Source organism: Streptomyces sp. NPDC050732, from assembly GCF_040654255.1.
Lineage (GTDB): Bacteria > Actinomycetota > Actinomycetes > Streptomycetales > Streptomycetaceae > Streptomyces.
In genome coordinates this window covers 57,672-113,614 of record NZ_JBFAHP010000022.1, presented here as the reverse complement: position 1 = coordinate 113,614, position 55,943 = coordinate 57,672, and the positions used below count along the sequence as shown (strand labels likewise).

Sequence of the window (55,943 nt, the reverse complement as noted above, 5' to 3'; positions counted from 1 at the left end):
CCCGCATCCGCCGTTGACCCACCTGCCGTTGACCCACCTGCCGCCGGCCCGTCCACCTCTGACCCATCCGCCACCGACCGCCAGGAGGCCCCGGTGTCCCCCACCCATGACGTGATCGTGATCGGCCTCGGCGGCATGGGCAGCGCCGCCGCCCACCACCTCTCCGCGCGCGGCGCCCGCGTCCTCGGCCTGGAGAAGTTCGGCCCGGTGCACCGACGCGGCTCCAGCCACGGCGGTTCGCGCATCACCCGCCAGTCGTACTTCGAGGACCCCGCGTACGTACCGCTGCTGCTGCGCGCCTACGAGCTCTACGACCGCCTCGAACACGACACCGGGCGCGACATCACCACTCTGTGCGGCGGCGTGATGCTCGGGCGGCCCGCCAGCCGCACGGTGAGCGGATCGCTGCGCTCCGCCGAGCAGTGGGGCCTGCCCCACGAGATGCTCGACGCGAAGGAGATCCGCCGCCGCTTCCCGACGCTCACCCCTGGCGACGAGGAGGTGGCCCTGTACGAGGCACGGGCAGGCCTCGTCCGGCCCGAGAACACGGTGGCCGCGCACCTCCAGCTGGCCACGCGGCACGGCGCCGACCTGCACTTCGAAGAGCCCATGACGCGGTGGGAGCCGTACAAGGACGGAGTGCGCGTCCACACCGCGGAGGACACCTACACCGCCGGTCATCTGGTGATCTGTCCCGGCGCTTGGGCGCCCGAGCTGCTGACCGACCTGGGCGTGCCGTTCACCGTCGAACGGCAGGTCATGTACTGGTTCCAGCCCTCCGGAGGAGTCGGTCCCTTCCTCCCCGAGAACCATCCGGTCTACATCTGGGAGGACGCGGAAGGCGTCCAGGTCTACGGTTTCCCCGCCATCGACGGACCCGCCCTCGGCGCGAAGGTGGCCTTCTTCCGCAAGGGCACGCCCTGCACTCCGGAGACCATCGAACGGACGGTCCACGACGACGAGATCGTCGCCATGGCCGAGCAGGTGGGGCGGCTGATCCCCGGCCTCCCCGGCGGCTTCATCAAGGCTGCCACCTGCATGTACTCCAACACCCCCGACGAGCACTTCGTGATCGCCCGCCATCCGGCGCACCCCGGGTCGGTGACCGTCGCGGCCGGCTTCTCCGGACACGGCTTCAAGTTCGTGCCCGTGGTCGGTGAGATCGTCGCCGACCTGGCGCTGGACGGCGTCACCGGGCACCCCATCGAGCTCTTCGACCCCAGCCGCCTCGCCGCCACGCCTGCCTGACAAGCACCGTGCCTGACAAGCACCGTTGAGGAGTACGAGAACCGTGTCGACGACCCCCTTGCCGCCGAGTCTCATCGCGACCCTCCCCGGCCACTACTACACCGACCCGGAGATCTTCCGGCAGGAGCAGGAACGCGTCTTCGAAGCGCTCTGGTTCTGCGCGGTGCGCGCCACCGACCTCGACGAACCGGGCGCCTTCCGCACCGTACGGGTGGGGCGTGAGAGCGTCCTCGTCACCCGCTCGCGCACCGGCGGGCTGCGGGCCTTCCTCAACGTCTGCCGCCACCGCGGCGCCCGGCTGTGCACCGAGGAGTCCGGCCGGGTGCGCCGCGCCCTCCAATGCCCGTACCACGCCTGGACGTACGACCTGGACGGCAGGCTGATCGCCGCGCCCGGCCTGGTGAAGATGCCGGACGTGGACCGCTCCGCGTACGGCCTGGTGCGGGTCGCCCTGCGGGAGTGGCTCGGCTACGCGTGGGTGTGCCTGGCCGACGAGCCGCCCTCCTTCGAGGAGACCGTCATCGGCGCCGCGGTCGAACGCCTCGGCGACAGGGCGTCCATCGAGCGCTACGGCACCGAGCGGCTCGCGCTCGGCAAACGTGTCACCTACGACGTGCGCGCCAACTGGAAACTGATCGTCGAGAACTTCATGGAGTGCTACCACTGCGCGACGATCCACCCGGAACTCACCGACGTCCTTCCGGAGTTCACGGAAGGCTTCGCCGCGCAGTACTACGTGGGGCACGGCGCCGCCTTCGGCGAGGAGATCGGCGGCTTCACCGTCGACGGCAGCGCGGGCTTCGGCCGTCTCCCCGAGGTGCCGGAGGACCAGGACCGCCGCTACTACGCGATCACCGTGAAGCCGACCGTCTTCGTCAATCTCGTCCCCGACCACGTCATCCTGCACCGCATGTTCCCGCTGGCCGAGGACCGTACGGTCGTCGAGTGCGACTGGCTGTACGCACCCGACGTCGTCGCGTCCGGCGCCGACCTGACGCACTCCGTGGAGCTCTTCCACCGGGTCAACACGCAGGACTTCGCGGCCTGCGAGCGCACCCAGCCCGCGATGGCGTCACGCGCCTACCGCGAGGGCGGGGTGTTGGTGCCGACCGAACACCACATCGGGCTGTTCCATGAGTGGCTGACGAAACAGCTGTCTACGTAGCAGCCGGTTCCGGCTGGGCGGCAGGGCGCTTGTACATGCGGGTGGCGGTGATCTCCCCATGCACCGTCTCGCCGGCCGGGTCGTCGGGGTCTCGCTGCGGCAGGCCCGGACGCAGATGCTCCTCGACGCTGATGTACTTCAGGCCCGCTCGCAGGTCCGCGTCGTTCCGCAACCGGATGACGAGCGGGAACTCCGCGAGCGCGGTCGTGTCGAACAGTCCGGTCGTGTAGAGCAGCTGCACGCCGAGCGCGTCGGAGACGGCCCGCTGGAGCTCCAGCAGATACGTCGCGTTGGCGCGGCCGATGGGGTTGTCCAGGAACAGCGTGCCGGCGTGCCGGTGCTTGTCGCGCCCCCGGTCGTTGCTGCGCAGGGCGGCCATCGTGCAGTACAGGGCGATGGCCGCGGTCAGCAGCTGGCCGCCGGAGAACACGTCGCCCATCTGTCCGACAGGGACGCGCTCGGCGCGCAGCACGGCGTCCGGCTTGAGGATCTCGACGGCCACGCCGCGCGGCTCCAGGGCGGCCTGGACGCCGCGCAGCAGCAGGGACATGCCGTCGCGCCGCAGGTCCGAGTTCTTCTTCACGGCGGCGCGGGTGGCCTCATCGATGACCTCGCCGAGCCGCTCCACGAGCGTGGCCTGGTCGGGCTCCTCGAAGCGGACCCGCAGGAACTCCTGCCCCGACCACTCCCCCAGGCCCTCGGGCAGGCGGGAGAGGCGCTGGGCCGAGCGCAGGGTCGCGAGCGCGGACTCGACGAGGCCGCGCAGGCGGTCGACGATGCTGTCGCGGTTGCGCTCCAGCTGCTCCAGCTCGTCGGTGAGGACGCGGAGCCGGGGCGCGAAGGCGTCGGCCCACTTCTTGGCGTGCTCCGGCAGCGCCGACGCGGGCAGCTCGCGGATCTGCTGGCGGGCGGGGGTGCGCACCTGCTCGTACCGCGTCGAGTTCGCGTGGCGCACGAGGATGTCGCTGGCCTCGCGGACGGCGGACTCGGCCGTCGACAGGTCGGCGGCGCAGCCGCGCAGGGAGCGGCGGGCCTCCGCGGCGGCCTGGCGGGCCTCTTCGAGGGAGCCGGGGTAGGCCTCGGGGGTTTCCTCGGCCTCTTCTTCATGGTGCTCGCGGAGGAGGTCCCGCAGCAGGGCCGCGGTCTCGTCGAAGCCGCCGGCCGCGTCCTCGGTGACGCGGTGGGTGTGGAGCAGGGCGGCGTGCGCCTCCTTGGCGCGGCTCAGCGCCTCGGTGTGCGCGGCCAGTTCCCCGGTGGCGGTGCGCAGGAGCGCCTGGGCCTGCTCGGCGTCGCCGGGAACGAGCTCTTCGGGGAGCTCGGTGTGGGCGTCGCCGTCCTCGGGGGCGTGCCGCTCGGCCTCGCCGCGCAGTCGGCCGAGCTGCTCGCTCGCGGTGGACGCCCGGGCCTCGATGAGCTGGACCTGGGCCTCGGCGCGCGCGGCGGCGGCCTGCCGGGACGGGCCGTCGGAGCCGTCGGTGCCTTCGAGGAGCAGGGCTGCGCGGGTGCGGACCTTGTTGCTGAGCCGGTCGAGCTCGGCGAGCGCGGCGCTCTCGTCGCTCTCGGCGCGGGCCTGCTCGGCGCGGAGGTCGGCGCCGACGCCCACTTTCTCGTAGAGCTGGGAGGCCGCGCGGTAGGCCTCGCGCAGGGCGGGCAGCGACGCCTTCGGGGCCTCGCTCTCCGCGGGTACGTCCTCGGGGGCACCGGCGATCTCGGCGCGCTCGGCACGCAGCGCGCGGGCGGTGCGGCGGGCGTCGTCGGCGGCGCGCTGGGCGGCGCGGCGGTCCTCGTCGGCGGCGCGTGCGCGGTCCAGGCAGGTTTGGGCACGGGCCTCGAACTCGACGGCGTCGTCGGCCAGTTCGCGCAGCTTGGCCTGCCATCCCGCCCGCTCGCGGAGCCGGAAGGCGAGGCCCGCGAGGGCGTCGGCGGAGCGTCTGGCGCGCTGGGCCGCCTCCTGGCGCTCGTCACGCACGCGTGCCGCCTCGCTCGCGGCCTCGTCGGCCTCGGCGCGCGCGGTGCGTGCCTCGGTGAGCTCGGCCTCCGCCTCCTCGGCGAAGGCGCGGGCCTCCGCGGCCGCGGTGGCGAGCTCGGCGAGCCGGCCGCTGGGGCAGCCGGCGCGCCAGGAGGCGAGGCGGGCGGCGAGTTCGCGGTCCTTGCCGAGCCGGCCGGCGAGCGTCCGGATCTCCTCGTCCCGCCGCGCGGCCCGCGCGCGGAGCGCCTGCCGCTCCTCGTCGGCGGCGTGCTCGTCGTGCATGGCCGGGTTCGGCGGTACGAGGAACACGCCGCTGTCCGCCGCCTGCTCGCTCGGTGTGGGGGCGAGGAGGGCGGCGGCGGTGCCGACGGCGACGGCGGAGCGGGGCAGCAGCGCGGCGTCGGCGAGGGCTTCGCGGGCGCGGGCGTGGGTGTCGGGGTCGGTGATGACCACGCCGTCGACCAGCTCGGGCCGGGCGGCGAGCACGCGCGCGTGGTCGGCGGGGTCGACGGCCTGGGCGAGGTAGCGCCAGCCGGGCAGTGCGGGGATGCCGTGCTCGCCGAGGAACTCGACGGTGGCGAGGACGTCGGGGCCGGGCGGCAGCAGTCCGCCGTCGCCGAGGGCGCCGAGGATGCGGGAGTCGTCGGCGGCCGCGGTGCGCAGCTCGAACAGCTGGCGCTCGGCGGAGGCGACGCCTTCTTCGAGGAGTTCCTTCAGGTCGTCCGCGGACCGGTCGAGTTCCTCTACGGAGAGGGCGCCGTCCGCGTCGTTGCCGGTGCCGGTGTCGGCCTGATCGGCTCCGCGGCGGGGCTGCGGCACCGCGGCGGACCCGGTCGGCAGGCTCAGCAGCTCGGCGAGCCGAGGGTCCCGTGCGATGGACTCGGCGGCGCGGCGCTCCGCGTCGTGGGCGGCCTCGGCGGCGGCCGCGGCGTCCGAGGCGCGGGCGGCGGTCAGCTCGGCGCGGGCCTCCGCCGCGGCCGTCTCCTTGGCGTGGTCCGCGGCGCGGCGAGCGGCCTCGCGGGCGGTGTCCCAGGCGGCGACGGTGGTCTTCTCGGCGTCGCTCGCGGCGAGGGCGGCGCGGGCCGGGTCGGCGTCGGGCGCGGTGTCGTCGAGCCAGCCCGCGCGGACGGCCTCCGCGGTCTCCTGCTCGACCTCGGCGAGGCGCTGCTTCAGGTGGCCCGCCTCGCTGCGGGCGCGCTGGGCCTCGGTGGCGGCGGCGGTGGCGTCGCGGTGCGCGGCCTCGCCGGTCTCCTGGAGGGCGGCGGAGCGCTCCTCCTCTTCGTTCGCGACGTTCTCCGCGCCTTCGGCGGCGGTGTGCAGGGCGCGGACGAGGTCGGACGCGGCCTTGGCGCGGGCGGCGAGCGCGGGTGCCGCGTCACGCTCGGCCTCGCGGATCGCGACGGCCACGCGCGCGGAGCGGTCGGCGGCCGCGCGGTGCCGCAGGACGGCCTCGGCGGCCTGCCAGGCGGCGTGCAGGGTGCGCGCGTCGGCGAGCTCGCGGCGCTGGGCCGCTGCGGCCTTCTCGGCGACGGTGAGCGCCAGGGAGGCGTGCCGGTAGGCCAGTTCGGCGGAGATCAGGGCGCTCTTGCCGCGGGCCCGCTCGGCCTCGGTGACGGTGTGGGCGGCGGCGGTGACCTGCTCGGCCAGTTCGGCGGCGCGGCCCCGCTCCTCGGTGGCGCGCGCGGAGAGCCTGCGCGCCAGCGTCCGGGTGCGGCGCTCGGCGCCCGCGTGCACGTCACGCGCGCGTGCCCGGGTGTCGGCGGCGTCGACGATGCGGCCGAGCAGGTCGACGGAGCCGGCGGTGAAGTCCCGTTCGGCCATGAGTTCGGCGCGGCGGCCGAGTTTGTTGCCGAAGCCGTGGACGAGGTCGGCGAGGCCGTCCGTGTCGCGCGTGTCGGTGACGGCGCGCAGCAGCAGGTCGGTGAAGTCGGAGTCCTTCTTGACGGCGAAGAGGCCGGCGGCCTCGCCTTCGTCGGCGTTCATCTCGCGCTGGTAGCGGAAGAGTTCGGGGTCGAGGCCGAGGTCGCCGAGGTGTTCGTTCCAGCGGTCGTGGATCTCTTCCCAGTGCACTTCGAGGTGCGGGTACGCCTTGCCGGCCTCGGTCAGCGCGTCGCGGAAGCCCTTCATGGTGCGCCGGCGGCCCTGGGCGCCGGAGGCGCCCTCCGCCGACGCCCGTACGGCGGTGGACTCGGCGACGGGCAGCGAGTCCAGGCTCATGCCGGGCCCGGGCCGGAAGGAGTACCAGGCCTCGGCGAACTTCCGCGGGTCGTTGGAGACCTGCCGTCCGCGCCATTCGCTGACCTTGCCGACGACCACGCATTCGCCGGTCAGGGTGTGCTGCCACTCCAGGGCGACGTGCCCGCAGTCGTCGGCGAGCAGGAACTTGCGCAGCACGCCGGAGCTGGCGCCGCCGAGGGTGTTCCGGTGGCCGGGCAGCATCACCGAGAAGATGAGCTTGAGGAGGACGGACTTGCCGCCGCCGTTCTCCAGGAAGAGCACGCCCGCGGGCGCGGGGCGGCGCGGCGGGCCGACCGGCTCGTCCTCGAAGAACTCCGCCTGGGCGGGCGCGGGGTCGGGCACCTCGGCGCCGACTCCGCGCAGGTCGAGCACGGTGTCGGCGTAGCGCGCACCGGCCGGACCGATGGAGTAGAGGCGGATCCGGGACAGCTCGTACATGGCGGCGGACTCTCGTCGTAAGTCGTGTGGAACGGCAGGAAGTTACGGGGGTGGGGGCGGCCGGGCTCAGGAGTGGAAGGGCAGCCCCGCGTCGGCGGCCAGCTCCAGGTCGTCGGTGTCTTCGGGTGGCAGGAGCGTCGCCGAGCCGTCCGTGACCGGCACGACGCCGAGCTCCAGGAGCTCCGCCATGGCCGCGCTGCCCGCCATGTCGCGGACCTGGAGCTGGTAGCGGGCCGTGGTGCGGTACGTCCCTCCGGAGTCGTCTCCCGTGCGCTGCAGGAATCCGGAGTCGGTGAGGAAGGCGACGGCCTTGCCGATGATGCCGGTGGTGGAACCGGCGAGGCGGCGGGCGTCCTTGGTGGCGCCGGTCGAGCTGCGGCGCGCCCAGATCCGCCAGGCGGCTTCGAGGCCCGGGGCGTCGGTGGCGGGGTCGGTGTTCTCGCCGTGTTCCTCGGCGCGCTCCTCCAGGCGCCGGCAGGCCTGGCGGACGAACGCGTCGACGCCGTTGACCGTGACGCGGCCGATGTAGCCGTCGTCGGCGAGGTCTTCGGGGCGGGGGAACGCCATGGCGGCGACGGCGAGGTGGGCGAGGCCGTGCAGGAAGCGGTCGGAGGCGTCCGTCGCCGCGCGGCGGGCGTAGTCGCCCATGCGGACGGCGAAGACGGAGTCCTCGGCGGCGGTCACGGCCATGCCCGCGCGCGGGGAGACCTCCAGGACGACGAGTCCGAGTCCGGTCGCGACGGCGTCGGCGAGCCGGGCGAAGGGCGGGTCCTCGCGGTAGCGCCGGAGCAGTTCGGCGTACTCCTGGTCGCGGGCGGGCTGCAGCTTGGGCTGCAGGCCGAAGGCGACGAGCCGGGCGGCGTCGGCGGCGTCGGCCGGGGTGACGGGCGCGGGGGCGGCGGGCGCCGCCGTGGAGTCCGGCTCGCCCCACGCGGCGTGCTCTGCGGGGTGGTCGGTCACGGCGTGTGCTCCTTGTGGGCGAGGGGGGTCTGGGGGTCGGTCATGGTCAGGCCGCCTCCGTCCGGTCGGCCGCCATGCCGGCGGCGTCCAGGAGGGCGGTGCCGACGATGAGGTCGGCGCCGCCGAACTCCTCGTCGTCGAGGTCGGTGCCGTCGTCCACGGCGAAGAGCAGCTTCTCCTCGCCCTGGCGGTAGGCGGTGCCGACGGGCGGGCTGGCCGCGTGGACGGCCAGCAGGGCGACGAGGTAGGGCAGTTCGGGGTCGCGGCGGCGGGCGTCGGCGAGCAGGCCGGAGAGCCGCCGCGGCGCGTCGGCGGGCAGGTCGAGCAGCTCCATGGCGCTGGAGAGCTGCTCCTCGCTGAAGCGGCTGTCGTCCGGGGTGGCGATGAGGTCGGGCTCGGGCATCTCGGCACCCAGGTGCTCGCGCTCCATGGGCGGCGTCAGCAGTATGTCGACGAGGTCGCCGACGCGGACGGAGACGGGGGTGCGCAGCCCGGTGCCGTGCGCGAAGAAGGCGTCCGTCACACGGCTCGCCTGTTCCGCCGGGAGGGGCAGGAGGGGCGCGACCAGCTGTCCGTACAGGTCGAGGCCCGCGCGGGCGGTGGGGGTGGCGAAGGCCTGCCGGTCCTGCTCGGCGCGGAACAGCGGGCCGGCCTCCAGGAGGCGGGACTGCAGCAGGGTGTGGCGGCGGATGCAGTCCTTGACGATGTCGACGAGCTCGGCGGCGCGGCGCTTCTGCTCGGGGTCCTCGGACTCGTCGCGGGCCTTGCGGATGTTGGTCAGGATGGCGTTCTCGTGGCGGTAGCGGTCGGCGACGTGGTCGAGCGCCTCCGCGATCATGTCGGGGACGGCGCGGAGCCAGTCCACCGCGCGGACGTTGCGCCGGGTCGCGTCGAGGGCTTTGCGCAGCGTTTCCGAATACTGCACGGTGCGGTAGCGGGCCTGCTCGGCGGCGAGCTGGGCGTCGGCGAGCCTGCCGCGGCTGATGAGGACCTCCAGCTTCACCTCGGCGGCGATCTGGGCGCTGGTGACGTCGGTGTCCAGGGCTCCCACCAGGACGTTGACCGCTTCGTCGGTGGTGCGGAGGTAGACACTGCCGCCGTAGCCGGGGACTTCTTCGAGGAGCTTGAAGTCGTAGTCCCTGCGGACATATGTCCCGTCAGGGGCGAAAGTGCCGTACACGGCGCGGAAGCCGCGGTCGACGCTGCCGACGTTGATCAGGTTCTCCAGGACCCAGCGGGCGACGCGCTCGTGCTCGGCGGCCGGGCGGTGGGGGGCCTGGGCGGCGACGCGCGGGAGCAGCCTGGCGACGATCTGCTCGTGGTCGGCGCCGGTGTCGAAGTCCATGTTCAGTGTGACGAGGTCGATGGCGGAGAGGGCCACTTCCGCCATCGCGTACACCGAGTACTCGCCCGCGAGGTTGGCCTTGCGCACGTCGAGGTCGTGCAGCGGAGCCGTGCAGGCGAGGGCGCGCAGGCGGCGCGCCAGGCCCTCGTCGGCGGCCGGGCCCAGAGCGGGCCGCGGCCCCGCGCTGAGCTGGGGCGGAGCGGTGTCCGTAACGGCAGGCGAAGTCACGGTGCACAGACTAGGTCCTCGGTCTGACAACGGTCGAAACGGCGCAGACCCGGCAGCGCTCGGCGGCGGTCCCGCCCGCCCCGCTCACCCTCGGTTCCGCTCGCCCCGCTCGCCGTCGGTGCCGCGCCGGCCGTACGCGTCGACGAGCCGTCGGCGCGAGTCGTCGAGGTACTCGGCGAGCAGCGTCTCGGCGTCGTCACGGCGGCCTTCCTGGAGCGCTTCCAGAATCTGCCGGTTGCGTGCGATGTAGGGCTCGTGGAGCCGCCGCGGGTCGCCCATCACGTGGAAGGCGAGGCGCAGTTCGGCGAAGACGCTGCGCATCAGCTCGTCGGTCCTGGCGCTGCCCGCGAGGGCGACCAGTTCCCGGTGGAAGTCGATGTTGGCGGTGGAGACGCCTTTCCAGTCGCCCGCGCGCGCGGCCCGCCGGCCGTCCGCCACGGCGCGGGCGAGCCCGTCCACGGCGTACGGCGGCTCACCGAGCCCGCGTACGACGGCGCATTCGACGAGCGAGCGGGTGCGGTAGATGTCCAGTACGTCCTCGTCGGTCAGCACGCGTACGAAGACGCCGCGGTTGAGCTGGTGCTCCAGCAGCCGCTCGTGGGTGAGCAGCCGGAACGCCTCTCGCAGGGTGTTGCGGGAGACGCCGAGCGCGCCGCCGATGCTGTCCTCGGAGAGCCGCGTGCCGGGTGGGAAGAAGCCCGCGGCGATGCGGCTCCTGAGGATGTCGGAGACTCGCTCGGCCGTGCTGGTGCGCCCCAGGAGCACGCGGTCGTCGGCCAGTCCGTTCGCATCGGTCATCCCCTCCGCCATGCCCGGATTCAATCGCAGACAGCAGAACGAAACAACATGGGTATTGAGGGATCGTTCAACGATCCTCTACCTTGTCGGGCACCGCTCCCTTCGAGCGCACCGAAGGACCGCACGCTCCAGCACCCTCCGTCCCTCTTCTGCGAGGTGCCCATGAGCACGACCCCACCACCCAGGACGGCCCCGGCCGACATACGCTCCGGCAAGGAGGAACTTCCCGACGACAGCGGCGCCTTCGGCTGGCTGCGCGCGCTCGGCCCACGCGGCCGCCGTGCCTTCGGGGGCGCCTTCGGGGGGTACGCCCTCGATTCGTACGACTACTTCACGCTGCCGCTGAGCATGGTGGCGCTCGCCGCGTACTTCGGCCTCGACAGCGGCCAGACCGGGCTCTTCACCACCGTCACGCTCGTCGTCTCCGCCGTGGGCGGCGCCGTCGCGGGGGTGATCGCCGACCGGATCGGCCGCGTCAAGGCGCTGATGATCACGGTCATCACATACGCGGTCTTCACCGTCGCCTGCGGTTTCGCGCCCAACTACGAGACCCTGCTGGTTTTCCGCGCTCTCCAGGGGCTCGGTTTCGGCGGCGAGTGGGCGGTCGGCGCGATCCTCGTCGCCGAGTACACCACCGCCAAGCACCGTGGCCGCACCCTGGGCGCGATCCAGAGCTCCTGGGCCGTGGGCTGGGGGCTCGCGGTGATCGTCTACACCCTGGTGTTCCAGTTCCTGGACGACGACGTCGCCTGGCGTGTGATGTTCTGGACCGGCGCCCTGCCCGCGCTGCTCGTGATCTACGTCCGGCGCAACGTGCACGACGCCCCTGAAGCCGCCGAGGAGCGGCGCAAGAGCACCGACAAGGGGTCGTTCACGGCCATCTTCAAGCCAGGACTGCTGCGCACCACGTGCTTCGCGGTGCTCCTGTCCACGGGCGTGCAGGGCGGCTACTACACGCTGGCCACCTGGGTGCCCACGTATCTGAAGAGCGACCGGGGCCTCACCGTCGTCGGCACCGGCGGCTATCTGACCTTCCTGATCTCCGGGGCCTTCGCCGGCTATCTGACCGGTGGCTACCTGACCGACAAGCTCGGCCGGAAGCGGAACATCACCCTCTTCGCGTTCCTCTCCGCGGCCAGCATCCTCGCCTACACGAACATCCCCGACGGCGCCAACGGCCTTCTCCTGGTGCTCGGTTTCCCGCTGGGCTTCTGCATGTCGGCGATCTTCAGCGGCTTCGGCTCGTTTCTCAGCGAGCTCTACCCGGCCGCCGTGCGCGGTACGGGACAGGGCTTCACGTACAACACAGGGCGCGCGGTCGGCGCCGTCTTCCCCACCATGGTCGGCTTCCTCGCCGACAGCTGGGGCGTCGGTGGAGCGCTGGTCTTCGGAGCGGTGGGGTACGGCCTCGCCGTCGTCGCCCTGCTCGGCCTCCCCGAGACGCGCGGAAGGGAGCTCCTGTGAACGGCGACACGCGTGTGATCCGCAGCGCCAAAGAGGCCCGTGCGGCCTTCCGCTCGGGCCGGACGAGTCCCACCGCCGGCTGGGCCCCGGGCTCCACCCAGGCCAACCTCATCTCCGTCCCCGCCGACTGGGCGTACGAGATGCTGCTGTTCTGCCAGCGCAACCCGAAGCCCTGCCCCGTGCTCGACGTCACGGACGCGGGCTCCTGGGTCACTCCGCTCGCCCCCGGCGCCGATCTCCGTACCGATCTGCCGCTCTACCGGGTCTGGGAGCACGGCGAGTTGGCCGACGAGCCCACGGACGTCGTCGGCCGCTGGCGCGACGACCTGGTCACCTTCCTCATCGGCTGCAGCTTCACCTTCGAGTGGGCGCTCGCCGACGCCGGTGTGCCGCTGCGCCACATCGAACAGGGCCGCAACGTTCCGATGTACGTGACCGCGCGTCCCTGTCGCCCCGCGGGGCGCCTGCACGGCCCCATGGTGGTGTCGATGCGTCCCGTGCCGCCGCGGCGGCTGGCCGACGCCATCAGGGAGAGCGCCCTGATGCCCGCGGTGCACGGCAGTCCGGTGCACTGCGGCGACCCCGGCGGCCTCGGCATCGAGGATCTGGACCGCCCCGACTTCGGCGACGCGGTGAGCGCCGAACCGGACGACATACCGGTGTTCTGGGCGTGCGGGGTGACCCCGCAGGCGGCCGTGATGGCCTCCCGGCCGCCCTTCGCGATCACGCACGCGCCCGGCCGGATGTTCCTCACCGACGCCAGGGACGAGCAGTACCGCGTGGTCTGACCGTCGCGGACAGCGGCTTTCGGGTACACGGACAGCAGCCTTCGAGAACACGGGTTTCGAGAGCACGGGAGAGCCACGAGGATGAGCACGGCCCTGATCGACCTGAACGCGGACCTCGGCGAGGGCTTCGGCCGCTGGCGCCTCACCGACGACGAGGAGCTGCTGTCCGTCGTCACCAGCGCCAACGTGGCCTGCGGCTTCCACGCCGGGGACGCGGTCACCATGCGCCGGGTCTGCGACCTCGCGGCCGAGCGCGGCGTGCGGATCGGCGCGCAGGTGTCCTACCGCGACCTGGCGGGGTTCGGGCGGCGCGCCATGGACGTGCCAGCCGACGAGCTGACGGCCGAAGTGGCGTACCAGATCGGCGCCTTGGAGGTGTTCGCGCGCGCGGCAGGCACGCGCGTGTCGTACGTGAAGCCGCACGGCGCGCTCTACAACCGCGTCGTCCACGACGCGTACCAGGCTCGCGCGGTCGTCGACGGCGTACTCCTCGCGGACGACTCGCTGCCGCTCCTGGGGCTGCCCGGATCGCGTCTCCTGGAGACGGCGGGAAAGGCCGGACTGCCGACCGTGCCCGAGGCGTTCGCGGACCGCGCCTACACCGACGAGGGCACTCTGGTTCCCCGCACCGGCGAAGGAGCGGTCATCACTGAGGAGGACACCGTCGTCGCGCGGTCCGTCGGCATGGCACGCCTGGGCGTCGTCACGTCCCAGGAGGGCCGCGAGATCGCCGTGCGCGCGCGTTCGCTGTGCCTGCACGGCGACACTCCGGGGGCGGTGGGCCTGGCCCGCCGGGTGAGGGCGGAACTGGAGTCGGCTGGCGTGCGGGTGGAGGCCTTCGCATGAGGGTCCTGCCGGTCGGTGACCGGGCCCTGCTCGTCGAAGTCGCCGACGGCGCCGAGGCCCAGGCCCTCCACGCCGAGCTGCTGCGCCGCCGCGCGACGGGCTCCTTGCGGGTACGGGAGATCGTCCCCGCGGCCCGCACGGTGCTCCTCGACGGCCTCGCCGAGCCTGGCCGTGTCGGGGCGGAGCTGCCCGGCTGGGAGATTCCGCCGCTACCCGCGCGCGCGGGTGCCGTCCTGGAGCTTCCGGTGCGCTACGACGGGCCGGATCTCGCGGACGTGGCGGCGCACTGGGGAGTGCCCGTGGCCGAGGTGGCGCGGATCCACTCGGCCGCCGCATTCCGCGTCGCCTTCTGCGGGTTCGCACCCGGCTTCGGCTATCTGACCGGGCTGCCCGGGCGCTACGAAGTGCCGCGCCGGGCCACGCCCCGCACCTCCGTGCCCCGGGGCAGCGTCGCGCTGGCGGGCCCGTACACGGGCGTCTATCCCCGCGCGTCGCCCGGCGGCTGGCAACTGATCGGCTCGACGGACGCCGTGCTGTGGGACCACGCGCGCGTGCCCGCCGCGCTGCTCTCCCCCGGCGTACGGGTCCGCTTCGTGCCGGTCGGCTGCCCGACGGAGTCACCGACCGGCGCCGCGACGGGGGCGCGATGACCGACCGTGCCGTGTCCGTCGTGCGGGCCGGGGCGCTGACCACCGTGCAGGACCTCGGGCGCCCCGGGCACGCCCATCTCGGGGTGCCGCGCTCCGGGGCCCTCGACCCGCCCGCGGCCCGCCTGGTCAACCGCCTGGTGGGCAACGCGCCGGACGCCGCCGTCCTGGAGACCACCCTCAACGGCTGTGCCGTGCGCCCGCGCAGGCCCGTGACGGTCGCCGTCGGCGGTGCGCCGTGCCCGGTGACCGTGGACGGCCGCCCCGCGCCCTGGGGAGCGCCGGTGCGGGTGCCCGCGGGGGCACTCCTGGACGTCGGAACCGCCCTCTCCGGAGTACGTGGCTACATCGCGTTCGACGGCGGAGTGGCCGTCGACCCCGTGCTCGGCAGCCGCTCCACCGACCTGCTCTCCGGACTCGGCCCTCCCCCGCTCACGGACGGGACCGTGCTGCCGCTGGGGCACCCCGGCACCACGTACGCGCGCGTGGACACCATCCCGCAGCCCGCGCCGCCCCAAGAGCTGGTGCTCCGGGTGACGTTGGGGCCGCGCGCCGACTGGTGCACGCCCGCGGCGCTGGACACGCTCACCACGCGCGCGTACCGGGTGTCGTCGGCGAGCAACCGCATCGGGCTGCGCACCGAGGGCCCTGCCCTGGAGCGGGCGCTCCAGGGCGAACTGCCCAGCGAGGGCATGGTGCTGGGCGCGGTACAGGTGCCGCCGGACGGCAGGCCGGTCGTCTTCCTCGCCGACCATCCGACCACCGGGGGCTACCCGGTGGTCGCCGTCGTACGGGAGGCCGACCTCGCCGCGGCGGCCCAGGCGCGGCCGGGCACGCCGGTGCGTTTCGTCGCGGTCGGCCGGGGCCGGGGCTGACCCGGCGCCCCGGTGCTACATCGCGGGGGCGTCGGGGCCGATCCTGCTCCGTACCGCGGTCTGTACATCGTCCTCCTCGGCGGGGTCCGAGGCGAGCCTCCGGAGTCGGTTGACGACGCGGGCGTCGCCGGTCTCTGCGTGCCGTGCGGCGACTTCCCGGGTGGACTCCTCGCAGTCCCACAGGCACTCGACGGCGAATCCGGCCGCGAAGGTGGGGTCGGTGGCGGCCAGCGCGCGGGCGGCGCGGCCGCGGAGGTGGGAGGAGGCGGTCTCCCTGTAGACATGCCTCAGTACGGGGGCGGCACAGGCGATGCCGAGGCGTCCGGCGCCGTCGACGAGGGTCCACAGCGTGGGGGCGTCCGGGCCCTCGCCGCGGACCGCCTCGCGCAGTGCTGCCAGGACCGGCTTGCTGTCCTGGGCGCCGCCCCGGCAGGCGAGCATCCGCCCGGCGGCGGCGCCCAGGTCGTCGGGGCGGTAGGCCCAGCGTCGGGCGCGCTCGACGGCGGCGACGCTCCGCATCCGTTCGAAGGCGCCGGTCGCGGCGTCCACGACGACCTGGGAAGGGCTTTCCGCGGCGAACTCGATGAGGTCGAGGACCGCGGGATCGTGGGCGTCGGCCAGGTAGCGCAGGGCGGTGCCGCGCGCCCCGTCCGATCCTTCGCGGGCCGCCTCGACGATCTCGGGGCGGTCCTCGGGGCCGGCGACGGCGGCCAGGCAGCGGGCCGCGGGGACGTAGAGCACGGAGCCCCGCTCCAGGCCTTCCTGTGCCCAGTCGAAGATGGCCCGGACGCTCCACTCGGGGCGCGGCCCCGAGGGCCGCATCTGGCGCTGCCAGCGGTCGAAGGAGCCCTGTTCCCGCGCGGCGCGCACGCGGGCGCCGATGTCTGCGCGGGGGTCCTCTTCCCAGAGGCGCCAGGGCCGTGGTTCATAGGCGTCGCGGACGGCGGCGGCCAGGTCGGCCTCGCCCTCGGCGTCGGGGGCGAATCTGGCGAGCACGGGGGCCGCGAGGGCGCGCAGGCCCGCGTCGTCGTCCCGCAGCGCCAGTTCGTCGAGGGCCCAGGCCCAGTTGGAGCCGAACGCCGCATACCTCCGGAGGAGTTCGAGGGCGTCCTGCCTGCCGTACGAGGCGAGGTGGCCGAGGACGGCCAGGGCGAGTCCTGTGCGCGAGTCGTCCGCGTTCAGGACGTCCTCGGCGTCGAAGAGGTGGCGCTCGATCTCCCCGAGCCCGCCGTGCAGGTCGAGGTAGAGCCGGGCGTAGTACAGCGAACGGTTCTCCACCTGCCAGTCGTGGCGGGGATCGTTCAGCACGCAGTGGTCGAGGGCGGCGAGCGCCTCGGATCGTGGGGCGGTGAGCGCGTGCAGGGTGCCGTCGCCGCGGCCCCTCTGCAGCAGGCCGAGCAGCGTACCGCTGGGCGCTATGACCGGATCGAACATGGGAAACAGCCTCACATCAAGCGTCGACGCAACCGGGAATCACGCATTACCTGGCCGTGCGCCAACACGTCGGGCCGCCCGCCGTCTCTTGCTTGTCGAAGACCATCTTCCTCTGCCTCTCATCCATGGCCCAGGGGTCCCGGACGGGAGGTCCGGGGGCGGGCCGCTCACGGGCCACGCGGTGCGGCACCAACTGCCCCGCCGTCGCGTCCGTGAATCACGTCGTCATGATGACCCGGCGGTAAGCTCCGCCGCGACCACATTTCCAGCGCCCCCGTTGTTGCTGGTCAGGTACCCCGCTCAGGCGGCCCCGAACAGATGGAGCAGCTCCGTCTTCGCGAACATGCGGGCCGTGTCGACGGCCGACGGAGTTCCCGCGGCCGGATCCGCGCCCCCGTCCAGAAGGGCCCGGATCACCGCTTCCTCGCCCTTGAAGACAGCTCCCGCGAGCGGCGTCTGCCCCCGGTCGTTGGCGCGGTTGGTGTCGGCGCCGCGCTCCACGAGGGCCCGGACCGCCTCGGCGTGGCCGTGGTAGGCGGCCAGCATGACGAGCGTGTCGCCGCTGTCGTTCGTGAGGTTCGCCGGGACGCCCGCGTCGACATAGGCAGCGAGCGCCGCGGCATCGCCCTGGCGGGCCAGATCGAAGATCTTGGTCGCCAGCTCCACGACCTCGGGGTCGGGGGCTTCGCTCATGGGGACGTCCGCCTTTCTGGGTGTGCTGCCTGTGCAGCCGTACGAGTGAATCGACAGGGTACTGCCCCCGCGGGCACATGACCCGGCCCGCCCGAGGCAAAGATCACGGCGAGAGCGGGAGCCCGTCCTGACCCGTTCCCGCACGGCCCGACCGGGCTCCGCCATTCAGGGGAAATCCCCGAAAAGTAACCCATTTGCACCTTTTATCGCATGGATACATGCTGTGAACCTGGAAGAACTCATGGTGACTGTCCCCACGAAACCAGGAGAACCGTCATGATCCTTTCCATCTCGGGCGTCGTGCTGCTCGGCATCATCGTCTTCCTCTTCTTCCGCAAGGACGGACTGAAGGCGTCCCACGCACTGGTCTGCGCCCTCTTCGGGTTCTTCCTGGCAGGCACCGCCATCGCGCCGAGCATCAAGGCCGGCAGCGCGAGCCTGGCGAGCCTCCTCGGCGGGATCAAGTTCTGACGTCCCCGCTGTTCGCACGCACCTTCAGGAGACAGACGTGGCCAGGCGCCCACTCCCCCGCATTCTGAGCAACGGCACGGCATCCATCGCCCGGAGCCGGGAGTTGGCACGGTCGGCCGCCGACAGCGCCACCGATGTGCTCCATCCGCTGATCACGATCACCCGCGGACTGCGCCGGCTGGCTGGTGCCGGGCGGCGCAAGTGGGCCGACACACCGAAGGACAAGCGCGGACCACTGCTGTTCCTGGTGGCCTCCGTGGTACTGGTCGTGGCGCTCGTCCCCTACGGGCCGCTGCTCGCCCTGATCTCCTTGATGGCGGCCTCCGCGTGGACGGGCCGTGAGCGCACTCCACCGGCGCCCACCGGCCCGGACGAGGCACAGGTGCAGCGGCTGCAGTCCTTCTACGAAGCACTCGTCCCGTACTTCTCGGTCCCCGAGGACCCCGCCCCGCTCTTCGCGCACGGCGGCGAATGGGACAAGGCCTTCCCCGAGTACGAGTTCGACGGCACCGGGCGGATCTCCCGGCTCGTCGTGCACTACCCCGCCTACTTCACGGACGGCGAGGCCGAGTCCCGCGCGCGGATCGAGCAGCTGCTGCACGCCAAGGCGGGCCGCGGCCGTGAGTACCACTTCGCGTGGGACGAGGAGGCCAACCAGCTCGTCGTCACGGTGCTGCCCCCGCTCCCCACCGACATCGCCGCCCAGCGCTTCGTCACCGCCCCCGGGGAGACCGTCCTCGGCTTCACCGACGAGACCGGCGTCCAGCGCACCCTGCCGCTGGCCGAGGGCGAGGGGCAGCGCGACGTGCCCCCCGTCGTGTGGCGCACCGGCATCCGCTCCACCGAGCCCCACCTCCTGATCGCGGGCCAGCCGGGCAGCGGCACGACGACACTGCTGCGCTCCATCGCCCTCCAGGCGCTGCAGCACGGCGATGTCCTCGTCGTCGAAGGCAGCGGCACCGGCGACTACGCCTGCCTGACCGGCCGCGACGGGGTCCTCGGCATCGAGTGCGGGCTCTCCGGGGCGCTCGCGAGCCTCGAATGGGCGGCGCACGAGACGGAGCGCAGGCTCATCGCCGCCAACCGCGCCCGGCAGGCGGGCCACCCGCCACCGGAGGACACCAAGCGCCCCCTGTGGATCCTCCTCGACCACCCGAGCGCGCTCGGCCACCTCGCGGCGGCCGACGGGCGCACGGACCCCCAGTCGCTGCTGCAGGTCCCCCTGCGGCACGGCAGGGCGGCCAACGTGACGGTCGTGGTGGCGGACCAACTGGACAGCCTGGACGCGCTCAGCGACGCCGTGCACCAGCACACACGCGCGCGCGTGGTGCTCGGATACGCCACGCCCGACCAGCTGGAGGACGTCCTCGGGGCACCGCCCCACACGACACCCACGTCGGACGTCCCGCCCGGCCGTGGCTACGCACGGCTCGGCACCGGGCAGGTACACCGCCTCCAGGTGCCCGCGACCCCCGATCCGTACGACGACGCCACCAGCGAGGCGCACCGGCGGGCGGTCATGGAACTGCTGCCGGAGCGCAGCAACCCGCCGGACGAGACGGACACCGTCGCCCCGGCCCCTGCCCCACCTCAAGCCCCTGCACCCGCACCTGCCCCCGAAGCAACCGAGGCGCAGCCGGTCCCCCGCCAAGAGCTCACTACGTAGTCACGGCACAGAGGGACACCCAACGACTCACGCCACGAACGGATGCGCGGTCTGCGCGCCCGCCCCCGCCCCCGTCTCCACCAGCCGGGCCGCCGCCGCGAGCCGCGCCGCCGCCTCGTCGGCCACCGCGCCCCCCACGGTGAACGGCAGCCGCACATACCCCTCGAAGGCCCCGTCCACTCCGAAGCGCGGCCCTGACGGAACCCGTACTCCCACCCGCTCGCCCACCTCGGCGAGGCGCGACCCCGAAACACCCCCGGTGCGCACCCACAGGGTCAGGCCGCCGCTCGGCACCTCGAACTCCCAGTCGGGCAGCTCCCGCCGCACGGCCGCGACCAGCGCGTCGCGGTTCTCCCTGGCCTGCTCCCTGCGCACGTTCACGGCGGACTCCCAGCCCCCGGTGTTCAGCAGCCAGTTCACGGCGAGCTGTTCGAGGACCGGGGTGCCGAGGTCGGCGTACGCGCGCGCCGCGACGAGGCTGCGGATCACGTCGGGCGCGGCCCGCACCCAGCCGATGCGCATGCCCGCCCAGAAGGCCTTGCTCGCCGAGCCGACGGTGATGACGGTGGAGCCCGCCGGGTCGAAGCCGCAGACGGGGCGCGGCAGGGTGAGGTCCGGGTCGAGCCCGAGCTCGCTCATCGTCTCGTCGACGACGAGGACCGTGCCGGCCGAGCGGGCCGCCTCGACGAGCTGCCTGCGCTGGTCCTCGCCGGCGAGCGCGCCGGTGGGGTTGTGGAAGTCGGCGACGACGTACGCGAGGCGGGGCGCCGCATCGCGCAGGACCTGCCGCCAGCGGTCCATGTCCCAGCCCTGGAGGCCTTCGGCCATGGCGACGGGGACGAGCCGGGCGCCCGCCTCGCGCATCAGCTGGAGGATGTTGGCGTACGACGGGGACTCCACGGCGATGCGCTCGCCGCGGCCCGCGAAGAGATGGCAGATCGCGTCGATGGCGCCCATGGCCCCGGTGGTCACCATGATCTGTTCGGGCATGGTGGGGATCCCGCGCGCGGTGTAGCGCTCGGCGAGCATCTCGCGCAGGGCGGGCAGTCCCGCGGGGTAGTCGCCGTGCGTGTGGGCGTACGGCGGGAGGGCTTCGAGGGCGCCCTGGACGGACCGGGTGAGCCACGGCTCGGGCGCGGGCAGCGCGGCACAGCCCAGGTCGATCATGGAGCCGAGCGCCTCGGGCGGCAGCGGTTCGAGGCCGCGCGCGGGCAGGGGGTTGCCTGCCGGGACGGCAGTCCAGCTGCCCGCTCCCCTGCGGGACTCCAGGAAACCCTCGGTGCGCAGCGCCTCGTAGGCGGCGGCCACCGTGGTGCGGCTGACGGCGAGTGCCACGGCGAGCTCACGCTCGGCGGGCAGGCGGGCGGCGACGGGCACGCGGCCTTCGAGCACGAGCAGTCTGATGCCGTCGGCGAGGGCGCGGTAGGCGGGCGGGCGGCGCGAGCCGGTGCCCGCGGGGCGGTCCTGCTGGGAGGCGAGCAGGCGGGCGAGCTGCGTCGACCCCATCGCCGAAGTCCACTGAGCCATGATTCCAGTCCACCTTCCCCGAATTGGCCATGGTTATGGTCCGGTTCCAAGCCACAGGGTGTCATGCGTCGGGCCACCAGCACTACACGGGGAGCGTTCCTTGTCCGGTACGAAGCCACACCTCACGAAGCGGCTGATCAAGCTGTACGCGGGCCTCTCCCTGTACGGCGCGAGCTCCGCGCTGATGGTCTCGGCCGGTCTGGGGCCCGAGCCCTGGAACGTCCTCAATCAGGGCCTGTCCGAACTGACCGGCCTGACCATCGGCACGGTGTCGATCGTCGTGGGCGCCGCGGTGCTGCTGCTGTGGATCCCGCTGCGGCAGCGCCCCGGACTCGGCACGGTCTCGAACGTGTTCGTCTGCGGTCTGGCGATGGACGCCACCCTGGCGCTCCTGCCGGACGTGCACACGCTCGCCGTCCGCGTTCCGCTGCTCGCGGCCGGCATCCTCCTCAACGGAGTGGCGACCGGGCTCTACATCACGGCCGCCTTCGGCCCTGGCCCCCGGGACGGCCTGATGACGGGCCTGCACGCGCGCACCGGCCGCTCCATCCGCCTGATCCGCACCTCGATCGAGGTGACGGTCGTCGCCACGGGCTTCGCCCTCGGCGGCACGGTCGGCGTGGGCACGGTCCTCTACGCGCTGTCGATCGGCCCGCTCGCCCAGTTCTTCCTGCGCCGCTTCGCCGCCCCCACCCCCGTCCGCGCCCCCGCACCCGCCGCGTCGACCGTCGTGGCCTCCGGCGGCCCCACGGAGCAGGCGATACTGCACCCGTGACCCCGCGCGTACGCCACCCCTACCTCGATCACCCCGGGCCGCTCGCCCTCGCCCACCGCGGCGGCGCGGCGGACGGCCTGGAGAACACCGCGGCGGCCTTCCGGCGCGCCGTCGACCTCGGCTACCGCTACATCGAGACCGATGTGCACGCCACCGCCGACGGCCGGCTCGTCGCCTTCCACGACACGACGCTCGACCGGGTGACGGACGCGGCGGGACGCATCATCGACCTCCCCTGGAGCGAAGTGCGGCACGCGCGCGTGGCGGGCCGCGAGCCGGTTCCCCTCTTCGAAGAGCTCCTGGAGTCGTTCCCCGAGGTGCGCTGGAACGTCGACGTGAAGGCAGAGCCCGCGCTCCTGCCCCTGCTCGACCTGATCCGCCGCACCGGCTCCTGGGACCGCGTCTGCGTCGGCTCGTTCTCCGAGGCCCGCGTGGCGAGGGCCCAGCGCCTGGCCGGCCCGCGCCTGGCCACCTCGCTGGGGACGCGGGGCGTGGCGGCGCTGCGGATGGTGTCCTACGGAGTGCCCGCGGCCCTGCGCCGCTCCGCGGTCTGCGCCCAGGTGCCCGAGACGCACGGCAGGATCCGGGTCGTCGACCACCGCTTCGTGCGCGCCGCACACGCGCGTGGGCTGCAGGTACACGTGTGGACCGTCAACGACGCCGAGCGGATGACGGCCCTGCTCGACCTCGGGGTGGATGGCATAGTTTCCGATCACATCGAGACGCTGCGCGGGGTGTTGAAGGACCGGGGGACCTGGGTCTGACCTCCCCGGATCTGAGGACGCGGCGTCGCACCACGGGGAACAGCGAGGTCACGGGTGAGCACCGACACCGTGAAGGCGGCGGCGGCCGACGACACCGCCGAACGACGGCGCGAGCAGCGGGGCTGGTACTTCTACGACTGGGCGTGCTCGGTCTACTCGACGAGCGTCCTGACCGTGTTCCTGGGGCCCTATCTCACGGAGATCGCCAAAGCTGCCGCCGACCCGGAAGGGTATGTGCACCCGCTGGGCATCCCGGTCCGCGCGGGCTCCTTCTTCGCGTACGCGGTGTCCGCGTCCGTGCTCGTGTCGGTCTTCGTCATGCCGATGGCCGCCGCGGCCGCCGACCGCACCGGCCGCAAGAAGCCCCTCCTGGCCGTGGCCGCGTACCTGGGGGCGGCCGCCACGGCGGGCATGTTCTTCCTGGACGGCGAGCGCTACCTCCTCGGCGGCTTCCTGCTGATCGTCGCCAACGCCTCGCTCGCCGTCTCGATGGTCCTCTACAACTCCTACCTGCCGCAGATCGCGCCCCCTGAGGAACGCGACGCGGTCTCCTCGCGCGGCTGGGCCTTCGGCTACGCGGCGGGCGCCCTCGTCCTGGTGGCGAACCTCGTCCTGTTCCTCGCCCACGACAGCTTCGGCGTCTCCGAGTCGACGGCGGTCCGCATCTGTCTGGCGTCGGCCGGCGCGTGGTGGGGCGCCTTCACCCTCGTACCCCTGAAGCGGCTGCGGGACCGGCGGACGCCGTCGGCCGGGGCGGGGGCGCCGTCGCGGGGAGGCTGGCGGCAGCTGCGCTCGACGGTCCGCGACATGCGCCGCCACCCGCACACCCTTGCTTTCCTGCTCGCCTATCTCGTCTACAACGACGGGGTCCAGACGGTGATCTCGCAGGCGTCCGTCTTCGGCTCGGAGGAACTCGGTCTCGAACAGTCCACGCTGATCGTCGCGGTTCTGCTTGTGCAGCTGCTCGCCGTCGCGGGCGCGCTCGCCATGGGGCGGCTCGCCCGGACGTACGGCGCCAAGCGCACCGTCCTCGGCTCGCTGGTGGCCTGGACGGTCACGATCGGGGCCGGTTACTTCCTGCCCGTCGGCGCGCCCGTGTGGTTCTTCGTGCTGGCAGCGGGGATCGGCCTGGTCCTCGGCGGCACGCAGGCGCTGTCCCGTTCGCTCTTCTCGCATCTGGTGCCGCGCGGGAAGGAGGCCGAGTACTTCTCCGCGTACGAGATCAGCGACCGTGGCATGGCCTGGCTGGGACCGTTGATCTTCGGCCTCACGTACCAGCTCACGGGCAGCTACCGGGACGCGATCGGCTCGCTCGTGGCGTTCTTTTTGATCGGTTTCGTCCTGCTCGTACGGGTACCCGTACGGCGTGCGGTGCGCGACGCGGGCAATCCCGTACCCCGGCGGATTTAGCAACTGGAGGCAAAGGCCGGTAGTGTACGCCTTTGGCCTGCCAGGCGGACCGTTACTGCGAGCTGAAGAATCAGAAACGCTGGGTGACATCTGCTACTAGATGTGACAAACCGGGCGCTGGTGGGTACAACAAGGGGCGGCATACGACGGCGACGCATGACCCAGAACGGGAATCTTTACCGCCGACCGGACGTTGACCGGATGACGACGACAGCGACACCTGTCCTGTGGGCGACAAGCCCGGGAGGCACGATTCATGAGTGAGCGAGCTCTTCGCGGCACGCGCCTCGTGGTGACAAGCTACGAGACCGACCGCGGCATCGACCTGGCTCCGCGCCAGGCCGTGGAGTACGCATGCCAGAACGGACATCGTTTCGAGATGCCGTTCTCGGTCGAGGCGGAGATCCCGCCGGAGTGGGAGTGCAAGGTCTGCGGGGCCCAGGCACTCCTCGTGGACGGCGACGGACCTGAGGAGAAGAAGGGCAAGCCGGCGCGTACGCACTGGGACATGCTCATGGAGCGCCGCACCCGAGAGGAGCTCGAAGAGGTCCTTGAAGAGCGTCTCGCGGTTCTCCGGTCCGGTGCCATGAACATCGCGGTGCACCCGCGAGACAGCCGCAAGTCCGCCTGAGAGGGCGAACCGAGCGGTACCACCGCACCAGCACAAAGCGCATAAAAGGGCCGGGGCCACTGCTCAGCAGTGGCCCCGGCCCTTTGTGTCTTCGGTGGTGCGCTCAGTGCGGCAGCTGCGGGTCGTCCGGCCGCGGGCTCCGCGCCGGCGGCGCGTCATCCCTGATGACCTCGCCCTGCACGACCTTGCCGTCGGGCCGGTGCATCCGGGCCTGCTGGAAGGCGTCCCCCAGGCCGCCGGGCGTCGCCTCGCGCACCTTGCGCTCGAAGGTCCGCTCCGCATACCGCCCCAGAGCCTTCTGGACCGGCGGGATCAGCAGGATGAGCCCCAGGGCGTCCGAGACGAGCCCCGGCAGGATGATCAGGAGGCCGCCCAGCATCGTGAGGGCGCTGCCGCCACCGGTCTCCGGAGGGGGCGTCCCACCGCTCTGCTGCTGTTGCACCGCCTCGCTGAGCTTGCGGAACGCCCTGCGCCCCGCGCGCTTGATCACCGCTGAGCCGAGCACGAGGCCGCCCACCAGGAGCAGGAAGACCACGAACCCGCTGGTGGCTCCCGCCACCACGGTGAGCAGCCAGATTTCCAGGACCAGCCACGCGGCGATGCCGAGCGGCAGGAACCTCAGGGGCCCGGAGCGCCGGGGCCGGGCGGGTCGGATGGGAGGCGGTGCGCCAGTCGTCATGCTCCCAGTGTGCCTGGGCCCGCCTCAGTCCGGCATAAGGGGATGATCAAGAAGCCCCGCCCACGCTCGGGGCTCAGGGCTGCTTGCGGCCGATGACCTTGCCGACCCGCTCGCCCACGCCCCAGGCCGTGACCCGCCACAGCGCCTCGACGACGATGTTCTGGCTCATCTTGCTGTCCCCGAGCTCACGCTCGACGAAGGTGATGGGCACCTCGACGACGTGATAGCCCGCCTTCACCGCGCGGCGCGCCAGGTCGACCTGGAAGCAGTACCCCTGCGACTCGACCTCGCCGAGTCCGAGCCCTTCCAGGGTCTCGCGGCGGAAGGCACGGTAGCCGCCGGTCACGTCGCGGATGGGCACGTCCAGCAGGAGGCGCGAGTAGGTGCTGCCGCCGCGCGAGATGAACTCGCGGTGCTTGGGCCAGTTGACGACCCGGCCGCCCGGCACCCAGCGCGAGCCGAGCACGAGGTCGGCGCCCTTCAGCGCGGTGAGCAGCCGGGGCAGCTCCTCCGGCTGGTGGGAGCCGTCGGCGTCCATCTCGACGAGGACTCCGTAGTCGTTCTCCAGGCCCCAGCGGAAGCCCGCGAGGTAGGCCGCGCCGAGCCCCTCCTTGCCCTTGCGGTGCAGCACGTGGACCTGCTCGTCGTCGGCCGCGAGCTCGTCGGCGATCTTGCCGGTGCCATCGGGGCTGTTGTCGTCGGCGACCAGGATGTGCGCGTCCGGTACGGAGGCCCGCACCCGGCCGACGATGGCCTGGATGTTCTCCGCCTCGTTGTAGGTCGGAATGATCACCAAGGCCGTGCCGAGCGAGCCGAACCGCCTCCCCTGGTCCCCCGCTTCGGAGACCCCGCCGCCGTCGTTCACTACTGCCCCTTCGTTCGTACGCAGAGGACCACCATAATGGCCGCGGCCTGCGGCGCAGCGACGGCACGGGGGTCGGGGCGCGAGCGACCGCCGCGCGGCCGGAAAGTACTGCGGATCGGGGCCCGGCGCCCTTCGGGCCGGCCTGGGACCCGCTGGCTGCGGATCGACCGAGAGCCGTTGTCTACTGAGCGTCCGGGCCCCACCCGGGTCACACCTGCCGATCGGCTGATACGTTCCCTCGCCTCCGCGTCGCGGGCGCTGGACCTGGCTCCCAGGGGCGGTGCGCCGGTGCGGCACACCACCTGTGACCCAGCGGCGTTCGACGACCGCGTGGAGGTTCGCCGGTCGGACGTCCTGTGGTGGACCCGGCCGAACCTACCGGCCCACGGCGGCTCCCTGTCAATACCCCGCTGAGCTGCGGCTCCTTCACAGACCGCCAGGTCAGTGCCGAGGATTCCCAGGTCGTGCGAGGCGGTGAAGGGCCGCGATCCGCTCCGCGCACCGCCGGGACATCACTCTTCCGGCCGCACGAACACGGGCCGTCCGGCCACGACCGTGCGCAGGCACACGGGGAGCCGGGCGCCCGGCGACAGGTCGGGCAGGCCGGGCGTGCCGGAGCGGGGGTCGGTCGACCAGCGGGCCACCCGGTCGTCCGGGGCCTGCACCACCAGCTCGGAGGTGCGCCACACCGCGTAGTCCGCGGGGGCGCCCGGCACCAGGGTGCCCGCGTCGTCGCGGCCGACGGCCCGCCAGCCGCCGCGGGTGTGCGCGGTGAACGCGGCGCGCACGGAGACGCGGTGCTCGGGCGTGCGGTGGAAGGCGGCGGCGCGGACGGTCCCCCACGGGTCGAGCGGCGTGACGGGGCTGTCGGAGCCGAACGCCAGGGGCACACCGGTGCGCAGCAGGGCCGCGAAGGGGTTGAGGGTGCGCGCCCGGTCGGCGCCGAGGCGCTGGACGTACATGCCGTCATCGCCGCCCCAGAGGGCGTCGAAGGCGGGCTGGACGGACGCGGTGAGACCGAGTTCGGCGAAGCCCGCGATCGTCTCGGGCGTGAGCATCTCGGCGTGCTCGACACGGTGCCGGGCGGCGCGCACGCGCGCGAGACCGACCTTCTCGGCGGCCGCCCGCATGCCGTCAACCACGGAGGCCACCGCGGCGTCCCCGATGGCGTGGAAGCCCGCCTGAAGGCCCTCCTCCGTGCACGCCACGACGTGGGCGGCGATGTCGGCGGCGTCGAGGTAGGCGGTGCCGGTGTGCGCGGCGTCCTGGTCGGCGTACGGCTCGTGCAGGCAGGCGGTGTGCGAGCCGAGGGCGCCGTCGACGAAGAGGTCCCCGGCGGCGCCGAGCGCGCCGAGCTCCCGGGCGCGCCGGACGTCGCGCTCGGCCCAGTAGCCGACGACGCGCGGCCCCGGCTCCTCGGCGGCGAGCCGCAGCAGTCCGGTGAAGTCGTCCTCGTCGGAGATCTCGGGGCCCGCGCACTCGTGCACGGAGCCGATGCCGAGGGACGCGGCGTGCCGGAGGGCGGCCCGCTGGGCCTCCGTGCGCTGCAGCGGGGTGATCGCGCCGAGCGCCGCGGCGCGCACGCCGTGGTGGGCGTCGGCGGTCAGCGGGGCGTCCGGGTGGTAGCCGGCGCGCTCGGTGACGCCGGGCACCAGGTCGAGGAGCGCGGTCGTGACCACGGCCGAGTGGACGTCGATGCGGGAGAGGTAGAGCGGCCTGCCGCCGGTCGCCTCGTCGAGCTCCGCGCGCGTGGGCGGGCGGCCGCCGGGCCAGCGGGCGGCGTCCCAGCCGTGGCCGAGGAGGACGGTGTCGTGCGGCCGCGCGGCGGCGTGTTCGCGTACGAGAACGAGGGCGTCGGCCAGTGAGCGGGCCCCGGTCAGGTCCAGGCCCGTCAGGGCGAGCCCGGTGGCCGTGGTGTGCACGTGGGCGTCGGTGAACGCCGGGGTGACCAGCGCGCCTTCGAGGTCGACCACCTCGTCGACACCGTCGGCGAAGGAGTCGGCGGCGCCCTCGGAGCCGACCCAGGCGACGTGCCCGCGTTCGACGACCATCGCAGTGGCGAACGGGTCGGCGGGGCTGTGGATGTCGCCGCCGCGCAGCAGCACGGTGCGGTGGTTCTGCGGATCCTGGGCAGGGAGGTGCCGAGGGTCCTGCGGGGTGTTCCCGGGGGTGGTGCTCTCGCTCATGGGACCAGTCTCGCCCCTGCCGGCGGCGGGCCGGCGCGGGGGTCACACCTGGGGCGGGCGGGCCTCGTACGGAGTCGAGAGGACGACCGTGGTGCGTGTGGAGACGCCCGCGAGGGCGCGCAGGCGGCTGAGCAGGTGCTCCAGCTCCAGCGGAGTGGCGACGCGGACCTTGAGGATGTAGTTCTCGTCGCCGGCGACGCTGTGGCACGCCTCGATCTCCGGGACGCCCGCGAGCCGTTCCGCGATGTCGTCGGGGGCGCTGGGGTCGAACGGCTTCACCGAGATGAACGCGGTGAGCGGCAGCCCGACGGCCTCGGGGTCGACGACCGCGGCATAGCCGCGGATGACGCCCCGCTGCTCCAGGCGGCGCACACGCTGGTGCACGGCCGACGTGGACAGGCCCGTGGCCTTGCCCAGGTCGGTGTAGCTCATCCGCCCGTCCTTGACGAGCAGCTGCACGATCTGTCGGTCCAGCTCCTCCATGCGCCGAACCTACAGGGCTCTTGATCTCGTCGGATACCTGAGGGCCGGCTTTGCGGGGCGGGCAACTCCATTTGGCATGTGACGAACGCCACACTCTCGTGACCGTGTCCGAAGGGATGCAACGATTACCTCTACGACGGGACGGGAAGTGCTTGCTGTGGTCGAGGCCGCAGCGCCTTGTCGGCCCACCCGAGGGGGAGATTCCCATGCAGAATTTGAAGCGCCCCGGCCGGTCTGTCCGCGCCAAGCAGCAGCCGGCCGCAGAGCCCGAGCCGGAGGGCGTCGAACCGGCGGACGCCTTCCTGGACGCCTACGACACTTTCGAGATGTACCGGGTGAACTGCCCCGACTGCGAGCAGCCCATCGCACTGCTCGCGGACGAGGACGTGCTGCCCGAGCACGCGCTGTGCCCCACTCCGTGGAATCCGTTCGGTCTCACGGTCTGCGCCGGCACCGGCCGGGCGGCCACCGATGCCACGCCCGCCGACGAGTCGATGGAGGTTCAGGAGCAGGACACCGCCCTGCTGTTGACGCTCCCTCAGGGACTCGACTGGCGGACCCAGCCGTTCTCGCACGTGGGCGGCCCCGGCTCGCAGCCGTTCCGCGTGCCGCGGCAGCAGCGGCCCGCCGCCTGATTCACCAGTAGGTGCCCTGCACCATGGCGGCCAGGCTGTCGTGGTGCAGGATCAGAGCGTCCGCGGCCGCCGCGCTTCCGGGCACGGCGGCCTCGCCGAAGTGGACCTGGCGGTAGGCGACGCGCAGCATGACGATCGCGTGCCGCAGCGCGGCGTACAGCGTGTAGAAGTCCATGTCGCGCGGCGTGTGCCCGGTGAGCAGGGCGTACGTCGCCTCGACGCGGTCGCGGCGCAGGAAGTCGGGCAGCCCCGGCTGGCCGGAGCTCACCGTCAGGTCCTGGAAGAAGCGGTGCAGATAGACCGCCCAGCCGAGGTCGACCTCGCGCGGGGCGAGCGCCGCCATCTCCCAGTCGAGGACCGCGGCGGGCTCGAAGCCGTCGTAGACGATGTTTCCGATGCGCGCGTCACCCCAGTTGAGGACGGCGTCCCCCTCGTCTCGGGGCCACAGTTCCTCAAGGCGGTCGAAAGCGCTCTCTATGACGGGTGAGCGGGGCAGTCCGCTCACCACCCAGGCGTAGTAGGCGCGTTGGGCCGTCACGTGGCGGCGCAGCGGGCTGCCGTCGCCCGGGAGGGAAAGGAACTCCGCGGCGCCGGGCGGCACTTGGTCGTGCAGCCGCGCGATGACGCGGACCGACGCCTCTTCGAGGTGTGCGCGCTCGGCGTCGGTGGCGGCGTGCAGCCAATTGCCTTCGTACGTATAGGGCATGACGTCGGGCGGTACGCGTCCCTCGACGCGCTCCATGACGAAGAAGGGCGCGCCGAGCGGGCCCGGGTCCTCCTCCAGCCACAGCACGCGCGGCACCGGCAGGTCGGTGTGTTCGGCGACGAGTCGCATCGTGCGGTACTGGCGCGGCATGTCGTAGACGGGGAAGATCGTGTACGCCGCCGGGTCGGCCGCCACGCGCAACGCGCAGCGTTCGATGGGTGGTTGGGGGTGCTCGACGGTGAAGAGCAGGGTCTCGCTGGACATGCCGTTGGACTCGGGCACGGTCACGTCGACGGCTTTGGCGCCGGGCAGCCGGGTGTCGAGCCAGGCGCCGAGGCGGCGGGCGAGGTCTTCCGGGTCGCGGGTGGTGGTGCGGGGGCGGGGTGCCGTTGCCATGTCCGTGCTCCTTCGTCCGGCCCGGGCCCTCAGGGCGCCACGGAGTCGAATCCGGTGAAACCGCTCGGGTCGTGGCGGCCGAAGCTGCCGTGCTCGAAGATGCCGTACCCCGTCCGCCCGTTGAGGGTGAAGCGCGCGGCGTGGTCGACAACGCCGTACGCGGCGAGCGGGTGGGCGGCGGGGTCCGACAGGTCGTAGGTGCGGCGGTCGGTCCAGCCGCGGCCGCGCCAGGTGCCGTGCTGCCAGTCGTCGGCGGGCGGATATCCGGCACCGACGGCCAGGGGCAGCGAGGCGAGCACCTGCACGCCGAGCTCCAGGGGCTTGCGGTCGTCGGGGTCGGTGAGGTGGATGACGGCGCTTTCGGGGTGGCGGGTGCCGGAGCGGTAGGTGATGTCGGCGTGGGGCCAGCCGAGTTGGCGGTCCGGCACGTCCGGGCGGACGAGGGTGGCGTCGTTGAGGGTGCGGTAGCCGTCCGCGTCCTCCTGGGAGATGACCATGAGGAAGCGGTCGTCGAAGCGGACCGGACACCAGATCCAGTGGAAGCCCTCGGTGGCGAACTCCTCCTCCAGGCGCCCGCGTTCCTCGCCGGGAAGGGGCCGTACACCCCAGCTGCGGTCACGGGTGGCGGTCCACTCCCCCGCCGTGACGGCGATCTCGTCGCCGCCCGCGCGGATCGCCCCGGCGGGCCGGCCCGCCTGCACGAAGCGGCGTCCTTCGAGGGTGAGCCGGCCGCCCCGGCGCTGGACATGGTGCGGCTCCCACAGGGCGGGGAAGTCGGCGGTCCAGGTGAGGTCGTACGAGAGCGAGGCGGGGTCGTCGGGGTCGGCGGCGCACCGCAGACGGAGGCGGCGGAGCGGTTCGTCGACGGTGATGTCCAGCGGGCCGACGCGGAGGTTCATGCGGTCCTCGCCGAGCGCGTCACTGGCGCGTACGGCATGGAGCGTGTCCCCTGTGTGCAGGGTCGCGTACGCGTCGATGACACCGGTGTTCGGGTAGACGCCGAGCCCGAGGATGAGCAGGGCGCGGCCCCGGTGGTCGAAGAGGTGGAAGATGCACCGGTCGTAGGCGTTGCGGTCGCCCGTCGCGACGTGCTTCATCGACAGGGGAACCTGGTGGACGGGGTACTCGTCGAGCGGGACCGGACGGTCGTCTGCCACGGCAAACCTCCCTGGTCGCACGGCAGTTCAGGGTGGCGGGAGGCGGTGGTCCCTCCGGCGCGGAGTTGACGGTACGTCAGTTCACGGAACGGAGCCATACGCGTGCCGAGCCGTTCGCGGGACGGAGCCATACGCACGCCGAAGCGTTCGCGGGACGGAGCCATACGCGTGCCGAGCCGTTCACGGGATGCGGGTCGTACGCCTGCCCGAGCCTTCACCGCCCCCTCGGGCACGCCGTGAACAGACGCCCTATTCGCCTGGGCGGTGACTTCGCCGCGACAGTGCGCGTTGCCCTGGTATGACCCCTATGGAAACGGGCGCGGACTCGGGCCCGACGCACCTTCCCACCGGGCGGCGACGGCGCACCCTGGTGACGCTGTCCGCCGCAGAATCGGTTCCCCGACGACCTCCGGATCCCCCGCAGCACCAGGCGCAGCACCAGCAGCAGCACCAGCAGCCGGGGCCGCCCCAGCCGCAGCAGCACGTGTACCAGCAGCCACCCCAGCACCTACACCAACAGCCGCACCAGCAGCCACATCAGCAGTACGGGCAGACGTATCAGCCCTACCAGCCGCCGCACTTCCCCGATCCGCACTTCCAGGACCCGCCGATCTACCGCGCCCTGCTCCACCACTGGGCCGACCGCGGCCGGACCCTGCCCGGGCACCACGACCCGGAGTGGGCCCGGCTCCTGGCGCCGCCCGTGCACCGCGGCCAGTTCAGCGCGAGTCGGGACCCGCGAGGTGACGTGCGATGACCATGCGCTGGATCTGATTGGTGCCCTCGACGATCTGCAGCACCTTGGCCTCGCGCATGAGGCGCTCCACGGGGAAGTCCGCGGTGTAGCCGTACCCCCCGAGAACCTGCACGGCGTCCGTCGTCACCTTCATCGCGGCGTCCGTGCACAGCAGCTTGGCCATGGCCGCCTGCTTGGCGAACGGCCGCCCCGTGTCGCGGAGCCTGGCCGCGGCCAGATAGAGCGCCCGGCCCGCCTCGATCTGCGTCGCCATGTCCGCGAGCATGAAGCGCAGCCCCTGGAAGTCCGCGATGGGCCTGCCGAACTGCTTCCGCTCGGTGGCGTACGCGACGGCCTCGTCGAGGGCCGCCTGGGCCACCCCGATCGCGCAGGCCGCGATGCCGAGCCGCCCCGAGTCGAGCGCGGAGAGCGCGATGGCGAAGCCCTGGCCCTCCTCCCCGATGCGGCGGGAGTCGGCGACGCGCACCCCGTCGAAGTGGATCTGGGCGGTGGGCGAGCCTTTCATGCCCATCTTCTTCTCGGGCGCGGCGGCGCTCAGACCTTCTGCGTCGCCCGGCACCAGGAAGGCCGTGACACCGCGGGCGCCCTCGCCGCCCGTGCGGGCGAGCACGGTGTAGAAGTCGGCGACGCCGCCGTGTGTGATCCAGGCCTTGGTGCCGGTGATGACCCAGTCGTCACCGTCCCTGACGGCCTTGGTGCGCAGCGACGCCGCGTCGGATCCGGACGCGGGCTCCGACAGGCAGTACGCGCCGAGCAGGCCGCCGCCGAGCATGGCGGGCAGGTGGTCGGACTGCTGCTCCTTGGTGCCGTAACCGGCGAGCGCGTGGCAGGACAGGGAGTGGACGCTGACGCCGAGGCCGACGGTCAGACGTGCGGCGGCGAGCTCTTCCAGGACCTGGAGGTAGACCTCGTACGGCTGGTCGCCGCCGCCGAACTCCGAGTCGTACGCCAGCCCGAGCAGGCCGGATTCGGAGAGCAGCGTGAAGACCTCGCGGGGAAAGCGCCCGGCGTCCTCTTCCTCGGCCGCCCTCGGGGCGATCTCGCGCTGGGCGATGTCCCGGACCAGCGAGAGCAGATCCCTGGCCTCATCCGTGGGCAGCTGACGCTCCACCGGCTGCGTGATGTGGTCGGGCATGACGCTTTCCTCCCTGTGGGGCTGCGGCGGACGCCCGCGCTGGGTGGGGCGGCGCCGCCGGGAAACGATGCCGAGCCGGGGTCTCCTTCCGGGTCTCGGAAGCAGCTGACCAGCGGCTGTGGCGCGTTGAGTATGCCCGATCGGCGGCAGCCCGTCACTAGTTAACGACCGCTTACTCAAAACATAGCCGAAGATCACCATCGCAGGCAGGATTGGTCCGAACCATTGACCGCACTGGTCTAGTCCTCCTACTGTTCCTTTCAACGACTTAACGCGTTCATGCCAAGTCGCACGCGCAGTTCCACGGCACCACTTCCCCCTCCCGGTTTCCCCCCACGAGGAGACACGATGCCCAGACCGCACTCCCCTCGCGCCTCCTTCCGGGCGCTCATCGCCACCGCCTGTTGTGCCGTCCTCGGCGCGGGCCTGCTGGCCGGGGCCGGCAGCGCCGCCGCCGAGCCGGACAAGGGCGCGGGCACGAAAGCCGCCACCCAGCAGCAGGCCGCCGCCGGCTCCAAGGTCGTCGGATACTTCACCGAGTGGGGCGTCTACGGCCGGAACTACCACGTCAAGAACGTCGAGACGTCCGGCTCCGCCAACAAGCTCACGCACATCAACTACGCCTTCGGCAACGTCCAGGGCGGCAAGTGCACGATGGGCGACGCCTACGCGGCGACCGACAAGGCCTACACCGCCGACCAGTCCGTGGACGGCGTGGCCGACACCTGGGACCAGCCCCTGCGCGGCAACTTCAACCAGCTGCGCAAGCTGAAGAAGAAGCACCCGAACCTCAAGGTCCTCTGGTCGTTCGGCGGCTGGACCTGGTCGGGCGGGTTCACCGAGGCGGCGAAGAACCCCGCGGCCTTCGCCCAGTCCTGCTACGACCTGGTCGAGAACTCCAAGTGGGCCGACGTCTTCGACGGCATCGACATCGACTGGGAGTACCCCAACGCCTGCGGTCTGACCTGCGACACCAGCGGGCGCGCGGCGTACAAGAACCTGATGTCGGCGGTCCGTTCGAAGTTCGGCAGCAACAACCTGGTCACCGCGGCGATCCCGGCGGACGCCTCGGCCGGCGGCAAGATCGACGCGGCCGACTACGCGGGCGCGGCCCAGTACGTCGACTGGTACAACCCCATGACGTACGACTACTTCGGCGCCTGGGACGCGAAGGGCCCGACCGCCCCGCACTCGCCGCTGACCTCGTACACCGGCATCCCGAAGGCCGACTACAACTCCGACGCCACCATCAAGAAGCTGAAGGCGCTCGGGGTTCCGTCCCAGAAGCTGCTGCTCGGCCTCGGCTTCTACGGCCGCGGCTGGACGGGCGTCACACAGAAGGCGCCCGGCGGCACCGCGACGGGACCGGCCGCGGGCAAGTACGAGCAGGGCATCGACGACTACAAGGAACTGAAGACCAAGTGCCCGGCCAACGGCACGGTCGGCGGGACCGCGTACGCGCACTGCGGGAACAACTGGTGGAGCTACGACACCCCGGCGACCATCGCGGGCAAGATGAACTACAAGAACCAGCAGGGTCTCGGCGGCACCTTCTTCTGGGAGCTCAGCGGAGACACGTCCAACGGTGAGTTGATCAAGGCCATCAACTGACCTTTCGACTCAGCATGTTGAGGGGGCGGGAGCCGGCGGGCTCCCGCCCCTCTCGCGTGCGCACGCTCAGGGGCGCGCCGGCGCGGGGTACGACGGCTCGAAGTCCTCGATGACCCGCAGCGTGTCCCCGAGCGTCCGCACCAGGAGCGAGCCGACCGTCTCGCGCGACAGGCCCCGGCGGCCGATCCAGTCGAGGGTGACACCCTCCACGCTGCACAGCCAGCCGAGCAGGGCCGTGCGCACCAGCTGCGGAATGTCCTTGCGGCCGTACGCCCCTTCGGCGATCGTCCCGATCAGCGCCTCGCGGACGCCGTCGCGTATGGCGTGCACCTCGGCGTCGAAGCCGACACCGCCGCTGATGATCGTGCGGTACGCCGCCTGGTGGTGTTCGGCGTAGCGCAGATAGCCGTCGACGGTGCGCTGCACCCGCTCCACGGGCGGGAGGTCGTCGTGGCGTCCCGCTCGCGCGACGAGGTCCGCGACGGAGTCCTCGATGATCGCCAGGTAGTAGCCGCGCTTCGACTTGAAGTAGTAGTAGATCAGCCCCTTGGCGACGCCCGCCTGCTTCGCGATGTCGTCCATCGACAGGGCGTCGTAGGACGTGTCGGCGAACAACTTCCGTCCGATGGAGATGAGTTCGGCACGACGTGCCGCCGAGCGGTCCGTTCCGCGCTGTTGACTATTATTCAATTTCGGCCCTAGTCTCCAACTGCCTCGGGATCGTCCGCAGTATGGCAGACCACTGCCACCCGCCGGTTCGGCTCCCGACGGCCCCACGCACTCCCCTTACGCACGCCTACGGACGCGGAACGACGTACGGGAGGAAACAGTGAACGCAAGCCGCACCGCGTTACGCGAGGGCAGAACCTCCTGGAAGAAGACGGCCGTGGTGGCCCTGCCGGCCGTCCTGGCCGTCGGTGTGATGGCCTCCGTGATGGCCGAGGGCGCGCTCGCCGCGTCCTTCGCCGTCTCCGGCACCAGCTTCCAGGTGTCTTCCGGCAAACTGACCAGCCAGGGCCTGTCCTCGTACGTACAGACGGACCGGGACATCGACGGCAAGGGGCACCCGGTGGCGCTCCTCGGGATCGGTGACGCGACCCTCTCCGACATCTGCCAGGCCGCCGAGGTCAAGACCCCCCTCGGGCCCGTCGTGTTCAAGCTGACGGCGGGCGGCGACGCGGGTAACGTCACCGCGAGCAACCTCATCATCGACGGCGAGGACCTGACCGGCGACGCCCGCTTCGGCACCGCGCAGATCGGCCGGGACGCCTCGACGCTCGACGAGGTCCCCGGCATCAAGGGCGAGAGGGGCAAGTTCGGGCTGCAGGCCGGGGACATCACCGTCTCCGGGGTGAAGTCGAACGCCTGGTCGGCGACCGGCGGCAACTTCCGACTCAAGGGCATGCGGGTCGACGTCAGCCTCGGCGGCAAGAAGTGCTTCTGACCGGCGGCGGCAGAAGGGGCGTCAGACCCTTCCGGGGCGACGGCGGCGGCTGGCTCGACCGGCGGCTGCCGTGGCCCGACCAGCGCCGGGCCGTCCGCAGATGGCGGCGCACCCGGCCCTTCTGGGGCGGGCTGCTGCTGATCCTCGGCGGCGCCGAACTGCTCCTGATCCCGCTCTCCCCGCTGACCGTCCTCGTCAGTCTGGGGCTCGGCGGGATCGCGGCGCTCGGCATCGGGATCGCACTGGTCGTAGCGGGGCTCTTCCTGTGGCTGCTGCCCCACACGCACCACTACGTGAGCGTCAACGCCCTGATCCTGTCGGTGCTGTCGTTCGCGGCCACCAACCTCGGCGGGTTCCTCGTCGGCATGCTGCTGGGCATCGCGGGCAGCGCCATGGGGTTCGGCTGGACGCCGGTGCCGGAGGACGCCGAGGAGGATCCGGCGCGCCCCAAGGTGCGGGACGGGCAGGGCACGCGGACGCTCGGGGTGCTGCTGCCCGTGGTGATCGTCGCGGGCATCGTGAACGGCAGCCCGGCGAAGGCGGCCCCCGCGGAGTCGATCGTGGCGGCCAGGACCCCGCCCACCATCACCACCACGCTGTTCGCCCCCCAGGGCTTCATCGTCGCGGGCGTCCGCGAGATCCCGACCGCGGACGGGCCGCTGAAGGTCATGGTGCTGCGGATGAAGGCCGCCTCGCTCACCGACTACCGGCTCAAGACGCGGGACGGCGGGCGTGAACTCGCCCTGGGCGCCGACACGTTGGACCTCAGCGGCCAGGTCACCCTCTATCTGACCAAGTTCAAGGGGTGCCTGGAGGGCATCCTCTGCCTCACGTTCACACCCGACAAGCTGCCGGTGCCGCCCGTCGTGCCGCCGTTCATCTTCATGACGGACGTGAGCGCCGAGCAGGCCCTGGTCACCTCGGACTCGATCGTGGCGGGCGGGCTGACGTTGAAGGCCACGGCGTGAAGGCCCTCAGCACGAACCTCAGCACGAAGGGTTCGGCATGATCCAGATCCAGGCGGCCCTGTTCTGGGCGTACGCGGCCGGTGCCACGTTCGCCCTCTCGGCCGGGCGGCAGCTGCAGGTGTGGGAGCGGATCAACGCGGGCGACGGCCCGCGGACGCGCAGCCGGGCCGCCAATCCCTATCTGGCGCTCACCGCCCTCTTCGCCGCCGTCCTGATGGTGCCGACGGGCCTCTTCCTGCTGTGGCAGAACCCGTCCTGGTCGACCATGCACGTGGCGGACGGCCACGAAGGCGTGTGGGCGGGGTTCGTGCTGTTCTACGCGGGCGGCATCCCGGTGGCCGCGATCCTCGGGTTCCTGGTGGCGCAGGGGCTGGTGCTCGTGGGGGCCGGCTACTGGGCGTACCTCCAGTGCGTCGGCGGGTACTTCCTGCTGTTCGGGATGTTGGTCCACGGGTGGGACGGCAGGGGTTACGAGCGCTTCTTCTCACCCGGCGCCGAGGATTTCGCCGACTGGCCGGGGGACAGCGTCGTCAACCACGTACTGGACTTCGTGACGTCCGGGACGTTCCTGGCGCTGCTGCTGTTCGGCGCCGCGGTGATCGGCACCATGCTGGTGACCGAGATCGGCTGGCTCATGGAGGGCTGGTCGCTGCCGGGCGCCGACGAGGACCGCAAGGTGCCGAGGCTCCTGGGCATCGCCATCGCGGCGGCCGGGGTGTACGGGCTGCCCTTCGTGGGCGCGCTCTTCGCGAGCGTGCTGGTGCGCCTCGTCGGCGGGTGGCTCGGCCTCCCGCTGTTCACGGTCGTGGCGGGCGTCACACTGCTGCACCGGCGCTCGCCGGTGCGGTGGCTGTACGGCCTGGTGGGCGTGCCGGGGCGGCACTGGCGGGCCGGCCTCGACGAGGCCGGCGGTCAGGAGAGCGAAGACTCGGGCGGCCGGGAGAGCGAGGGCTCGGGCGGCCGGGAGGGCGACGTCACAGCAGACCGGTCTGGGTGACGAGCATCGCGAGGACGACGACGAGGGTCCAGCCCGCGAGGTGCTCCAGGAGGGTGGGTCCGTCTTCGTCGGGGCCGCCGGTGCGGGCCTTCGCGCGGACGGCGGTGGCAGAGGTCGCGGTCATGTCTTTCTCACTGACGTGTGGTGTGGCAGTACTCCCCCGCAAGGTCCCGGGCGGTGTCTGCGCCTCCACGGAACCCCCTCCACCTTGCCAGCCGGAAGCCCTTTTGCGGGCGAGACCTTGGTCACCCCGCAACTCGGACGTCATGCCGCGCGTCTAACCCCGGACGGCGGGGTCGTCTCCCCCGTCCGTCCGCCCGTGCACCGTACGACCCCGTACGACCGAGAGGTTTCCGATGAGCACGAACCGGACGACGTCCCGCCCGCGCCGCAGGGGCCGGCTCGCCCTCGCGGCCGCGGTCACCGCCGCGGCCGCCCTCACCGCACCCGTCTCGCAGGCCGCGCCCGCCTCCCGGGCCGCACCGGTCGGCGCCGAGAAGCCGTCGCCGGGCGCGCCCGGCCTCGGCGACCCGATGTTCCCGCTGGACGGGAACGGCGGGTACCAGGTGGAGCGCTACTACCTGGACTTCGACTGGCAGGCGCCGAAGACGCCCTTCGAGGCGACGACGACGATCAGGGCCCGGTCCACCCAGGCACTGTCCCGCTTCAACCTCGACTTCGGTGGCAACACCCTGCACGAGGTCACCGTGAACGGCTCAACGGCGGGCGCCTCGCGCGCGGGCGACGAGCTCACGGTCACGCCCAAGTCCCCGCTCGCCAAGGGAAGTTCCTTCACGGTCAAGGTCACGTACACCGCCGATCCGACGCAGACCCGGCACCGCGACGACGCGATCGAGGACTACGGCTGGATACCCACGCCCGACGGCACGGTGGTCTATCCCCAGCCGAACGGTGCCCGGTTGATCTTCCCGGCCAACGACCACCCCAGCCGGCGTGCGCCGATCACCTTCCGCATCACCACACCGAGCGACCGCACGGCCGTCGCCAACGGCAGGCTGGTCTCGCGCGTCGAGCGCCCCGACGGGCGGGTGCGCTGGACGTACGACTCCGAACAGCCCCTCTCCACACAGCTGGTGCAGCTGGCCGTCGGCAAGTTCCGGCTGGTCGACAGCGAGGGGCCCGGCGGGCTGCCGCTGCGCGACGTCGTCCCGGACGAACTGGTCGAGCCGACGGCCGCGTACCGCGCACTCACCCCGGACCACCTCAAGTGGCTGGAGGAGAAGCTCGGCCCCTACCCCTTCGACCGCTACGGCCTGCTGGTCGGCGACACCGACCTCGGCGTGGCCCTGGAGACACAGACCCTGTCGCTCATACCGAAGGCGGACCTGCTCGGCACCCGGGTCGACGCCGAGCGGAACATGGTGCACGAGCTGGCCCACCAGTGGTTCGGCGACAGCGTGGCCCTCAAGAGCTGGTCCGACCTGTGGCTGAGCGAGGGGCATGCCCGCTTCTACGAGAGGGAGCACTCCGAGCAGCACGGCGGGGACAGCTTCGAGGCCGCCATGAAGACCGCGTACCAGAACCACGACATCTGGCGCCGCGACTTCGGCCCGCCCGCGGAGCCGACCGAGCCGAACCTGTTCAAGCGCATGCGGTACGACGGCTCGGCCCTGGTCCTGTACGCGCTGCGCGAGCGGGTCGGCGACGCGACGTTCCAGAAGATCGAGCGTGCCTGGGTGAGCGGTTTCGCGGGGCGCGCGGCGAGCACGCGGCACTTCGTCGACCTCGCGTCGAAGGTCGCGGGCGAGGATCTGGAGGGCTTCCTGAACCCCTGGCTGTACGGCTCGAAGACGCCGCCGATGCCGGGGCACCCGGACTGGGTGGTCGACCCGGCAACAAGTGGATGATCCCATTCAGTACTGAGTCGCGCCTTCCGCCCTTATGCTCGCGGTCGATCTCCAGGGGGGAGATCCAGAAGATCATGGGAGGGGAACGAACATGACCGGAGTTTCCAGACGCGCCCTGCTGGGCTATTCGGGCAGCGCCGCCGCGGGAGCGGCCCTGGCGTCCGCGGGGACGGCCGCTGCCGCCGACGGCCCGGCGGGCGAGGGGGCCACGGCAGGCGAGAGGGCCGCGGCGGTCCAGGCCGCCGACCCGAACGTGGACGTCGCGAACGGGACCGAGTTCCGCGGGGACGCCAGCATCGGTGACATCGACGCGAGGATGGAGATCTCGTTCAAGATCAACATCGAGAACGCGCCGGCGGGGAAGCAGATCACCCCTACGGAGATCGCGAACGCTCTCAACGAGATCGGCATGTCCCGCGGCTGGCCCAAGGTGACCTTCTACTACACCACCTCGGCCCCGCTGAACTGATCGCGGGACACGTCCGAGGTGCCCGAGATGCGGCTTTTCGCCGCCCCTCTTAGCGTGGGGGCATCCCCGACCAAGAGGAGCCGTCATGGGCGACAGCGCCATGGACAAGGCAAAGGGCAAGGCCAAGGAGATGGTGGGCAAGGCCACCGGCAACGACCGCAAGGCGGCCGAGGGCAAGACCGACCGGGCCAAGGGCAAGGCGAAGGGCGCGGCGGACGACATGCGCGAGAGGGCAGAGGGCGTACGCGACTCGCTCCGCGACCGCGACGACCGCTGAGCCGACGCGTGTGCCCGTCCCCCACGTGGAGGACGGGCACACGCGCGTCGCCGACCGCCGCGACCACCTCCCCTACAGGTGAGATCCACATCCCCTGGAGCCGCGGTAGGGCCGCGGGCCTCCGGCCATGCACGCTGGCTAGGCTTGTGACACGCGCTGTGAATGCGCTGATGCCGACCTGCGGGCGACGTGAAGGGGACGGGCAAGTGCAGCCGGACGGGCAAGTGCAGCCGGACGGGCAGGACTTAGCGGGCCGGACGCCGATGGGTGCGGCCTGGCGGACGGTCGTCGAGGGCGTCACGGGCTCGATGGCCTACATCGCCGACGAGCACTGGAACGTGGTGGCCTGCAACGACGAGTTCAGGGCCCTCTTTCCGGCCGGCCGGCCGCCGTCCAACATCATGCGGTGGATGCTCCTCGACGATCAGGCCCGGCACGATGTCCTGCTGAACTGGGCCGAGGACTGGGCGCGCGGCGCCTGCCCCGCGCTCCGGCGGGCCGTCACGAACCGCCCCACCGACCCCGCGCTCATCGACCTGGCGAACGACGTCCGGCGCGACCCGCTCGCGGGGCCCATCTATCTGGCGACCGCGAGCTCGCACCCCCTGCACCCGGACGGTGCCGTGCGCCAGGTCAACCACGCCGCGAAGGGGCCCGGCTGGGTGATCGCGTCCGCCGCCAGCCCTCTGCCGGAGACGGACACGCTGTTCGTGATGATGCAGTACCGGCCGGGCACGACCCGCCCCCACCAGCCGCCGCCCCTGAGCACGAACGCGCGCTGACGAAGGCCCGCCGACGAACGCCTGTCGGCAGGCGTCCGCCGAGGAGCACCGGTTCAGCGGATGCCGACCGCGGCCAGGGCGCTCCGCTGGCGCGCGGACAGTGTCGTCGGGAAGTACAGGTAGCAGACGCCTCCCGTGCCCGACACCACCTTTCCGGTGGAGTTGTAGCGCTTCGTCCGCAGCCAGATGTTCTCCCACTCGCGCCTCTTGTAGACGCGGCGCACCTCCGCATTGCTGGGCGACGCCGGGTCGTTGGCGATCACGTCGCCGTCCGCCGTGAAGCCGATGACGGTCATGAGGTGGCCCGCCGTGCCGTAGCCCGCACCCGTCAGCTCCTCCTTGAGGAACGACTGGGACGTTATGGCCGGGATGCCCGCGGCGATCAGCGACTCCAGCTCCGTCAGCGAGGCGAGCCGGGTCACCACGCCCTGGAGATCCTTGTACGTCGAAGCGTAGGCGGCGTTGAAGGGCCAGTTGCCGCAGCCGTTGTACTGGTAGTCGAACGTGAAGCGGGCCGCGTGGCAGACCTGCGGGTCGGCGTAGGAGGGGTCGACCCAGGCCAGGTCCTCGGCCGTCGGCTTGCGCCCCCAGTACTCGATGATCATCTGCGAGGAGGTCGGGCTGCACCAGGCCTCGCCGCCGTTGTCGTACTCCGGGTACTGGCCCTTGTGAATGTCCTGCGAGTAGCGCGGGACCGTCAGCTCCTTGGCGAGGCCCGGCTGCGACGCGGGGACCGTGAAGCGGTCGGGGACCGCCGAGGCCATCGCGCCGAGCCGCCAGACCGTGGGGGTCGCGGTGGTGTCCGGCTCGCGGTGGAGCGTCAGGCGCAGCCGGTACGAGACGACGCGCAGGCCGGTGGTCGTGTCGTCCACGGCGAGCGTGTCCGTCCAGACGGTCGACTTGTCGTCGGTCTGGTCGTCGACCGAGGTCCGCCGGATGTCGGTCTCCGTGTCGTCGCCCGAGGTCCAGCGGCCCATCACGTACCAGGGCGTCTCCGTCCCGTCGGAGTACGTGCCCCGCAGCTCGACCTGGAGCCAGGTCCCGGCGGGCGTGTGGGCGTTCCAGGACGCGATGAGCTCCGTGGCGGGGACGGTGGAGCGGTGCGCCGGCGAGGTCCACCGGGCGTACTCGTAGGTGGTGGTCCTGCCGGTGTGCGGGTCGGTGTAGTCGGTGCGGCCCGCGGGCTTCGCGATGCGCAGGCCGGGGCGGCCGCCGGTGACGACGGCCGTGCCTTCCGCGGTGCCGGTGCGCCAGTCCTTCGACGAGGTCCAGAAACGGTTGTCCACGAAACGGTCCGCGCGCGGTGCGCGGCCCTGGGCCGCCGGCGGGCCCGCGGCCAGGGCGGGTGCGGCGGCCGCCGCGAGGGCCGCCACGGCGGCGGTGGTGGCGGCGGTGGCGAGCACGGATCTGCGCGACACCCCGTCACCACGGCCGACCGCGTCCGCCCCGCCCCCCTTGCCGGGTCGCTCCGCCCGGCCTGCTTGGTCCGCCTGACCTGCTTGGTCCGCTCGGCCGACTCGGCCTGCTTGATCCGCTGGGCCTGCCTGGCCTGCTCGGCCGACTTGGTCTGCCTGGACTGCTCGGTCCGCTCGGTCTGCTCGGTCCGTCTGGCCTGCTTGGTCCGCTCGGCCTGCCTGGCCTGCTCGGCCGGCTCGGTCTGTCTGGTCTGCTGGGTCCGCTCGGCCTGCCTGGCCTGCTCGGCCGGCTCGGTCTGTCTGGTCTGCTGGGTCCGCTCGGCCTGCCTGGCCTGCTCGGCCGACTTGGTCTGCCTGGACTGCTCGGTCCGCTCGGTCCGCTCGGTCTGCTCGGTCCGTCTGGCCTGCTTGGTCTACCTGGCCTTCCCAGCCTGCTTGGTCCGCTCGCCCTGCCTGGCCTGCTCGGCCGGCTCGGTCTGTCTGGTCTGCTCGGTCTGCTCGGTCCATGGGAGGGACCCCCAGTCGACGTGGTTTCCGGTGGGAGCCGGAAGGGTCGGGTCAGGTGCACGGAAGTGGGCCAACTATGGCCGGTCACGGCCGACTTCTGCCAGCGCTTCGGGCACTGTCGCGCGCAACAATATTGGCCTCAACCAATGGCATGACCTGCGGCGGCGCGCGGAACACATCCTTCCGCAGTCGTACCCTTGTCCGTGATGACCGGACACCCGCCCACCCCGCTCCCCCGCCTCGCCGACACCTTGCGACGCCTGCCGCCCTCCTGCGGGCTCGTCCGCCTGGTCGCCGTGGACGGGCACGCGGGCTCCGGCAAGTCGACGTTCGCCCGGCGCCTCGCCGAGGCGTTCGGCGGCGCGCCCGTCCTGCGGCTCGACGACATCGCGAGCCACGCGGAGCTCTTCGACTGGACGGAGCGGCTCTGGCGGCAGGTGCTCGGGCCGCTCTCCCGGGGCGAGACGGCGCACTACGCGACGTACGACTGGAACGAGCGCCGCTTCGGTCCCGCCGACGAGCCCCTGCCGCCCGCGCCCGTGGTGATCGTCGAGGGCGTCGGGGCGGGCCGCCGGGCGCTGCGGCCGCACCTCGCCGCGGTGCTGTGGATGGATGTGCCGCACGAGGAGGCGTGGCAGCGGGGCCGTCGGCGGGACGGGCCGGTCCAGAGTGACTTCTGGGACGGCTGGGAGCCCGAGGAACGCCGGCACTTCACTGAGGACCCCTCCAGGCCCTTCGCGCACTTTTTGGTACGACAGCGCCCAGAGGGATACGAGGTACTTCAAGGGCCCGGTGTGACGCTGACAAAGGCCTGAGCCGTCACGCAGAGTGAAGGACCGTGGGCGGTCCGCTGAACCTCCGGAAAACCGCTTCCAGTTGGTCTCACGAGTTTTCGCCAGTGCCCCAACTATGCTTGACCCAGGGCCCTTACAGGACTTACGTTCTGAATGTGCGGTGTTGCGACACCGCCCGCAGACGCGAAGCCCCCGGTTGTTCCCCCGTGATCGGGGGCTTCGTTCTGCCCTCGGAGCCCGATTTCCGACCGCCGCGTGCCGCCATCCGCTCACCCTCGGTCACCATCGGGCCACGCTCCATCGGCCCTTTCCGGCCGATCCGCCGGTGCGGCACCCTACGGCCCACCGCTCCCCCGCAGGTACGATGCATATCGGTGCGCCTTTTCGGACGGCTGCTCTGCGCATCGAATCAACTCCCGTCCGCAGCACAGTGGTTCAGGCAGTGGTTCAGCGCGGTGGTTCAGCGCAGTCGCCGGCGGGCACCGGTCCGGCGGTACGCAAACGGGGGCACGGTTTGTGGGGGACCTGATGGACTTCGACGCGGTGGGCTCACCCGCCCCGGCCGACCTCGCCTGGCTGAGGGGCGTCGACGCCTACACCATGGGCGCCTATCCGCAGGCGGAGGAGGAATTCCGGACGGCGGTGCGGATGGACCCCGGGATGGCCGACGGCTGGCTCGGGCTGCACGCACTGCGCATCGACACGACGACGGCGTTACTGCGGATGTTCCAGCACCGGGACCGGTTCGGGGAGCAGCGCACCCGGCACGCGCGCGCCCTCAACTCCTGGTACTGGCTCGGCTGGTGGGTGCAGCCCGTCCTGGAGAGCACCCGCGACCTGCTGCTCGCCCACGCCTCGCACTGGCTCGACGGCCGCCATGTCCCGGAGCTCGACCGGGCGTTGGCGGGGCTGCCGCCCGTCGACGCCGATCCGCAGGTGCGCTTCCTGCACGCCTGCCGCTCCTACCTGGTCAAGGACTGGGAGCAGTTGGTGCGCCACACGGACCCGTTGATCGACGACCCGATGCTGGGCATCGAGGCCGGGCTCTTCGGAGGCATGGCCCGGGTCCGCCTGGAGACGTACGGCCAGGCGGAGCCGCTGCTGGCCGCCGCCCTCATGCGCTGCCGCAGCGAACAGCCGCAGCGCAAGGAGCTGCGCTACTGGCTGGCCCGCGCGCACGAGGGCACGGGACGCTCTGCGGCGGCCCTGCCGCTGTACCGCGCGGTGCACCGGGTCGACGCCTCTTTCATGGACACCTCGGCGCGGCTCGCGGCGATCTCCGAGGGCGACGGGTACGACGAGGCGGCCGACCTCGCCGCCGCGATCAGCCTGACCGGGGCGGGCCAGGACGTGCTGGAGGGGCCGGACGGCATCGACGTGCTCTTCGGCACGGAGGGGCGCGACGTGAAGGTCACCGACCCCGAACCGCCGTCGGGCAGCGGCTCCTCGACCACCAAGAGCCCCGCTGGCCCCGGAGGGCCCGGCACTCCCGGCGCGCCCACCGGTCCCACCGGCCCCGCCAGTCCCTCCAACTCCTCGATCCCCTCCGAGGCCGACACCGTCCGCGAAAAGGCGATCATCCCCATCAAGGCGGGCCCCGCGCAGCTGCCCCCGGGCCCCACCGACCCCGCACTCCTGGAGGCCGCGCTCTCCGAACTGGAGGGCATGGTGGGTCTGGAACCGGTGAAGCGGCAGGTCAAGGCGCTCTCCGCGCAGCTGAACATGGCACGCCTGCGCGCCGCGCAGGGCCTGCCGGTGCAGCCGCCGAAACGACACTTCGTCTTCTCCGGCCCCTCGGGCACCGGCAAGACCACCGTGGCCCGCATCCTCGGCCGCGTCTTCTACGCGCTCGGCCTGCTCGGCGGCGACCACTTGGTGGAGGCCCAACGCGCCGACCTGGTCGGCGAGTACCTGGGCCAGACCGCCGTGAAGGCCAACGAACTGATCGACTCCGCGATCGGCGGCGTCCTCTTCGTCGACGAGGCCTACTCCCTCTCCAACTCCGGCTACGGCAAGGGCGATGCCTACGGAGACGAGGCACTCCAGGTCCTCCTCAAGCGCGCCGAGGACAACCGCGACCACCTCGTCGTCATCCTCGCGGGCTACCCGGAGGGCATGGACCGGCTCCTGGCCGCCAACCCCGGCCTGTCCTCGCGCTTCACGACCCGCGTCGACTTCCCCTCGTACCGCCCGCTCGAACTCACCGCCATCGGCGAGGTCCTCGCGGCCGACAATGGAGACGTGTGGGACGAGGAGGCGCTCGAAGAGCTGCGCTCCATCAGCGGGCACGTCGTCGAGCAGGCGTGGATCGACGAGCTCGGCAACGGCCGCTTCCTGCGCACGCTGTACGAGAAGAGCTGCGCCTACCGCGACCTGCGGCTCTCCGGCTACCCCGGCGAGCCGGGGCGCGACGACCTGTCGACCCTGCGGCTGCCCGACCTGATGCAGGCCTACGGAGAGGTGCTTTCGGGCCGGGGACCGCAGGACACCCCGGGGACCTGACGGCCCCGGGGCGCCCCCGCTCGGCCCAGAAGACACCGGCCCGGCGGGCTCAGCCCACGCGGCTGCCCGCGAGCGCGGAGTCCCTGGCGTCACCGGCGTCCCCCGCGTCCTCCACCGGCGTCCTCTGCACCGTGACCCGATGTGCCGGGTCACGGACCTCGCCGACCAGCATTTCCAGGACGTCCTCCAGGGCGACCAGGCCGAGCACCTTGCCGGACGCGTCGGCGACCTGTGCCAGGTGCGTCGCGGCGCGGCGCATCACGGTCAGGGCGTCGTCCAGCGGCAGTTCGGACCGCAGCGTGGTCATCGGACGCCAGACCTGCTGCGGCACGGCGCGGTCGGTCTCCTCCAGATCCAGTACGTCCTTCACGTGGAGGTAGCCCATGAAGGCGCCGTTCTCCGCGCGGACCGGGAAGCGGGAGTAGCCGGTGCTCCCGGTGAGCTCGATGACGCGGGCCGGGGTGACCGAGGGGCCCACGGTCACCAGGGACGCCCGGTCGAGCAGGACGTCGGTGACCGGGCGCGAGCCCAGCTCAAGGGCGTCCTCCAGGCGCTCCTGCTCGACCGGATCGAGCAGGCCCGCCTGTCCGGAGTCCTCCACGAGGCGGCCCAGCTGCACGCTGGTGAAGACCGCTTCGACCTCGTCCTTGGGCTCCACTCCGAAGAGTTTCAGGACGACCCGGGAGCACGCCCCGAGCGCCGCGGTCACCGGGCGGCAGAGCCGCGCGAAGGCGACCAGGCCCGGGCTGAACCAGAGGGCGGTCTTCTCGGGGGCCGCCATCGCGAGGTTCTTCGGGACCATCTCGCCGATGACGAGGTGGAGGAAGACGACGACGGCGAGCGCGATCACGTAGCCGAGGGGGTGGATCATGCCCTCGGGCACGTGGGCCGCCTCGAAGACCGGCTCCAGGAGATGGGCGACGGTCGGCTCGGCGACCGCGCCGAGCGTCAGCGAGCAGACGGTGATGCCGAACTGGGCGGCCGCCATCATCTGCGGCAGGTGCTCAAGGCCGTACAGGACCTGCCGGGACCGCTTGGTGTCCAGGGGCTCGATCTGACTGCGGCGCACGGACACGAGCGCGAACTCGGCGCCCACGAAGAAGCCGTTGGCGAGCACGAGCAGGACGGCGAAGAGGAGTTGCAGCAGGCTCATCGCAGGGCCTCCGCGGTGGCTGCGGGGACGGCGGATACCGGGGTGTCCGCCGTCCGTGAGATCCGGACGCGCTCGGCGCGGTAGTGGCCGACCTGGCGCACCGAGAGCCGCCAGCCCGGGAGTTCGGCCCGGTCGCCGGGGGCAGGGATGCGGCCGAGCAGGTCCGCGACGAGGCCGGCGACGGTCTCGTACGGGCCCTCGGGCACGGCGAGCCCGATGCGCTGGAGGGTGTCGACGCGGCAGCTGCCGTCGGCGTCCCAGGCGGGCCTGCCGTCCTCGGCCGGTGCCGCGCAGAGCTCGGGCAGGTCGAGGAGGTCGTGCTCGTCGCGGACCTCGCCGACGAGTTCCTCGACGATGTCCTCCAGGGTGACGACGCCCGCCGTACCGCCGTACTCGTCGACGACGACGGCGATGGGCTGCTCGCTGCGCAGCCGCTCCAGGAGGGGCTGCACAGGCAGCGTCTCGGGGACGAGCAGCGGGGACCGGGCGATACGTCGCACGGGCGTCCTGAGGCGCTCGTGGGCAGCGACCGCGAGGGCGTCCTTGAGGTGCACCATGCCGACGACCTCGTCGATCCGCTCGTCGTAGACCGGGAAGCGGGACAGGCCGGTGGCGCGGGTCAGGTTCACCACGTCCTCGGCGGTCGCCGACGACTGCAGCGCGCTGACCTTCACGCGGGGCGTCATGACGTGCTGCGCGGTCAGCTCGCCGAGGGAGAGGGTGCGGACGAACAGGTCGGCGGTGTCCTGCTCCAGGGCGCCGGCCTGCGCCGAGTGCCGGGCCAGGGAGACCAGTTCGCCGGGGGTGCGGGCGGAGGCCAGCTCGTCGGCGGGCTCGACGCCGAGGGCGCGCACCAGCCGGTTGGCCACGGCGTTCAGGAGGGCGATCACGGGCCGGAAGAGGCGCGCGAACACGTGCTGCGGGCCCGCGACGAACCGCGCGACCTGCAGCGGCCTGGAGACCGCCCAGTTCTTGGGCACCAGTTCGCCGATCACCATCTGTACGGCGGAGGCGAGCAGCATGCCGACCACTACGGAGACACCGCCCACGGCACCCTCGGGGACGCCGGCCGCCGTGAAGGGGCCCGCGAGCAGGTGCGCGAGGGCCGGTTCGGCGAGCATGCCGACGACGAGCGAGGTGATGGTGATGCCGAGCTGGGTGCCGGAGAGCTGGAAGGACAGCTCCTTGAGGGCGCCGACGACCGTCGCGGCCCTTCGGTCGCCGTCGGCCGCGGCCTTCTCGGCGTCCGGCCGCTCGACGGTGACGAGGCCGAACTCGGCCGCCACGAAGAAGCCGTTGGCGAGAATCAGCAGGAATGCCGCCCCGAGAAGCAGCAGGGGCACTGTCATGCCGCCGCCTCTCCGGTCGTGCCGGTCCCGGTATGTCGGGAGGGGGCGGCGCAGGTACTACAGGACGATCCGTCCATCGCCGGAGGGAGTCACTCCTCGGATAGCAGGAGCCCCTGCGAGCCGGGCGGGCCCGTCAGGAGCGGGGCGGCACTCACGCACGCCCCGCCAACAGATTAATCAAGACCGGGCGCGGAACGTCCAGAGCCTAGTTCTCGCGAGCTGTCCGCGCCTCGGCGAGCGCGCGCAGGCTGCGGGCGTCGGTGACGGCCTGCTGCCTGCCGATGCCCGGCTGGATGCCCAGGGCGGGCAGGCTGGTGCCGTCGCTGAGGTTCAGGAACACCCACGGGTCGCCGGGGCGGAGATTGACCTGCACGATCTCGGCCCACGCCAGACGGCGGCTCGTCGCGATGTTGACGACGGTCACGCCGGAGTCGTCGGCGACGACCTTGGGCCTGCTGAGCAGCACGAGCACACCGAAGAGGAGCGCGCCGGTGAAGACGAAGCTGGTCCGCTCCCCCGGGCTGAGCGCGGGCAGCAGGAAGGCGATCGCCGTGATCACCACGAAGATCGTGGCGCCCGCGGTGAGCAGGACGGCCCGGGTCCGCGTCGGCCGGAAGGTGACGGGCAGGGCGGGAAGGGCCGGGCTGGCGGGGCTGACGGGGCTTTCGGACATGAGGCGGTGCTCCTACCGGATCGGGGGCCGGTCAGAGGCGGCAGGCGTGGATGGCCGTGGTCAGGATGGCCCGGGCGCCGATGGCGTACAGGTCGTCCATGATCCGTTGGGCCTCCTTGGCGGGGACCATGGACCGGACGGCCACCCAGCCCTCGTTGTGCAGCGGGGAGATCGTCGGCGACTCCAGGCCCGGAGTGAGGGCGACGGCCTGCTCCAGGTGCTCGGCGCGGCAGTCGTAGTCCATCATCACGTACGACCTGGCGACGAGGACGCCCTGGAGGCGGCGCAGGAACTGCTGCACCTTCGGGTCCTCGGTGTCGGCGCCGGTACGGCGGATGACGACCGCCTCGGACTTCATGATCGGGTCGCCGAAGACCTCCAGGCCGGCGTTGCGCAGGGAGGTGCCGGTCTCGACGACGTCCGCGATGACCTGGGCGACGCCCAGCTCGATGGCGGTCTCGACGGCGCCGTCCAGGTGGACGACGGAGGCGGCGACGCCCTGCTCGGCGAGGTGCTTGGCGACGATGCCCTCGTAGGAGGTCGCGACGGTCTTGCCCGCGAGGTCCTTGATGTCGCTCGCCGTGCCCGGCTTCGCGGCGAAGCGGAAGGTGGAGCGGGCGAAGCCGAGCGGCAGGATCGCCTCGGCGTCGGCGCCGGAGTCGATCAGCAGGTCCTCGCCGGTGATGCCGATGTCGAGCCGGCCCGCCGAGACGTAGATCGCGATGTCCTTGGGGCGCAGGTAGAAGAACTCGACCTCGTTGTCGGGGTCGACGAGGACGAGCTCCTTCGACTCCTTGCGCTGCTGGTAGCCGGCCTCATGGAGCATCGCCGACGCAGGTCCGGACAGTGAACCCTTGTTGGGGACGGCGATGCGCAGCATGAGGTCAGCTTCCTTAACTGGTGGGTATGGGGAGGGGTCGGGCGTACGGCTCAGAGGTGGGCGTACACGTCGTCGAGGGAGATGCCGCGGGCGACCATCATCACCTGCACGTGGTACAGAAGCTGCGAGATCTCCTCGGCGGCGGCTTCCTTGCCCTCGTACTCGGCGGCCATCCAGACCTCGGCGGCCTCTTCGACGACCTTCTTGCCGATGGCGTGGACGCCCTTGTCGACGAGCTCGGCGGTGCGGGAGGTCGCGGGGTCGCCGTTGGCGGCCTTGTGCTGGAGCTCGGCGAAGAGCTCCTCGAAAGTCTTCTTGGACATGATGGTCGCCACTCTACGCGGCCGGACGGCCCCCCTCAGCGCCAGGGTTCGGAGACGGTGCGCAGCGTGGTCGCGGTGGCCACGGCCGCGGTGACCGCTTCGTGGCCCTTGTCCTCGCGGGAGCCCTCGATGCCCGCGCGGTCCAGGGCCTGCTCCTCGGTGTCGCACGTCAGCACGCCGAAGCCGATCGGGACGCCGGTGTCCACGGAGACCTGGGTGAGGCCCTGGGTGACGCCCTGGCACACGTACTCGAAGTGCGGGGTGCCGCCGCGGATGACGACGCCGAGCGCGACGATCGCGTCGTAGCCGCGCCCGGCGAGGACCTTGGCGACGACGGGCAGCTCGAAGCTGCCGGGCACGCGCAGCACCGTCGGCTCGCTGATGCCGAGCTCATTCAGGGCGCGCAGGGCGCCGTCGACGAGGCCGTCCATGACCTTCTCGTGCCACTGCGCGGCGATCACCGCGACCCGCAGGTCGCCGCAGTTCTTCACGCTCAGTTCGGGTGCACCCTTGCCGCTCACGCGCTTCTCCTTCAGATCCTCTGGCCGTGTTCGGTACTTACTGGTTGCCGCAGGCGGACACTTCGGTGGCGTCCAGCCAGGGCAGGTCGTGCCCCATCCGGTCCCGCTTGGTGCGCAGGTACCGAAGATTGTGTTCGCCGGCCTCGACGGGCATGGGCTCGCGCCCGGTGACCTTCAGGCCGTGCCGCAGGACCGCGTCGGTCTTGTCGGGGTTGTTGGTCATCAGCCGGACGCCGCGTACCCCGAGATCGCGCAGGATCTGCGCGCCCGCGCCGTAGTCCCGGGCGTCGGCGGGCAGGCCGAGCTCCAGGTTGGCGTCGAGGGTGTCGCTGCCCTGCTCCTGGAGGGCGTACGCGCGCAGCTTGGACAGCAGGCCGATGCCGCGTCCCTCGTGGCCGCGCAGGTAGACCACGACGCCGCGCCCCTCTTCCGTGATGCGCCGCATGGACGCCTCCAGCTGCGGGCCGCAGTCGCAGCGCAGGGAGTGGAAGACGTCGCCGGTGAGGCACTCTGAGTGGAGGCGGGCGAGGACGTCCTCGCCGTCGCCGATGTCGCCGTGGACGAGGGCGACGTGTTCGACGCCGTCGACGGTGGAGCGGTAGCCGTACGCCGTGAAGTCGCCGAAGGCGGTGGGCAGGCTGACCTCGGCCTCGCGGCGGACGGTGGGCTCCGAGGAGCGGCGGTAGGCGATGAGGTCCTCGATGGAGATGATCGTCAGGCCGTGCTTGCGGGCGAAGGGGATCAGCTCGGGCAGCCGGAGCATCTTCCCGTCCTCGCCCGCGATCTCCACGATGGCCCCGGCGGGGCGCAGTCCCGCGAGGCGGGCGAGGTCGACGGCGGCCTCGGTGTGGCCGTCACGGGCGAGCACGCCGCCTTCCTTGGCGCGCAGCGGGAAGATGTGCCCGGGGCGCACGAAGTCGTCGGCGGTGGCGGCGCCGCCCGCCAGGAGCTGGAGCGTGGTGGCGCGGTCGGCGGCCGAGATGCCGGTGGTGACGCCGTGCGCGGCGGTCGCGTCGACGGAGACGGTGAAGGCCGTGCTCATCGACTCGGTGTTGTGCTCGACCATCTGCGGGAGCCGGAGCCGGTCGAGTTCGCCGGCCTCCATGGGCGCGCAGATGAGGCCGCGGCACTCGCTCATCATGAAGGCGACGATCTCGGGGGTCGCCATCTCGGCGGCGACGACGAGGTCGCCCTCGTTCTCGCGGTCCTCGTCGTCGACGACCACGACGGGGCGGCCCGCCGCGATGTCGCGGACGGCCTGCTCGACGGGGTCGAGGGAGAGGTCCAGGGGGTCTTCGTTGCTGGCGGTGCTGTGCCAGACAGGTGCCACAGTCATGCCGGGGCTCCTTCCATGACGGGCTGCGAGGCGGCCGCGCGGGAGCGCAGCCACCAGTCGCGCATGCCCCAGAGGACGAGGGCGAGGTAGACGACGTACACGAGTCCGGAGAAGGCGAGGCCGCTGCTGAAGGCGAGCGGCACGCCGACCACGTCGACGAGCAGCCAGGCGAACCAGAACTCGACGAGTCCGCGGGCCTGGGCGACCATCGCGGCGAGCGTGCCGACGAAGATGTAGGCGTCGGGCCAGGGGTTCCAGGACAGGTCGGGGACGGCGCTGAACAGGGCGCCGACGGCGAGGGTGCCGACCGCGGTGCCCGCGAGCAGGATGCCCCGCTCCTTCCAGGTGGCGAAGCGGATGGCGATGGAGCCGTCCTGGGCCTGCTGCCTGCCGCGCGTCCACTGCCGCCAGCCCCACAGCGCGACGCCGATGACGAGGAGCTGCTTGCCGACGCCGCCGGAGAGCTGCGCGGAGGCGTACGCGGCGACGAGGATGACGCCGGACAGGAACTGGGCCGGCCAAGTCCATATGGAGCGCCGCCAGCCGAGCGCGAGGGCGATGAGGCCGACGGTGTTGCCGATCATGTCCGACCACAGGATGTGCTGGTCGAAGGCCGTGAAGGCTTCGGAGTTGAGCCAGTTCACTTGGTGGCCTCCTGAGCGGGCACCTGACCGCGGTCGCCGAGCAGGCGCTCGACGTACTTGGCGATGACGTCGACCTCAAGGTTGACCGGGTCGCCTGGCTGCTTGATGCCGAGCGTGGTCAGCGCGAGGGTGGTGGGGATGAGGCTGATGGTGAAGTGGTCGGAGCCCGCGTCGACCACGGTGAGGCTGACGCCGTCGACGGTGATGGAGCCCTTCTCAACGACGTAGCGGGAGAGGCCGGCGGGGAGCGAGACCTTGACGATCTCCCAGTTGTCGGACGGCTTGCGCTCCAGGACGGTGCCGACCGAATCGACATGCCCCTGCACGATGTGTCCGCCGAGGCGCGCGCCGACCGCGGTGGGGCGCTCCAGGTTGACGCGGGAGCCGACCGTGAGCGCGCCGAGGCTGGAGCGGTTCAGGGTCTCCGCCATGACGTCGGCGGTGAACTCGTCGCCCTCGTGCTCCACGACCGTCAGACAGACTCCGTTGACGGCGATGGAGTCGCCGTGCTTGGCGCCCTCGGTGACCACGGGGCCGCGCAGACGGAAGCGGGAGGCGTCGGGGGGGTTCTCGACGGCGGTGATCTCGCCCAGCTCTTCGACGATTCCGGTGAACACTTCAGTGCTCCTTCGCTACGAGGGTCGCTGTGATGCGCAGGTCGGGGCCGATACGGACGGTCTCGCTCACGTCGAGCCGCAACGCTTCGGTGATCGTGGTGATTCCGCCGCCGGTCAGGGCGGCGGGGCCGGCGCCGAGCAGGACGGGGGCGAGGTAGCCGACGACGCGGTCGACGGCGCCCGCGGCCACGAAGGCGCCGGCGAGCGTCGGGCCCCCTTCGAGGAGGACGGACCGCACGCCACGCGCGTGGAGCACGTCCAGGAGGGTTTGGATGTCCAACCCGCCTTCCGCTCGCGGGAGGCGGACGGTCTCGGCGTCGTGGGTGGGTGTGGCGTCGTCGGCGACGGCGATCAGGGTCGGTGCCGCGTCGTCCAGGACGCGGGCGCCCGGCGTGACCGCGGTGGCGTTCGTGTCGACGACGACCCGCAGCGGCTGGACGGCGCCGTCGATGCCGCGGGCGGCGAGGTGCGGGTCGTCGGTGCGCTGGGTGCCCGAGCCGACGACGACGGCGTCGCACTCGGCGCGCAGCCGGTGCACGTCGGCGCGGGAGTCGGCGGAGGTGATCCAGCGGCTGGTGCCGTCGGCGGCGGCGATGCGGCCGTCGAGCGTGGCGGCGTACTTCCAGGTGACGTGGGGGCGGCCGAGGCGCACGGAGGTCAGCCAGGCGGCGTTGCCCTCGGCGGCCTCGGTCGCCAGCAGGCCTTGCTCCACCGGGATTCTGGCCGCTCGCAGGGTGCGCGCGCCGCCGGTCGCAGTGGGGTTGGGGTCGCCGACCGCGTAGACGACGCGGGCGATCCCGGCGTCGATGAGGGCCTGCGCGCAGGGTCCGGTGCGGCCGGTGTGGTTGCAGGGTTCGAGGGTGACGACGGCGGTGCCGCCACGGGCTCTGTCGCCCGCCGCGCGCAGGGCGTGGACCTCGGCGTGCGGGCCGCCCGCGCGCTGGTGCCAGCCCTCGCCGACGGGCTCGCCGGAGGCGTCGAGGACGACGCAGCCGACGACGGGGTTGGGGCTGGTGGAGCCGAGGCCGCGGGCGGCCAGCGTGATGGCGCGCCGCATGGCGGCTGTTTCGGCTACGGCGGTGGCCACCGGGTCCTCCTGCCTCTTCGGGCACGGACTCCGGGGCCTGTCGATGACGACAGAAAGTAACGGACAGCGACATCTGGGGAACGCCTGCGCCGAATGACACCTGTCCCCGGGAGAACCCAGGAACCGTCCCTGGCCGGAGCCAGGAACAAGCCATGACGGCGGCGTGCACAAATGCCCGCCCGCCGCGCACTGCCTCCCATCCGGACTTTCACCGTCGGTCCAGGAATTTCACCTGGTCAACCGGCCACTGGAGGTGGCCGGGTCGCGGACTGTAACCGCCGGTTCGGAATTACACCGACCCCGGAGTGCGCTGCTTCTGGTACGAGGCCAGTGTGCCATGGCTGATT

General features: G+C 72.2%; 53 protein-coding genes and 1 riboswitch (1 of these 54 only partly in view). Of the genes, 26 read left to right on the top strand and 27 right to left on the bottom strand.

The features are described from left to right. The 3 genes from AB0H82_RS21330 to AB0H82_RS21320 form a co-directional block, all read left to right on the top strand. A protein-coding gene (locus tag AB0H82_RS21330; RefSeq protein ID WP_362994916.1) for an FAD-dependent oxidoreductase crosses the window boundary here: on the top strand, positions 1-17 show its 3' end. Its footprint begins 2,434 nt before the window's first position; the window shows 17 of its 2,451 coding nt (coding positions 2,435-2,451); the start codon falls outside the window, past its left edge; its stop codon occupies positions 15-17. Positions 18-93: 76 nt separating this feature from the next. After that, entirely contained in the window at positions 94-1,248 is a 1,155-nt protein-coding gene (solA, locus tag AB0H82_RS21325) for an N-methyl-L-tryptophan oxidase (RefSeq protein ID WP_362994914.1), read from the top strand. 43 nt (positions 1,249-1,291) lie between these two features. Then, a complete protein-coding gene (locus AB0H82_RS21320; protein WP_362994912.1) occupies positions 1,292-2,413 on the top strand; it encodes an aromatic ring-hydroxylating dioxygenase subunit alpha in 1,122 nt (373 codons plus the stop codon). Here AB0H82_RS21320 and AB0H82_RS21315 read toward each other — a convergent pair. From AB0H82_RS21315 to AB0H82_RS21300, 4 genes are all read right to left on the bottom strand, one after another. Next, positions 2,406-7,058, bottom strand: a complete 4,653-nt coding sequence (locus AB0H82_RS21315; protein ID WP_362994910.1) for a hypothetical protein — start codon at positions 7,056-7,058, stop codon at positions 2,406-2,408. The two genes, AB0H82_RS21320 and AB0H82_RS21315, sit on opposite strands and share 8 nt — an antisense overlap. Before the next feature lie 66 nt (positions 7,059-7,124). After that, complete coding sequence (locus tag AB0H82_RS21310; RefSeq protein ID WP_362994908.1) at positions 7,125-8,018, bottom strand: hypothetical protein; 894 nt, start codon at positions 8,016-8,018, stop codon at positions 7,125-7,127. A 46-nt stretch (positions 8,019-8,064) separates the two neighbouring features. Continuing rightward, positions 8,065-9,591, bottom strand: coding sequence for a hypothetical protein (locus AB0H82_RS21305; protein WP_362994906.1), 1,527 nt, complete (start codon positions 9,589-9,591; stop codon positions 8,065-8,067). Between the two features lie 84 nt (positions 9,592-9,675). Next, positions 9,676-10,401: a GntR family transcriptional regulator gene (locus AB0H82_RS21300; RefSeq protein WP_362994904.1), complete on the bottom strand. Its 726-nt coding sequence runs from the start codon at positions 10,399-10,401 to the stop codon at positions 9,676-9,678. Positions 10,402-10,551: 150 nt separating this feature from the next. Between AB0H82_RS21300 and AB0H82_RS21295 the strand changes: the two genes are divergently transcribed. The 5 genes from AB0H82_RS21295 (at position 10,552) to AB0H82_RS21275 (ending at position 15,009) form a co-directional block, all read left to right on the top strand. Further along, a complete protein-coding gene (locus AB0H82_RS21295; protein ID WP_362994902.1) occupies positions 10,552-11,853 on the top strand; it encodes an MFS transporter in 1,302 nt (433 codons plus the stop codon). After that, positions 11,850-12,641, top strand: a complete 792-nt coding sequence (locus AB0H82_RS21290; protein ID WP_362994901.1) for a putative hydro-lyase — start codon at positions 11,850-11,852, stop codon at positions 12,639-12,641. The genes AB0H82_RS21295 and AB0H82_RS21290 overlap by 4 nt, the downstream gene beginning before the upstream one ends. Before the next feature lie 81 nt (positions 12,642-12,722). Then, positions 12,723-13,487, top strand: a complete 765-nt coding sequence (locus AB0H82_RS21285) for a 5-oxoprolinase subunit PxpA (RefSeq protein ID WP_362994899.1) — start codon at positions 12,723-12,725, stop codon at positions 13,485-13,487. Continuing rightward, entirely contained in the window at positions 13,484-14,137 is a 654-nt protein-coding gene (locus AB0H82_RS21280) for an allophanate hydrolase subunit 1 (protein WP_362994897.1), read from the top strand. Before AB0H82_RS21285 ends, AB0H82_RS21280 begins: the two co-directional genes overlap by 4 nt. Then, positions 14,134-15,009, top strand: coding sequence for a biotin-dependent carboxyltransferase family protein (locus AB0H82_RS21275; RefSeq protein WP_362994895.1), 876 nt, complete (start codon positions 14,134-14,136; stop codon positions 15,007-15,009). The genes AB0H82_RS21280 and AB0H82_RS21275 overlap by 4 nt, the downstream gene beginning before the upstream one ends. 15 nt (positions 15,010-15,024) lie before the next feature. Here AB0H82_RS21275 and AB0H82_RS21270 read toward each other — a convergent pair whose 3' ends face one another. Together AB0H82_RS21270 and AB0H82_RS21265 are read right to left on the bottom strand one after the other, a co-directional pair. Beyond that, a complete protein-coding gene (locus tag AB0H82_RS21270) occupies positions 15,025-16,443 on the bottom strand; it encodes a HEAT repeat domain-containing protein (RefSeq protein WP_362994893.1) in 1,419 nt (472 codons plus the stop codon). 300 nt (positions 16,444-16,743) lie between these two features. Continuing rightward, a complete protein-coding gene (locus AB0H82_RS21265; RefSeq protein WP_362994891.1) occupies positions 16,744-17,136 on the bottom strand; it encodes an ankyrin repeat domain-containing protein in 393 nt (130 codons plus the stop codon). A gap of 276 nt (positions 17,137-17,412) precedes the next feature. Here AB0H82_RS21265 and AB0H82_RS21260 point away from each other — a divergent pair, with 276 nt between their 5' ends. Continuing rightward, a complete protein-coding gene (locus AB0H82_RS21260) occupies positions 17,413-17,607 on the top strand; it encodes a hypothetical protein (protein WP_362994889.1) in 195 nt (64 codons plus the stop codon). 37 nt (positions 17,608-17,644) lie between these two features. Continuing rightward, positions 17,645-19,273 (top strand): ATP-binding protein, encoded by a 1,629-nt coding sequence (locus AB0H82_RS21255; protein WP_362994887.1) that lies wholly within the window; start codon positions 17,645-17,647, stop codon positions 19,271-19,273. 27 nt (positions 19,274-19,300) lie between these two features. Here AB0H82_RS21255 and AB0H82_RS21250 read toward each other — a convergent pair whose 3' ends face one another. After that, positions 19,301-20,800: a PLP-dependent aminotransferase family protein gene (locus tag AB0H82_RS21250; protein ID WP_362994885.1), complete on the bottom strand. Its 1,500-nt coding sequence runs from the start codon at positions 20,798-20,800 to the stop codon at positions 19,301-19,303. 100 nt (positions 20,801-20,900) lie between these two features. Between AB0H82_RS21250 and AB0H82_RS21245 the strand changes: the two genes are divergently transcribed. The 4 genes from AB0H82_RS21245 to AB0H82_RS21230 all read left to right on the top strand — a co-directional run bounded on the left by AB0H82_RS21245 (position 20,901) and on the right by AB0H82_RS21230 (position 24,380). Beyond that, a complete protein-coding gene (locus tag AB0H82_RS21245; protein ID WP_362994883.1) occupies positions 20,901-21,575 on the top strand; it encodes a hypothetical protein in 675 nt (224 codons plus the stop codon). Further along, positions 21,572-22,339: a glycerophosphodiester phosphodiesterase gene (locus AB0H82_RS21240; RefSeq protein ID WP_362994881.1), complete on the top strand. Its 768-nt coding sequence runs from the start codon at positions 21,572-21,574 to the stop codon at positions 22,337-22,339. The genes AB0H82_RS21245 and AB0H82_RS21240 overlap by 4 nt, the downstream gene beginning before the upstream one ends. A 54-nt stretch (positions 22,340-22,393) precedes the next feature. Further along, the gene (locus tag AB0H82_RS21235; protein ID WP_362994879.1) at positions 22,394-23,749 is read left to right on the top strand and encodes an MFS transporter; all 1,356 of its coding nucleotides are present in this window, start codon (positions 22,394-22,396) and stop codon (positions 23,747-23,749) included. A 256-nt stretch (positions 23,750-24,005) separates the two neighbouring features. Continuing rightward, positions 24,006-24,380, top strand: a complete 375-nt coding sequence (locus AB0H82_RS21230) for an RNA polymerase-binding protein RbpA (protein ID WP_030360404.1) — start codon at positions 24,006-24,008, stop codon at positions 24,378-24,380. A gap of 103 nt (positions 24,381-24,483) precedes the next feature. Here the strand turns inward: AB0H82_RS21230 and fxsA are convergent, their stop codons facing one another. From fxsA to AB0H82_RS21210, 4 genes are all read right to left on the bottom strand, one after another. Then, on the bottom strand, positions 24,484-25,059 hold the full coding sequence (gene fxsA / locus AB0H82_RS21225) for an FxsA family membrane protein (protein WP_362994877.1): 576 nt from the start codon (positions 25,057-25,059) through the stop codon (positions 24,484-24,486). 73 nt (positions 25,060-25,132) lie between these two features. Then, positions 25,133-25,924, bottom strand: coding sequence for a polyprenol monophosphomannose synthase (locus tag AB0H82_RS21220; protein WP_362994875.1), 792 nt, complete (start codon positions 25,922-25,924; stop codon positions 25,133-25,135). 512 nt (positions 25,925-26,436) lie between these two features. Beyond that, positions 26,437-28,110 carry an amidohydrolase gene (locus tag AB0H82_RS21215; RefSeq protein ID WP_362994873.1) on the bottom strand — a complete coding sequence of 558 codons (1,674 nt, stop codon included), beginning with the start codon at positions 28,108-28,110 and terminating at the stop codon, positions 26,437-26,439. Between the two features lie 42 nt (positions 28,111-28,152). Continuing rightward, positions 28,153-28,593 carry an Lrp/AsnC family transcriptional regulator gene (locus tag AB0H82_RS21210; protein WP_030789227.1) on the bottom strand — a complete coding sequence of 147 codons (441 nt, stop codon included), beginning with the start codon at positions 28,591-28,593 and terminating at the stop codon, positions 28,153-28,155. Positions 28,594-28,799: 206 nt separating this feature from the next. On the opposite strand from AB0H82_RS21210, the gene AB0H82_RS21205 reads away from it, so the two are divergent. Then, positions 28,800-29,228, top strand: a complete 429-nt coding sequence (locus tag AB0H82_RS21205; RefSeq protein WP_362994870.1) for a hypothetical protein — start codon at positions 28,800-28,802, stop codon at positions 29,226-29,228. Position 29,229: 1 nt separating this feature from the next. Here the strand turns inward: AB0H82_RS21205 and AB0H82_RS21200 are convergent, their stop codons facing one another. Further along, positions 29,230-30,330, bottom strand: a complete 1,101-nt coding sequence (locus AB0H82_RS21200) for a phosphotransferase family protein (protein WP_362994868.1) — start codon at positions 30,328-30,330, stop codon at positions 29,230-29,232. Positions 30,331-30,359: 29 nt separating this feature from the next. Continuing rightward, on the bottom strand, positions 30,360-31,487 hold the full coding sequence (locus AB0H82_RS21195) for a hypothetical protein (RefSeq protein WP_362994866.1): 1,128 nt from the start codon (positions 31,485-31,487) through the stop codon (positions 30,360-30,362). Between the two features lie 298 nt (positions 31,488-31,785). On the opposite strand from AB0H82_RS21195, the gene AB0H82_RS21190 reads away from it, so the two are divergent. After that, entirely contained in the window at positions 31,786-32,244 is a 459-nt protein-coding gene (locus AB0H82_RS21190) for a hypothetical protein (protein WP_362994962.1), read from the top strand. Here the strand turns inward: AB0H82_RS21190 and AB0H82_RS21185 are convergent. Continuing rightward, the gene (locus AB0H82_RS21185) at positions 32,207-33,379 is read right to left on the bottom strand and encodes an acyl-CoA dehydrogenase family protein (RefSeq protein ID WP_362994864.1); all 1,173 of its coding nucleotides are present in this window, start codon (positions 33,377-33,379) and stop codon (positions 32,207-32,209) included. The genes AB0H82_RS21190 and AB0H82_RS21185 overlap by 38 nt on opposite strands. A gap of 348 nt (positions 33,380-33,727) precedes the next feature. Between AB0H82_RS21185 and AB0H82_RS21180 the strand changes: the two genes are divergently transcribed. Beyond that, complete coding sequence (locus AB0H82_RS21180) at positions 33,728-34,990, top strand: glycoside hydrolase family 18 protein (RefSeq protein ID WP_362994862.1); 1,263 nt, start codon at positions 33,728-33,730, stop codon at positions 34,988-34,990. Positions 34,991-35,056: 66 nt separating this feature from the next. On the opposite strand, the gene AB0H82_RS21175 is transcribed toward AB0H82_RS21180, so the two are convergent. Further along, the gene (locus AB0H82_RS21175; protein ID WP_362994860.1) at positions 35,057-35,680 is read right to left on the bottom strand and encodes a TetR/AcrR family transcriptional regulator; all 624 of its coding nucleotides are present in this window, start codon (positions 35,678-35,680) and stop codon (positions 35,057-35,059) included. 139 nt (positions 35,681-35,819) lie between these two features. Here AB0H82_RS21175 and AB0H82_RS21170 point away from each other — a divergent pair, with 139 nt between their 5' ends. Genes AB0H82_RS21170 through AB0H82_RS21160 form a run of 3 tightly spaced genes read left to right on the top strand, consistent with a single transcriptional unit; the run spans position 35,820 to position 38,399 of the window. Further along, complete coding sequence (locus tag AB0H82_RS21170; protein ID WP_362994858.1) at positions 35,820-36,434, top strand: DUF6230 family protein; 615 nt, start codon at positions 35,820-35,822, stop codon at positions 36,432-36,434. Then, a complete protein-coding gene (locus AB0H82_RS21165) occupies positions 36,431-37,402 on the top strand; it encodes a DUF6114 domain-containing protein (RefSeq protein ID WP_362994960.1) in 972 nt (323 codons plus the stop codon). The genes AB0H82_RS21170 and AB0H82_RS21165 overlap by 4 nt, the downstream gene beginning before the upstream one ends. Before the next feature lie 37 nt (positions 37,403-37,439). After that, positions 37,440-38,399: a hypothetical protein gene (locus tag AB0H82_RS21160; protein WP_362994856.1), complete on the top strand. Its 960-nt coding sequence runs from the start codon at positions 37,440-37,442 to the stop codon at positions 38,397-38,399. On the opposite strand, the gene AB0H82_RS21155 is transcribed toward AB0H82_RS21160, so the two are convergent. Continuing rightward, on the bottom strand, positions 38,377-38,523 hold the full coding sequence (locus AB0H82_RS21155) for an SCO1431 family membrane protein (protein ID WP_362994854.1): 147 nt from the start codon (positions 38,521-38,523) through the stop codon (positions 38,377-38,379). The two genes, AB0H82_RS21160 and AB0H82_RS21155, sit on opposite strands and share 23 nt — an antisense overlap. A 232-nt stretch (positions 38,524-38,755) precedes the next feature. On the opposite strand from AB0H82_RS21155, the gene AB0H82_RS21150 reads away from it, so the two are divergent. The 4 genes from AB0H82_RS21150 to AB0H82_RS21135 all read left to right on the top strand — a co-directional run bounded on the left by AB0H82_RS21150 (position 38,756) and on the right by AB0H82_RS21135 (position 41,795). Next, the gene (locus AB0H82_RS21150) at positions 38,756-40,267 is read left to right on the top strand and encodes a M1 family metallopeptidase (RefSeq protein ID WP_362994852.1); all 1,512 of its coding nucleotides are present in this window, start codon (positions 38,756-38,758) and stop codon (positions 40,265-40,267) included. A gap of 91 nt (positions 40,268-40,358) precedes the next feature. Then, entirely contained in the window at positions 40,359-40,736 is a 378-nt protein-coding gene (locus tag AB0H82_RS21145) for a hypothetical protein (RefSeq protein ID WP_362994850.1), read from the top strand. An 85-nt stretch (positions 40,737-40,821) separates the two neighbouring features. Then, entirely contained in the window at positions 40,822-41,013 is a 192-nt protein-coding gene (locus tag AB0H82_RS21140) for a CsbD family protein (protein ID WP_362994848.1), read from the top strand. 206 nt (positions 41,014-41,219) lie between these two features. After that, the gene (locus AB0H82_RS21135) at positions 41,220-41,795 is read left to right on the top strand and encodes a hypothetical protein (protein WP_362994847.1); all 576 of its coding nucleotides are present in this window, start codon (positions 41,220-41,222) and stop codon (positions 41,793-41,795) included. A gap of 53 nt (positions 41,796-41,848) precedes the next feature. Here AB0H82_RS21135 and AB0H82_RS21130 read toward each other — a convergent pair whose 3' ends face one another. After that, entirely contained in the window at positions 41,849-43,213 is a 1,365-nt protein-coding gene (locus AB0H82_RS21130) for a peptidase C39 family protein (RefSeq protein ID WP_362994845.1), read from the bottom strand. A 710-nt stretch (positions 43,214-43,923) separates the two neighbouring features. Here AB0H82_RS21130 and AB0H82_RS21125 point away from each other — a divergent pair. Together AB0H82_RS21125 and AB0H82_RS21120 are read left to right on the top strand one after the other, a co-directional pair. Beyond that, positions 43,924-44,532 carry a hypothetical protein gene (locus AB0H82_RS21125; RefSeq protein ID WP_362994843.1) on the top strand — a complete coding sequence of 203 codons (609 nt, stop codon included), beginning with the start codon at positions 43,924-43,926 and terminating at the stop codon, positions 44,530-44,532. Between the two features lie 507 nt (positions 44,533-45,039). Continuing rightward, positions 45,040-47,013, top strand: coding sequence for an AAA family ATPase (locus AB0H82_RS21120; protein ID WP_362994841.1), 1,974 nt, complete (start codon positions 45,040-45,042; stop codon positions 47,011-47,013). 49 nt (positions 47,014-47,062) lie between these two features. Here AB0H82_RS21120 and AB0H82_RS21115 read toward each other — a convergent pair whose 3' ends face one another. The 10 genes from AB0H82_RS21115 to ribD form a co-directional block, all read right to left on the bottom strand. After that, on the bottom strand, positions 47,063-48,166 hold the full coding sequence (locus AB0H82_RS21115; RefSeq protein WP_362994839.1) for a hemolysin family protein: 1,104 nt from the start codon (positions 48,164-48,166) through the stop codon (positions 47,063-47,065). After that, the gene (locus AB0H82_RS21110; protein ID WP_362994837.1) at positions 48,163-49,515 is read right to left on the bottom strand and encodes a hemolysin family protein; all 1,353 of its coding nucleotides are present in this window, start codon (positions 49,513-49,515) and stop codon (positions 48,163-48,165) included. The genes AB0H82_RS21115 and AB0H82_RS21110 overlap by 4 nt, the downstream gene beginning before the upstream one ends. A 205-nt stretch (positions 49,516-49,720) precedes the next feature. Continuing rightward, positions 49,721-50,188, bottom strand: coding sequence for a PH domain-containing protein (locus AB0H82_RS21105; RefSeq protein WP_362994835.1), 468 nt, complete (start codon positions 50,186-50,188; stop codon positions 49,721-49,723). 31 nt (positions 50,189-50,219) lie between these two features. Continuing rightward, a complete protein-coding gene (hisG, locus tag AB0H82_RS21100; RefSeq protein ID WP_362994833.1) occupies positions 50,220-51,068 on the bottom strand; it encodes an ATP phosphoribosyltransferase in 849 nt (282 codons plus the stop codon). A 50-nt stretch (positions 51,069-51,118) separates the two neighbouring features. Next, entirely contained in the window at positions 51,119-51,391 is a 273-nt protein-coding gene (locus tag AB0H82_RS21095; RefSeq protein ID WP_093658196.1) for a phosphoribosyl-ATP diphosphatase, read from the bottom strand. A 35-nt stretch (positions 51,392-51,426) separates the two neighbouring features. Continuing rightward, the gene (gene ribH / locus AB0H82_RS21090; RefSeq protein WP_362994831.1) at positions 51,427-51,912 is read right to left on the bottom strand and encodes a 6,7-dimethyl-8-ribityllumazine synthase; all 486 of its coding nucleotides are present in this window, start codon (positions 51,910-51,912) and stop codon (positions 51,427-51,429) included. Between the two features lie 37 nt (positions 51,913-51,949). Next, a complete protein-coding gene (locus tag AB0H82_RS21085) occupies positions 51,950-53,248 on the bottom strand; it encodes a bifunctional 3,4-dihydroxy-2-butanone-4-phosphate synthase/GTP cyclohydrolase II (RefSeq protein WP_362994829.1) in 1,299 nt (432 codons plus the stop codon). Next, complete coding sequence (locus AB0H82_RS21080; protein WP_362994958.1) at positions 53,245-53,832, bottom strand: nicotinamide mononucleotide transporter family protein; 588 nt, start codon at positions 53,830-53,832, stop codon at positions 53,245-53,247. The genes AB0H82_RS21085 and AB0H82_RS21080 overlap by 4 nt, the downstream gene beginning before the upstream one ends. A gap of 56 nt (positions 53,833-53,888) precedes the next feature. After that, complete coding sequence (locus AB0H82_RS21075; RefSeq protein ID WP_362994827.1) at positions 53,889-54,509, bottom strand: riboflavin synthase; 621 nt, start codon at positions 54,507-54,509, stop codon at positions 53,889-53,891. A gap of 1 nt (position 54,510) precedes the next feature. After that, positions 54,511-55,566, bottom strand: a complete 1,056-nt coding sequence (gene ribD / locus AB0H82_RS21070; protein WP_362994956.1) for a bifunctional diaminohydroxyphosphoribosylaminopyrimidine deaminase/5-amino-6-(5-phosphoribosylamino)uracil reductase RibD — start codon at positions 55,564-55,566, stop codon at positions 54,511-54,513. Positions 55,567-55,778: 212 nt separating this feature from the next. Then, positions 55,779-55,909, bottom strand: a riboswitch (FMN riboswitch). Positions 55,910-55,943 lie beyond the last annotated feature (34 nt).

Bases quoted from the DNA above. Each gene is read 5' to 3' on its own strand.
- AB0H82_RS21185 (WP_362994864.1), bottom strand. From the start codon at position 33,379: ATGCCCGACCACATCACGCAGCCGGTGGAGCGTCAGCTGCCCACGGAT.
- AB0H82_RS21230 (WP_030360404.1), top strand. From the start codon at position 24,006: ATGAGTGAGCGAGCTCTTCGCGGCACGCGCCTCGTGGTGACAAGCTAC.
- AB0H82_RS21265 (WP_362994891.1), bottom strand. From the start codon at position 17,136: ATGAGCGAAGCCCCCGACCCCGAGGTCGTGGAGCTGGCGACCAAGATC.
- AB0H82_RS21210 (WP_030789227.1), bottom strand. From the start codon at position 28,593: ATGGAGGAGCTGGACCGACAGATCGTGCAGCTGCTCGTCAAGGACGGG.
- AB0H82_RS21200 (WP_362994868.1), bottom strand. From the start codon at position 30,330: ATGGCAACGGCACCCCGCCCCCGCACCACCACCCGCGACCCGGAAGAC.
- AB0H82_RS21145 (WP_362994850.1), top strand. From the start codon at position 40,359: ATGACCGGAGTTTCCAGACGCGCCCTGCTGGGCTATTCGGGCAGCGCC.
- hisG (WP_362994833.1), bottom strand. From the start codon at position 51,068: ATGCTGCGCATCGCCGTCCCCAACAAGGGTTCACTGTCCGGACCTGCG.
- AB0H82_RS21215 (WP_362994873.1), bottom strand. From the start codon at position 28,110: ATGAGCGAGAGCACCACCCCCGGGAACACCCCGCAGGACCCTCGGCAC.
- AB0H82_RS21285 (WP_362994899.1), top strand. From the start codon at position 12,723: ATGAGCACGGCCCTGATCGACCTGAACGCGGACCTCGGCGAGGGCTTC.
- AB0H82_RS21260 (WP_362994889.1), top strand. From the start codon at position 17,413: ATGATCCTTTCCATCTCGGGCGTCGTGCTGCTCGGCATCATCGTCTTC.
- AB0H82_RS21080 (WP_362994958.1), bottom strand. From the start codon at position 53,832: ATGATCGGCAACACCGTCGGCCTCATCGCCCTCGCGCTCGGCTGGCGG.
- AB0H82_RS21095 (WP_093658196.1), bottom strand. From the start codon at position 51,391: ATGTCCAAGAAGACTTTCGAGGAGCTCTTCGCCGAGCTCCAGCACAAG.
- ribD (WP_362994956.1), bottom strand. From the start codon at position 55,566: ATGCGGCGCGCCATCACGCTGGCCGCCCGCGGCCTCGGCTCCACCAGC.
- AB0H82_RS21315 (WP_362994910.1), bottom strand. From the start codon at position 7,058: ATGTACGAGCTGTCCCGGATCCGCCTCTACTCCATCGGTCCGGCCGGT.
- AB0H82_RS21270 (WP_362994893.1), bottom strand. From the start codon at position 16,443: ATGTTCGATCCGGTCATAGCGCCCAGCGGTACGCTGCTCGGCCTGCTG.
- AB0H82_RS21110 (WP_362994837.1), bottom strand. From the start codon at position 49,515: ATGACAGTGCCCCTGCTGCTTCTCGGGGCGGCATTCCTGCTGATTCTC.
- AB0H82_RS21120 (WP_362994841.1), top strand. From the start codon at position 45,040: ATGGACTTCGACGCGGTGGGCTCACCCGCCCCGGCCGACCTCGCCTGG.
- AB0H82_RS21295 (WP_362994902.1), top strand. From the start codon at position 10,552: ATGAGCACGACCCCACCACCCAGGACGGCCCCGGCCGACATACGCTCC.
- fxsA (WP_362994877.1), bottom strand. From the start codon at position 25,059: ATGACGACTGGCGCACCGCCTCCCATCCGACCCGCCCGGCCCCGGCGC.
- AB0H82_RS21125 (WP_362994843.1), top strand. From the start codon at position 43,924: ATGACCGGACACCCGCCCACCCCGCTCCCCCGCCTCGCCGACACCTTG.
- AB0H82_RS21155 (WP_362994854.1), bottom strand. From the start codon at position 38,523: ATGACCGCGACCTCTGCCACCGCCGTCCGCGCGAAGGCCCGCACCGGC.
- AB0H82_RS21180 (WP_362994862.1), top strand. From the start codon at position 33,728: ATGCCCAGACCGCACTCCCCTCGCGCCTCCTTCCGGGCGCTCATCGCC.
- AB0H82_RS21085 (WP_362994829.1), bottom strand. From the start codon at position 53,248: ATGACTGTGGCACCTGTCTGGCACAGCACCGCCAGCAACGAAGACCCC.
- AB0H82_RS21115 (WP_362994839.1), bottom strand. From the start codon at position 48,166: ATGAGCCTGCTGCAACTCCTCTTCGCCGTCCTGCTCGTGCTCGCCAAC.
- AB0H82_RS21300 (WP_362994904.1), bottom strand. From the start codon at position 10,401: ATGGCGGAGGGGATGACCGATGCGAACGGACTGGCCGACGACCGCGTG.
- AB0H82_RS21250 (WP_362994885.1), bottom strand. From the start codon at position 20,800: ATGGCTCAGTGGACTTCGGCGATGGGGTCGACGCAGCTCGCCCGCCTG.
- AB0H82_RS21150 (WP_362994852.1), top strand. From the start codon at position 38,756: ATGAGCACGAACCGGACGACGTCCCGCCCGCGCCGCAGGGGCCGGCTC.
- AB0H82_RS21190 (WP_362994962.1), top strand. From the start codon at position 31,786: ATGACCCCTATGGAAACGGGCGCGGACTCGGGCCCGACGCACCTTCCC.
- AB0H82_RS21205 (WP_362994870.1), top strand. From the start codon at position 28,800: ATGCAGAATTTGAAGCGCCCCGGCCGGTCTGTCCGCGCCAAGCAGCAG.
- AB0H82_RS21160 (WP_362994856.1), top strand. From the start codon at position 37,440: ATGATCCAGATCCAGGCGGCCCTGTTCTGGGCGTACGCGGCCGGTGCC.
- AB0H82_RS21280 (WP_362994897.1), top strand. From the start codon at position 13,484: ATGAGGGTCCTGCCGGTCGGTGACCGGGCCCTGCTCGTCGAAGTCGCC.
- AB0H82_RS21105 (WP_362994835.1), bottom strand. From the start codon at position 50,188: ATGTCCGAAAGCCCCGTCAGCCCCGCCAGCCCGGCCCTTCCCGCCCTG.
- AB0H82_RS21140 (WP_362994848.1), top strand. From the start codon at position 40,822: ATGGGCGACAGCGCCATGGACAAGGCAAAGGGCAAGGCCAAGGAGATG.
- AB0H82_RS21275 (WP_362994895.1), top strand. From the start codon at position 14,134: ATGACCGACCGTGCCGTGTCCGTCGTGCGGGCCGGGGCGCTGACCACC.